This is a genomic window from Lysinibacillus sp. DFXJR4, assembly GCF_057196045.1.
Genome location: NZ_JBXUNW010000002.1, coordinates 1 through 57671, shown reverse-complemented (window position 1 = coordinate 57671; position 57671 = coordinate 1). Strand labels below are relative to the sequence as shown.

Below are 57671 nucleotides of genomic sequence, written 5' to 3'. Positions count from 1 at the left end.
TAAGTAATCATTTCTTTATAAGTTGACTAACATTCAGAATTTCACTACTAGATATAAACAGAACTTGAACATAAATTAAGTTTGGTTCACCAGATAGTTTTGCAACAAGATGTCCCTAATAAGTACTCAACCTTTTTCTCCTAGCGCAATCTCAGATGTACCTGAACTTCCCACTTTTAATATAAGTCTATTACTTAAGTTATCTCTTAACTGCATTGAAAAATAAATGGCAGCTTTTTCTCTTCGGATACTATTTACTTATTGATAAAATGGCTTCACATCGTACCCGTTTTTCTCCAAATGATAGCGAATGGTTTTCTCTGTTACTAAGTGTCCTGAACCAACAACAACAAAGTACGTACCTTCCTTATTTTTAAGCAAATTCATGATTTTTTTTGCCATTTGTTCATCTCGTAAACCTAATAGCATTTTATTAAACTCTGACTGTTCTTCTACTGTCGCTTGGAAACTTTTTGCGAGGGTTTCAACGTCCCCATTCTTCCAACTTGTTAACATTTCTTGATGGATTTTGGATTGATTTTTAGAAGGATCGATGATGCTATCCAAGGCAGAGACTAAGTATTGCTCCTGAGCTTCTGGCGATAACCCTTCAAACATATCAGTTTGTGCCTTTATACCTTCTAATTCAATCACTGGCTTTTGCTGCAGACGTGCATTCAATATAAAGTATAAATCAATACCATGAATTCCCATGTCTTCTGGTGTCATATCAAAAGAATCACTCATTGCCTGCACTGAAAATATATTAGCTAGATACCAAGGCTTTAGCAATGTCAGATGTTCCATCGGGAGACTATAAAGCTTTGCGACGTGCTCAAGCTTTGCAAATGTTTCTGGTGTAACAGTATCTTTCAGTTTTGAATTGTCTGCATATATTGTTTTTTCTGTAAAGTATTTAGACCCTTCCGTATCCAGATTATTTGCCTCTACTACCAGAGCATCCGCTTCATTGAATGCCGTCACTAAGTTTTTATTTAACGGATATAAATCAGGTGTACCAAGATGAATGGATCCCAGTAAATACACAACTGTATCCTCATCCTCTACAACCCAAGCTACCCCCTTTGAACCTTGACCTGCAAACGCATATATATTCTTAATGAATCGAACGGCTAGTATAACAGCCTGTTGCGTCGTTGCCTTTTTCTCTAACTGCAGTCCGTTTGAAGAACCTTGTAATATGTTATGCTCTTGCATAAATTTAATAGCATCTTTGCCAACAGGTAAATCATAGCGCGCTATGATATTATACAAGCGCTTTACAATATCACCGCGTGTATTATCGTTCTTCACACTTACAGGCTTATACTGTTTATTCTCTGTTAAACCCAGTGAGGCAATTTTCTTTTCCGTTAATACCAGCAATTCGTTTACCTTTTCCACCGGGATTTCTTGAAGGAAGCCTTCATAATACCATTGGGTTGGATAAATTCCGTACTTTTCACCTTGGTTTAATGTTTCTTTAGCCCAATCACTAATCGATGGTGCTAGGGGTGGTGATTGCTCCTTCGCATGGATCACTGGCATAACCATTGTCAGCATCAATGAAACGCCAAGCAGCACAGCACTCGCACGTTTCATTAACCTATTCATCATATTCTCTTCTCTCCCTTGCTCATACTTTGAATCAATACCGCTTAAAAATCCCACCGTAATAACCAATATATTCTTAAAAAACAAAATATCTACAATTCTGTATTTAATATGAGACTAACACTTTCATTAAACGAGTTCAAGAAATATTTGAACTCAACAAATTATGATATTTATCAATTTAATAGCCTCTTAAATACGGAAATAAGGTTCGGCTAAAATAGTTGAAAAAAGGTTCATGCCAATCAGTACATGTACAATACCAACTATCGCAGGGAATAGGAATACTAAGAATATTTCTTTATAAATAGATTTTGATAACACTTCATATCGAACACCAATTTTAAACAGCATTTGATATATAAAAATAGCATGCCAGAAATTAATCTAGCATGCCATTAAACCTTATCTAGCTAATTGAGCAAATACTTTATGGAAGGCATCCACCGTTTTAGCGATATGCTCCTCCGTATGTGCAGTGGAAATAAATAATCCTTCAAATTGGGAAGGTGGTAAGAAAATTCCTTCCTCTGCCATAAGACGGAAATACTCCGCAAATAATTGTAAATCAGATGTTTTCGCAGTAGCAAAATCAACCACGTTCTCATTTGTAAAGAAGAATCCTATCATGGAACCAGCACGATTGACAGTATGCGGGATATTGTATTTTGTTGCTGCTTCACGGAAACCAGCCTCTAATTGATCTCCTAGCTTTTTGAAGTATTCATATGAGCCTTTATCAAGGCGAGATAATGTTTCATAGCCTGCAGTCATGGCTAATGGATTCCCTGAGAGTGTACCAGCTTGATAGATTGGACCTGCTGGTGCGATTTGCTCCATAATTTCCTTCTTCCCTGCATAGGCGCCTACAGGTAGTCCACCGCCAATTACTTTGCCTAATGTTGTGATATCTGGTGTCACATTAAAATAGCTTTGTGCACAGCTATAATCGACACGGAAGCCAGTCATAACCTCGTCGAAGATTAACAATGCTCCATATTCCTTCGTTAATGCACGTAAACCTTCTAAAAAGCCCGGCTGCGGAGGCACGACACCCATATTTCCAGCTACTGGCTCTACAATTACGCCTGCAAGCTCAGCTCCAAACTTTTCAAAAATTAACTTTGCTCCCTCTAAATCATTGTACGCAACTGTTAATGTATTACGTGCAACATCTGCTGGAACACCAGGGCTATCAGGTAAGCCTAATGTAGCTACACCAGAGCCCGCTTTAATTAGTAATGAGTCTCCATGACCGTGATAAGAGCCCTCAAATTTTAAAATTTTATCTCGTCCCGTTACGCCACGAGCTACACGCAAAGCAGACATTGTTGCCTCCGTACCAGAAGATACAAAGCGAATCATTTCCATGCCTGGTAAACGCTCTAACACTAATTTAGCTAAACGGTTTTCTGTATAGCTTGGCGCTCCAAATGAAGAGCCCTTCGCTGCAGCATCTGCAATTGCTTGAACTACTTCGGGATGTGTATGACCTAAAATAAGTGGCCCCCATGATAATACATAATCAATATATTCATTGCCATCAATATCTTTAATGATAGCACCATGTCCAGATTCCATGAAAATAGGATCCATATTGACAGATTTAAATGCGCGTACCGGGCTACTAACACCACCTGGCATTAAATGAATGGCTTCCGCATATGCTTGTTTTGATTTTTCATAAGAACGTGTCATTTATTTCTCCTCCAACCAACGTGCAACATCTTTAGCATGATACGTAATGATTAAATCAGAGCCAGCACGCTTCATACCTAATAATGTTTCAAGCACTACATTTTTTTCTTCAATCCAACCATTAATTGCTGCTGCTTTGATCATTGCATATTCTCCAGAAACATTGTACGCAACGATTGGTAAAGTATAATTATTTTTCATATCTCGGATAATGTCCAAATAGCTTAATGCTGGCTTAACAATTAAAAAATCAGCACCTTCTGCAACATCAGACTCTGCTTCACGGAATGCTTCTAAACGATTCGATGGGTCCATTTGGTATGATTTACGATCGCCAAATTGAGGAGCACCGTCAGCTGCATCACGGAATGGTCCGTAGTAGCTTGATGCATATTTAACTGCATATGACATGATTGGAATATGTTCAAAGCCTGCTTCGTCTAAACCTGCACGTATTGCAGCAACAAAGCCATCCATCATATTTGATGGAGCAATGATATCTGCTCCCGCTTTTGCTTGAGACACAGCTGTACGCGCTAAAACATCTAAAGACGGATCATTTAAAATTTGATCACCTTCAATTAAGCCACAATGCCCGTGATCTGTAAATTCACATAAACAAGTATCTGCTATAATTAAAAGCTCTGGGTGGCGTTCTTTAATCAGACGTGTTGCCTCTTGCACGATGCCATGGTCATGGAATGCTCCAGTACCAATCGCATCTTTTTCAGCCGGTAAGCCAAATAAAATAACTGCTGGTATTCCTAATGCTACAACTTCATCAACTTCTGCTTCAAGTTTATCTAATGAAAATTGAAAAACACCTGGCATAGAAGGTACTTCATTTTTAATATTTTCGCCTTCAATAACGAAAATAGGATAGATTAAGTCCTCTTTGTGTAAGTAAGTTTCTTTTACCATTGATCGTATCGCTGCATTTGCACGCAAACGACGATGTCTTTGAAATTGTAATTTTGTCATTTTCTATTCCCTACTTTCATTATTTCCTCGATGACCGCATGCATAGTATATACACTGGGCTTAACATCTACAGTAGCTCCATGGTTTAAAATAGCTGCTTCTGTAATATGACCAATTGCTGCAACATGTGCCGCCTCCCACCCAATGACCGAAGCTACATCCATTGCGTAGACATCAACAGCGGAAGGACTAGCTAAAATCACCGTAACATCATTACTTGCACGTATGCATTCAATAATGATTTGTTTTTGGTCATGACGCTCAATCGTTTCATATACAGTCCATTCCTTAATTTTAAAGGGTAGACCTTTCTTCAATGTATTTTTCGCCTTTTCTCCACGAATAAATAGACAACTAGGATTATTACCTGCTATTTCAGGAAATTCTTTAACAAATACATCTGCACTAAAGATGGAAGGCATAAAACTAACATGGAATCCTAGCTTTTCTATTGCTGAAGTCGTTTTAGTGCCAATGGAAGCAATCTTTCCTTGAAAATGCCTTGCACTTAAATTAAATCGTTGCATCTTACTAGCAAAGGCATCTACAGCATTTTGACTTGTAAAAATAAGCCATTCAAATTGACGTGCTAACTCTATTTGTACATCATCATTTCTATCAATTAGCTCGCAAGTTTCAATCAATGGGGCAATAACGGCACGGCCACCTAAAGCTGTAATGTCATCTACAATTGTTGTCGTTTTAGATGTACCTGTCAAAATAATTGTTTTACCTTCTAAAGGTAAATTACTTTGCATCTTGCTCTGCCTTTACGCGTTGAATTAATTCAAAGGCACCTTGCTTCGTTAAAATCTCGGCAAGCTCTTTCCCAACTGCTTCCGCATCGGTGCCTACTACTGTCTCCTTATAAACAACAGAGGCATCTGGTGCAGCAACAAGACCAGTTATTGTAATTTCTTCCCCATTCGATTTAGCATATCCTGCGATAGGTACTTGACAGCCACCATCCATCGCTGCTAGGAAAGCACGTTCTGCATGTGCTTCTTGCCATGTAAGGCTATCTGTTAATTTACCTAATTCAGCTAATAGTTCAGTATCATCGCCACGGCATTCAATCCCTAGAGAACCTTGCGCTACCGCTGGAAGACAATCCTCAACAGGTAAAAACTCAGTAACCACTTCATCGCTCCAGCCAAGACGTTTTAGACCAGCAGCTGCTAAAATAATAGCATCATATTCATCTGTTTCAAGCTTTGCCAAACGTGTATCTACATTTCCTCGAATCCATTTAATTTCTATATCAGGGCGGACTGTTAGCAACTGAGCACTACGTCGAAGTGAGCTTGTTCCTACTACAGCACCAGCAGGAAGATCGGCGAATTTCACATGTCCTTTTGAAATAAATGCATCACGTGCATCTTCACGTGGAGGAATACAGCCTATTACTAATCCCTCAGGTAGTACTGCGGGCATATCCTTCATCGAATGAACAGCAAAATCAATTTCTTTATCAAACAATGCTTGTTCAATTTCTTTAACAAAAAGCCCTTTCCCACCAACTTTTGAAAGCTGTACGTCTAAAATTTGGTCGCCTTTTGTAACAATTTCCTTTACTTCAAATTCAAATGGTACGCCAGCTGCCTTTAACTCATTTATAAACCAATTTGTTTGCGTTAATGCCAGCTTACTTCTCCTAGAACCAACAATAATTTTTCTCAACAGTCTCCAACCTTTCTTCTAATACCATAAATGGAATCGCGATAAACTACTTCCTAAGAAGAAGTTCACAACAACTAATAGATATGCGTAAATATGCACCCATGCATAAGTTGTTCCTGTTAGCTTGCTTTTGCGATTCACATATAATATCAAGCAATACAAAATTAAGATAATGAAGGAACCAATGATTTTTGCATCAAAAATCGAAAGACTCTCTAACGTTAATAGTGCCCATTCAAACCCTAAAACTAAACTTATAAACAACATAGGAATTCCAATAAAAAATGATATATTCATCCAGCTACTTGTTTGTTGCAAAGATGGCAGCCTAGTCCATAAATAGGACCATTTTTTCTTTTTAAGTAACCGGTATAAAATCAAATACAATATTGCAAAAACAAATGTTAGGGTAAATGCTGCATACGATAAAATCGCAAATGATATATGAATAAAAAGCATTTCCGAAATTAAAGTTTCACTAACTGCTCCAGTTGGTCTTTTCGGCATAAACGTAAAAATACTAGCGAACAAAAATCCTAATATATTAATAATAAATACCGGTAGATCTACTCGCGCAATACAGTGCAGAATAATGGATAATGTAACGAGCAGCCAGGAATAAAAAAGAATTCCTTCAGATAAGGATAAAATCGGAAAACGCTTGGTTTCCACAAAGGTTAATAAAATTATGGCACTTTGTATTACCCATACAAATGAAACAAGCCAAAAAGCAATTCGCCTTGCTCGTACTTGTTTATAAAAGTAATCAGTAAAGTAAAATACTAGACTGATCGCATACAAGACGATCATTACTTCATAAAGCCTTGTCATTGTCAAATCAGCCAATAGACATCCCTTCTTTGTATCAAAATTGCTAAAGACGTATTCAACTTTAGCCAGAAAAGAAAAACGTTTTCGTATCCTTAGTTTACCACACAGATACGAAAACGCCTCATGTAATATCAGTAGAAAGTCTCGTTCGTGAGAGAATCGTGGCTCAATCCTAGATTAGGTTCACTCTTCAATACGAACATATAGACATCTTAGAAAGAGTACTTTGGTTCAGTAGAAGTTTGTGATGATTGCACACGCTCTTTACGATCAAGCTCTTGCTTTGTCATTGCTTCTACCTCAGCTTCTACAGCATCCTCAATACCAAAAATTTGTTGGAATAAACGTAACTGTTCATTTGCTTTTGGTGAATTCGCCATTTCTTTTGCTTGTAAAATGGGCTCTTTTAACAACTGATTAATAATAGATTTAGTATGTTTACTTAAAATTTTACGTTCACGGTCCGTTAAATCTGGCATTTTATTTTCAATGCTAATCATTGTCTCCTCTTGAATATGATTAGCTTTTTTACGTAAGGCTGAAATTACTGGCACAACTCCGAGAGTTGCAACCCAGTCTTTAAATTGAAGAACCTCTTTGCCAATCATTGACGTAATGTCAGCTGCTGCACGTTCACGCTCAGCTAAGTTTGCTTCAACAATCCCCTGTAAATCATCTATATCATATAAGAAAACATTTGGTAAATCTCCAACACGCGGATCAATATCGCGTGGAACTGCTATATCAACCATAAACAATGGTTTACCTTTGCGTAATCGTTCTACAAATTGCATTAGTTCATAGTCAATCACATAATCGGTTGCACCTGTAGACGTAATTAAAATATCCGCTTCCAGTAAAGAACATTGTAGCTCTTTCATCGATTTTGCTTCACCATGGAATTTAGCTGCTAGGCTTTCTGCTTTTTCAAATGTACGGTTAATAACGGTTACTTTTCCAACACCGCTACCGTAAAGATTTTCAATAGCAAGTTCCCCCATTTTTCCAGCACCTAAAATAGCCACATGTTTGCGCTGTAATGAACCGAATATTTTCTTCGCTAATTCAACTGCTGCATAAGAAACTGATACCGCGTTCTCACCGATAGCCGTTTCATTATGTGCACGCTTCGCAAATGTCACTGCTTGTTTAAATAGCTGATTGTACACCGTTCCTGTTGTTCCAATCTCTTGTCCACTTAAGAAGCTTTTCTTTACTTGACCTAAAATTTGCGTTTCACCAAGAACCATAGAATCAATTCCTGCTGTCACCTTGAATAAATGCTCAATTGCCTCGTCCTCTTCTCGAATTGTTAGGTAAGAAGAAAATGTCTCCGCAGGTAAATTGAACCAATTTGCTAAAAATTGTTTCACAAAATGACGCCCAGTATGCAATTGATCCACAACAGCATATATTTCTGTACGGTTACATGTCGAAACAATAACGTTCTCTAATATACTTTTTTGCTTTTGCAGCGCTTCCATTGCTTGTGGTAGTTCACTCTCTATGAATGATAACTTTTCACGAATTTCAACAGGCGCTGTTTTATAATTCAAGCCTACTACGATGGTATGCATGAATAACACCTCACACGTTCTAATTCACAAATCTCATTATAGCACAGTTCGACAGAAGTTCATCTATAATTTGTGAACATGTCATGAAGAACTGTTATTCGTCATCTACATTAGAATTATTATAAACTAAGTGTAGCAAATTATACGTCCTGTTTCAAATAAAAAAACTGCCCCAATCAGGAGCAGTTTTTATCTATTAATTAGTGATTGTTACAGTCTTTAAAGTGATGATTTTATCATCTTTATCATATGCTACAAATTCTATTTCATTGTTCACCTTGAAGTCTTGCATAGTTTGAACTGTTTTTGTCAGCATATAAACATTATCACTACGTTTCTTTAATTCAAATTGTACATCTCCGCTTACAGAGGTGAAGCGCACATTAACCTTCGCAACATTTGAACAATTACCATCGATTCTAGCATTCATTGTAATATTCCCTTTGCGTAATGTAACAGAGGCTTCTTCAAATAGATTATCAGGGTTTACACAGCTTGAAGAAGTTGTTTTACATAATATCGCATCAATTATTTTTTGGAATACTTGATGCAACTGTAAATTATCGATTGCATGATAATAAGTTCCACCAGTTTCTGAAGCCAACTGCATTAAAATGGCATCATTAACTTGTGATTTTTTACCCATACTTACTGTATAAACTTTGACGCCTTGCTTTTTCGCATCATTCAGCACTTTTGTCATTTTTGATTTACTTGTCTTGCCATCAGATATGACAACCATTGCTTTTGACGTTTTTGCATCGTTTGAGAATTTCGTAAGGGCTAATTCAATACCTGAAAAGATATCTGTAGCACCCTTTTCTTTCGATGTTTTATAGAGGTCTTTTTTCAATACATTCTCTGTACTGCCTTCTGCTAGTACAGTAGCTTTTGTATTCGTTTCAACCACTATATTATTTTTTGCCTTAATTTGATTTATAGCTTCCATCGTTTTCTTGCCACGGAAATTGGTTTGGTCAGCAGTTTTCATGGATGCTGAGTAATCCACCACAAATGCGACCTCTGTTGCTAATGAACAAGCATTTTTACTGAAATATGGATTCGTGAAAATTTCCTTAGTAATCGTTTTATCCGTCAAATCTTTTAATATAGTGGTATAGCGTGGATCAATTTTATTGACTAATGTTGCCTCTACTTTAGATTTCCCATAAATAATAGAGTCAAAGTACGCTACTGCTGTTCCAGGTCCACCTGTTTTATCTAAATAATCCGAGGTATTTGTCACAAATGAAGCCGTTTTTTCTACACCATCGAATTTAATTTTTACAGTTCCTTGATAATCGGTAATAGGGTCCCCGCCAGCTCTCACTAATGTAACCATTACTTTTGTATAGCGATCTTTACCAGAAGGTCTAGATGCTGCCTCTGCGCTTTCTTTTAATGCTTCTACACGCTTTTTATAAGCCTCTACTTGACCAAGTAATTTACCGCCCTGATATTTTAATAGAACTGTTCGATCATAGTTACTTAAATTCGTAAGAATAGCATAAATTTTCATGACGCTATCATAATGCTCTAATGTTAATTTCTTTTCCTCTGGCATATGATTCATAAGTTGAATAATGGAACCAACCGGATTTATATTTTCAACCTGTGAAGCAATCGCATCGTCAATTCCTTGCACACGATATATAGGTCGGCCATCATCAGCAATCATATACATAATTTCTGTTTTAGCTGGTGTTGTCACGGAATCTTTCAATCGTCGATTTAATAATTCTTCAAATAAATAAACAGAAATATCATAGTTTTCAAACTGTAAAATAGCATGCTCATAACCTAATGCAGGATATTTTGGATCAGAGCCACCATATCTTAAATACATGTTTTGCACATTTCCAAGTGCATCTGTTACGTTCGTTTGCTGTCCAATACTAAACAGCTTTTTATCTGCGTTTTTGTCTAAAGGAACTGGATTGTAAACATCAATAACATTTTCAGTAAAGAACTCAGGCAATTTTTCATACGGTTTAAATGGAGGTGTAACATTTCCATTATCATCATCAGTATTGGCTGGATCATACACTTGATAATCAATACGCATCTCTGGCTGAGGTGAATAACGTACTTGTGCATTTAATTTTTCACCTACTAGACATTTCATACCTGGATCTGTATTGTTAATTAGCTCGAATGAGATAGTGTCACGGACAGACTTTGTTAATGCAGGTGCTTTTACGATAGCTGTTACCGTAGAGCCATCAGATTGTATGTTTCTAACTGGATCGCCTGCTGTATCCACAATTGTTGCACCATATGATGAAGTTACACGGAACGTATAAGATTTATCGTCTGCAATTGGATCACCATTACAAGCTTTTAACGATACTGTAATTAGTGTTGAATCAACTCCATTTGCAATTAAATCTGGCTTTTCAACATCGATGCTTTGTAAAGCATTATTTACATATTCTGGTCCAGTAAAATCATTGGAATTATCCTTTGGTTCTTCAAATTCTGCACTACCTGAGCCCATAAAGCCTGATGGTAAAGTAACTTTATCATTATCACGGCCAGCAGCAGCACGTTTTAAACCTTGAACACTTAAGGAACCATTTTGTGCAGCACGATATAAAAATACTGCAATATCCCCACGTGTTAATTTTGTAGAGGGATTAAAATCAGCAAATGTTTTTTTGCCTGTATTACCTGTTGAAATATCATTTGTATATAAATATTGTACTGCTTGAGGTTCGTCTAAATCTAATCCTTTAAAGGCTGCATATACCCGTGCAAATTGTCCACGTGTTATTGCCTTGGAACGATTCGCTGTTGCATGCGTACCATTAAAAGGTAAATAGAAGTCACTATAGAAGTTATACGCTACACTTTCGTTATACGTTAATGCATAATTACGATCAAGCTTCGCAAGCATAACTACAAGTTCTTGTTCAGTTATTTGTTCATCTGGTAAAAAGTTATTACCGCCATTCAATGAAAGTAAGTCATTATCAACTGCCCATAATATAGCTTTATATTTACTATTATTTGTTGGTACATCCTGAATAGTCGTGGCTGCCCAAGTAACAGCAGGAGCTGCTGACATAAATACTAATACGAAGCAAAGCAGTGATAACAATGCTTTTTTAGCACGTGCCATTTAGTTCAGTCCTTTCTTTAATTAAAGAACAATATATCATCACGATAGTTTTGTTTTAAGTCATTTTCTAAATAATTCAAGAAACGTTCAAGCACTACTGATGCCTGTGCTCTCGTTAAAGGTTGGTTAGGGTTAAATCTACCTGTTACAGGATCACCTGTCATTAAGCCTAATTCATTGGCGATGTAAATTCCGTCTTTTGTGTAATTTGGAATTTGAGCATCATCTGTAAACTTAGTTACATAGCCTGGGTCTGGTGCTTTATTTTCAAGTCCTAAGGCACGCACAAAAATCGTTGCCGCTTGACCACGTGTAATCGGACTATCTGGTTTAAAATACTCAGGGGTAACTCCTTTAATAATTCCTTTCTTGACAGCTGATTCGATGTAGGCATAATCCTTTACAGTACGCTTTACATCTTTAAAAACACTTGTAGATGCTGTTTTTTTCGATTTATTTACTTTTTCTTGCATAACTCGTAAATCAACCGCTTTACCAATCGCCGTTGTAAAGTCAAAACGCTTCATTGGTGTGTTCGGAGAGAAAAAGTTACTTGTATCTGTGTAAATGCCTAAAGAGTATAATTTATCAATAGCTTCCTTGGCGTAATGATTGTTTAAATCTCTAAACTTAGGAATAATTAATCGTTCGATAGTTGGCATATATTCAGTATCTAAGTCCAATTTCCCTTTTTGTCCAGAGGCTAAGTTATAATTATATTCTGAAATAACATCTTTTTCACTTACAACTGCATACCCGCCATCAAAGCTTCCTAAGCTTCCTAGATTTTGTTCATAGTTTAGTACACGTGATTTACTTGTAGATAATCGATTTTTCACATGGCTTGTTTTGCCATCACTAAAAGAATAAACTGATTCTGTAATTTGTGTTTCTGTTGCTCCCCAGAAATTTTCATAGCCAGCATGTCGGCTATCAGTATCAATGGTTACTGTATTTTGAACAGTATTTTTCCCTGTTCCCGACTGGAAGGAATAAGTTTTTCTAGAAATCACATTACCAGAATAATAATCTGAAGCAGCACGATTATCTGTCACTGTACCTTGGGAAAATTGGTAATCAACTAACGTATAGGTAGTTTTACCGACTACAATTTTTTCAGTATACTTTTTCACAACTCCATTGGACGTTTTTTGACCAATCGTAGCATAATCGACAACATCTGATTCATAGGCAATATTTCTTGTTAAAGTAGCACCATTACTCGCTGTCAGCTTAAGGCTATATGTTTCTGTTAATTTTCCCTTTGATTCTTTTTCAGTAATTTTAATATCTTTACTTGTCCCTTTAAAAATAATTGGCGTCCCTGTAATGAAAACAGCTTCTTCATATGTATATTCATTTTTTACAGCACCTGTAGTTTCCAATGAAGCAGCTAATGCATTTTGCGGGATGGTAGCGCTAATTACAGCTACTGCAAGAACTACTAACATTATTTTAGATAAATGTTTTCGCATTCGTTTTTTGTTCCTCTCTTTCATTTCATGCACGCCTATATAGAGCTGCTAAAAATCATGCATAAAAAATAAGTGAATGAAGCTTAAAATTCGCATGTCTCTTGCAAGTTTCAAGATCAAAGAATAGATATACGCTTTTGCATATAGTCTTATCTTTCATCCATTCTGCTCACAAGAGACTCGCAAATTTTATTTAATTAATCTACTAAAATAAAATGAGCTTTCCCAAAACGATCTGATAATACTACTAAACGATCAGAAGGCTTTAAATCAGCTGGTTGAATGACTTTGCCAGCTTTTATAAGGGTAGTTTGATCAATATTCATATCAACCATTTCTCCTGCCTCATACCAACGACCTTTTTGCCATTGACTGACACTCTTTACATTAATAACAGCTGGATATGTTGATTTAACTGATTGCAGCTTACCTGCCAGCATTAATGGTGCAACTGGCTTAGCATTATCGAGGATATGAACAGCCTGAATATGTCCATCTTTCACATAGAAGTAGCCATAATCGCCTTCAAATAAATGAAGCTCAATATCAGGGATAACACTATATACTTTTTTCCCATCATCCACTATTGCCTTAGTGGAATTACTTACTGATAGAACAGCATGATCAGTTTTCTTAAAGACATTGGATTCAATCTTCATTGCATCATTAATTTCAATTAGATAGCCATCTGCTTGAGATAAGCGACCATAGTATAATTCATGACCTGCTAAGTTCGGAGACATAAAGCTATCACTTGTCACTTGGACAACCTGTGCATAATTATCACGTGCAGCACCGTCCGATATAACAAAGGCTGTACCATAAGCTAGTAAGCCAGTAGGTTCGATTAAACGCCCATTACGAATTAAAATTGTGCCATCATGGAAGTACAATGAACCAGCAGATTTAAGTTTTAATAATTGATATTTTGTATCCACAGAAAGCATAGGCTCATAGTAGGTACGTTCGTTATTTTTTAAGACAACAATTTTCTCGATCACTTCTTTACCAAATTGTTTAACCGTAGCATAGTAGGCTTCACTGCCAATATAGTTTTTTAACTGACCTTTATCAATTTTTGTATTCCCTACATAAATAGGTACCTTTGATGAAAAATCCATCGTAGATAAAGCAGTTGTCGTTTCTGAGCCAAAGTCCCAATTTACAAAGGCATGTTGATTTTTTACCGTTAATTTATTTGCATTCGCATTAACAACTTGAATTTCACCTTTATATAGATTTTCAACTAATGTACCCGTCTCACTAATATCTACTTTAGTGACAATAGACGTATTTAGATTTTTAAGACTAAGCTTAATTCGATCACCTACATAGAGTGCACTAATATCCACAGATGAGGAATTTTTTTGATAGCTTGTATCTTTATTTAGATAGTAAGTTGTTTCCTCCCCAATATCTGGCTTAAACATGATGAATAGTCCATTTGGGTCAATACTTGTGACTACCCCAGTAACTGTCGCTTTTTTCGTATTTTGTCCAGCTGAAGGAGATGTAGATTCAGTTTCCTTTGTGGAATTAGATGAACCGCGAAGTTCAACAACACTTCGAAGAGAAATATCTGCCTCAACCTTCATCCCCATTTTAAAGCCATCAATGGTAGTGACGGTATTATTAATATATAGGCGGGCATTATCATTTATATTGTATGTAACTGTACGACCGCTATCATTTTGTAGAGTGATTTTACTTAGTTTTCTTTCTATTACTCCGTTTGGATTTGCATATTCTGAAAATGTTACATCAACAAAGGACCCTGTCACCATTTGAGTAGCAGCATTGGCTGTTTGACTCGATGACATCCCGAAAACCGTGACTAACAAAATCAGTAGTATGTATGGAATCTTTTTCAACAAATCCCGCCTCCTTTAAAATTTGTTATTAATAAATAGTATATCGTATTATTGGTAGTATTACGTCTTCAAAAAGTTACATTTTAACGCATTCTACTTTCTTTTTTGAGCAACCATTAGACACAAAGATAGAGGTAGCTTTCTAATCTCAAGCTACCTTACCTTTAATCATACTTGAATATCAATTGTATGTCCGGCTGTCGGATGTGGAGCATCTAACATTTCAACTAACTGTTCTGTATTCTGCTGTTGCATCTCCATTGCCTGTTTTGTAACAGCTAAAGATACATTTTGCATTAAAGTCGCTTGATTCATGGCAATTGATAAAGCTGCGATATCCATTCTGTCCACCTCCTATTTAATTTATCGGTCAATTCTTTCATTCATCAAGCGATTTTCCCAATTTTCTACATAACTTTCTCCTCAAAAACCTCCGTCCTTTATTGTTGCTTTTACTTATAAATGAAAAAACATCTACTGTCCTAAAAAATAGACGCAATAGATGTTATTTTATCTTCATTCAGCAAATATTTTCTGTAGTGAAAGCGAAGCGACAGCTACAAATGTTTTTTGATTCGAAAGCATAGCGGCAGATTTTTTGCGCGTAAGCGTAGCGGCAGATTTTTTGCGCGTAAGCGTAGCGGCAGCAGCAGATTTTTTTGCGTGTAAGCGTAGCGGCAGCTACAATTACGCCAAGGCGAAGTTGATTACATTAAATTTTCAATTGTACGCCAAGTCTCTTCAAAGCCAATTCCTTTTTCTGAAGAAAACACAATAAGAGGATCATTCTTCTCCATATTGAGCGTTTCTTTTACAATTTTTTTATGTTTATCCCATTTACCTTTTGGAATTTTATCTGCTTTAGTCGCAATGACAATACAAGGAATATTATAATGCTTTAAAAAATCATACATCAGGCAATCATCTGCTGTGGGAGGATGACGTAAATCTACAATCTGTACGACCGCCTTTAATTCGTTGCGTCCTGTGAAGTAGCGCTCTATCATTTTTCCCCATGCTTCACGCTCTGTCTTTGAAACCTTTGCATAACCATAGCCTGGAACATCTACAAAAAACAATTGCTCTTCGATTTTATAAAAGTTCAACGTTTGGGTTTTTCCTGGCTTAGATGAAATACGTGCTAAAGCTTTACGACCAATCATTCGATTAATGAAGGAGGATTTCCCCACGTTAGAACGACCGGCTAATGCAAATTCTGGCAGTCCATCTTCTGGATATTGGTCTGGTCTTACAGCACTAATGACCATTTCTACGTTATGGACTTTCATTTTTCTAAAAACCTCCGTCCAGTGCATAGGCTAATACTTCATCAGCCGATGACACTAGTTTAAATGTAAGTTGCTCGCGTACACTTTCAGGAATTTCCTCAATATCTCGCTCATTATCCTTTGGACAGATAATTGTTGTTAAACCTGCACGATGGGCACTGAGTGTCTTTTCCTTTAAACCACCTATTGGTAGTACACGGCCACGTAATGTAATTTCACCTGTCATACCAACCTCACGGCGTATCGGACGATGTAAAATAGCAGAAACAATCGCTGTCGCCATTGTAATACCAGCGGATGGGCCGTCTTTTGGTACAGCTCCTTCAGGAACATGGATATGAATATCATGTGTTTCAAAGAATTCTGAATCCACTTTTAGCTCGGCCATCTTTGTACGAACATACGACAAAGCTGTTTGAGCCGATTCTTTCATTACTTCACCAAGCTTCCCAGTAAGTTGTAACTTTCCTTTACCAGGTGTTAATGATACCTCTATTTGCAATGTATCACCACCAACCGTTGTATAGGCTAATCCAGTAGCTACACCAACTTGGTTTTCTTTCTCTGCTTGTCCATAACGGAAGCGATGTTTACCCAAGAGCTCTTCTAATGATTTCGAGCTTACTGTTACACGTTTTTTCTCACCAGAGACAATAATTTTAGCAATTTTACGACAAAGCGTGGCAATTTGACGTTCAAGTCCACGAACTCCGGCTTCACGTGTATAGTAACGAATAATATCAAGTACTGCTTCATCCTTTATAACTACTTGTGTTTTTTTCAAGCCATGTTCTTTAAGCTGCTTCGGGATTAGATGATTTTTCGAAATCTGAGCCTTTTCTATTTCTGTATAGCCAGCTATAGAAATAATCTCCATACGATCCAGTAATGGTCCTGGAATTGTACTTAAATCATTAGCAGTTGCAATAAACAATACATTCGATAGGTCGTACGGCTCTTCGATATAATGATCACTAAAAGAATTGTTTTGTGAAGGATCTAGAACTTCTAGCATTGCTGCTGCTGGATCACCTCTAAAGTCATTAGACATTTTATCAATTTCATCTAATAAGAAAACTGGATTAATTGTACCTGCCTTTTTCATACCTTGGATAATACGCCCTGGCATTGCTCCAACATACGTACGACGATGACCACGAATTTCAGATTCATCACGAACTCCACCCAATGAAATACGTATAAATTTGCGATCCAAGCTTTCTGCTATTGATCGAGCTAGTGATGTTTTCCCAACACCTGGAGGCCCCGCTAAACATAAAATTGGACCACGTAAAGAATTTTTCAATTGACGTACAGCTAAATATTCTAATACGCGTTCTTTTACTTTTTCTAAACCAGCATGGTCACGATTTAAAATACGCTCTGCATGAGCAATATTCATACGATCTTCAGTCGAATTTGTCCATGGTAAAGAAATAAGCCAATCAATGTAGTTACGGATAACACCACTCTCCGCACTAGCCCCAGGTAACTTTTCATACCGATCTAGCTCTTTAAGCGCTGCCTCTTTTGTTGTTTCTGGCATACCTGTTTCTTCAATTCGCTTGCGTAATTCAGCTACCTCGCCCGTTTTACCTTCACGGTCCCCTAGCTCCGTTTGTATAGCTTTCATTTGCTCGCGCAAATAATATTCTTTTTGTGTACGTTCCATTGATTGTTTTACTTTTGTATTAATTTTTTTTTCAAGATCTAGCACTTCTTGCTCATCGTGTAAACGAATAATTAAATGGTCTAAGCGCTTTTTGACACTAAGCATTTCTAATACTTCTTGTTTATCAGCAATTTTAAATGGCAGATGTGATGCGATGATATCAGCCAAACGTCCTGGTTCTTCAATGTCAGTCACTGTATTAATAGTTTCAGTTGTTATTTTATTGGAGGATTTAGCGTATCTTTCGAAATATGTTAACAGCGTACGCATTAAAGCCTGTGTTTCCACATCCTTATCAATCGTTTCCTCCTTGATTTCTACATCAACAACCGTATATTTTTCCAAAGCCTGATAGTTACTCCAAGTAGCTCGTGCAACACCTTCTACCAAAATTCGCAACGTTCCATTTGGTAATTTTAGCATTTGCTTGACGTATGCCATAGTACCAATTGTATATAAATCTTGCTCTTCAGGTTGTTCATCATGCATTTCCTTTTGTGTTACCAGCAAAATCAATTGGTCCTCTAACATTGCTTGTTCTAGCGCTGCTACAGAACGATTTCTACCCACATCAATATGTAACACCATCGACGGGTATACTAAAAGGCCACGTAAAGGCAATAATGGTACATTTGTTGTTTTTTGTATTGTCACCATGCGGGTATTCACCTCCGTCAAAATTTTCTTATTCACATCCCGCTCTACTAGTATGTGTCTAAATAGCTGATTCACACTAGTTAATCAAACGAGCCAAAAATTACATCTAATTATTATTGGCTTTATGTATGAATGAATAAAAAGCTGACTGTCGATCTGTGCGAATATTGCACAATCGAAGTCAGCTAAATACTCTTTATCTCATAACCATTAGACTCAGTCACGTCTGATTGTTATGCTGAAGTTTTTGTGTCGCTACCTTCATCGAGTTCAGTGCCATCTTCAAGAAGCAATTTCGGTTTTTCTTTATCCGTAATTGTTTTTGCCGTAATGATACATTTTTTCACATCTTCACGTGAAGGTAGTTCATACATTACATCAAGCATTGTTGACTCAATAATTGAACGAAGACCACGTGCACCTGTTTTACGCTCAATTGCTTCTTTGGCAATAGCCGTTAGGGCACCTTCATCAAACTCAAGCTCAACACCATCTAGTTCAAGCATTTTTTGGTATTGCTTAGCCAATGCATTTTTGGGCTCCGTTAATATTTGTACAAGCGCAGTCTCATTTAATTGCTCTAGACTTGCAAGCACTGGTAATCGACCGATGAATTCTGGTATAAGCCCAAATTTTAATAAATCTTCTGGAATTAACTTTGCCATAATGGAGCCTTCATCCACGTCTACTTTGTTTGGATCCGATCCAAAGCCGATTACTTTCTCACCCTGACGACGTTTAATAATGGATTCAATTCCATCAAACGCTCCACCTACAATGAATAGGATATTGGTTGTATCGATTTGCAAAAACTCTTGATGTGGATGCTTTCGTCCACCTTGTGGCGGAACACTTGCAACAGTTCCTTCTAAAATTTTCAGAAGCGCCTGTTGTACACCTTCACCAGATACATCGCGTGTAATAGATGGGTTTTCAGATTTACGTGCAACTTTATCAATTTCATCAATATAGATGATTCCTTTTTCTGCACGTTCAATATCATAATCTGCTGATTGAATTAATTTTAGTAAGATATTTTCAACGTCCTCACCAACATACCCTGCTTCTGTAAGAGAAGTAGCATCTGCAATCGCAAAAGGTACGTTTAAGATACGCGCTAATGTCTGAGCTAATAATGTTTTCCCGCTACCAGTTGGGCCGATTAACACAATGTTCGATTTTGCTAATTCAACATCATCAATTTTACTATTTGTATTGATGCGTTTGTAGTGATTGTAAACCGCAACTGCTAAAGCTTTTTTAGCACGTTCTTGTCCAATTACATACTCATCTAAAATCGCTAAGATTTCTTTAGGCTTTGGAATGTCCTGGAATTCAATTTCTTCCTCAACGCCTAGTTCTTCTACAACGATTTCTGAACAAAGCTCAATACATTCATCACAAATATAAACACCAGGTCCTGCAACTAATTTACGTACTTGCTCTTGTGGCTTTCCACAGAATGAGCATTTTAAATTGCCTTTTTCATCATTAAATTTGAACAATATGTTTCACCCCTATTCAAGCAACAATCTTACAAGATTATTGAATCTTTATCAAATAAATTGTCTGCATCATTTTACGCCCTGGCAATTATGCTATAGATTTTTAAAATACTTAAAGACGTAATTTATTTTGTTATACTACTATTTTTTTGGATAGCCATCAAATATTTAGCCAAATGATTTATTGTTAAAGCGTAGATTTTTATGCATATGCTTTACTGTAATTCCCAAAAACCTAGCGATTAGCAATCATACTATTATTGACTCATGATGGATATATAAAGCCTTAAAGTAAAAAGCTACAAACATTTAATTAGTTACTTAGCCTTTAATAATCTATACCATTCACCTAAGGCTTAACTTTATTCAGAAGAAGGTGGATGTTTTCTATGGAGTTTCAAAAATTAGTACGTTATGCCTCATTCGAAAGTTCAGTAACATTTGATTTACTCCAGCTCTACTGAATAAAGTTAAAATTTAGCACCGTATGAAAAGTCAAACAATACTATGTACTTTTGAGTGTAGAATATCTACCTATCTCTGCTAAAAATGTTCATTTTGAGATACTTTTTATGGTGAGATTAGTTTAACATCATCAAATTATTTAGCGTCTATATAAAGGGGGCTTGACTTTAAACTAAAGAAAGAATATGTGATAAAACAAGGCACGGTATAATGCCGTACCTTGTTTTCATTTATCTATCAAGTTACAAAAAAATCCTATTCAGTAATTTTAGCGTTTTCTACTAAAAATTCAACTGTTTTTTGAATTTTAATGTCATTTTCAAGAACTGCTGTACCACCCAGTGCACCTGTAATTTGTTCTTTTGTCATGTTAAATTGAGCAGCCATTTTTTCTAACTCAGCTTCGATATCAGCTTCAGTTGCTTCAATTTTCTCAGCTTCAGCAATTGCTTCTAGCGTTAAAGATACACGAACTCGGCTTTCAGCTTCTTCTTTCATTTGTCCACGTAAATCTTCTTCTGATTGACCTGAGAATTGATAGTAAAGATCTAAGTTCATACCTTGCGTTTGTAAACGTTGACCGAATTCTTGTAACATACGATCAGTTTCAGAGTTAATCATACCTGCTGGAACTTCAAATTCTGCATTTTCTGCAGCTTTTTCTACTAATTCATCACGTAATGCTGCATCTGACTCTGCTTGTTTTTGTTCGGCAGTTTGTTCTTTGATTTTAGCACGTAAAGCTTCAACGTTCTCTACTTCTGGATCTAATTCTTTCACAAATTCGTCATTTAATTCAGGAAGAACTTTTGTTTTAACTTCTTTTACAGTTACTTTGAAAGTAGCTTCTTTTCCTGCTAATTCAGCCGCATGATACTCTTCTGGGAAAGTAACAACAACGTCTTTTGATTCGCCAGCTTTCACACCTACAAGTTGCTCCTCGAAACCAGGAATGAAAGAACCTGATCCGATTTCTAGTGGATAGTCCTCGCCTTTTCCACCTTCAAATGCTTCTTCGCCTACAAATCCTTCAAAGTCGATAACAGCTGTATCACCTTCTACGATTGCTTCGTCTTCTTTAATTTCAAGCTCTGCTTTACGAGCTAATTGATCTTTAATTTGTGCTTCTACTTCTTCATCAGTAACGTCTACTGGAAGTTTTGCAACTTCTAAACCTTTGTACTCGCCAAGCTTTGGCTCTGGTTTAACCGTTACTTGAGCTGAGAATGTGAAATCTTGACCATGTACGAAGTTTTCTGTACCAGAGATCTCAGGATAATCAACTGGCATAATTCCAGCTTCATCAATAGCCTTTGCATAAGAATCAGGAACGATGATTTCTAAAGCGTCTTGGTATAGAGATTCAATACCAAAGCGTTGTTCAAACATTTTACGAGGCATTTTACCTTTACGGAAACCTGGTACGTTAATTTGTTTTACAACTTTCTTGAATGCTTGGTCCATTGCCGCGTCTACTTCTGCAGCAGGTACTTCGATTGTAAGAGTACCGATATTACCTTCTTGTTTTTCCCATTTTGCTGACATGTATAAATACCTCCAAATAAATAATCAAGTTTAAATGTTAGACAATTCATTCGTAACTACGATTTTGACAACCATTTTAGTATAACATAGATGCGTATAGTTTCAACTTATTTCATACTTCATGTAGTTCTGTTAGTTTTTCTAACATTTGTAAAAATTCGATGAGTTCATAGTCCATTTCCTGCACTTTTCCGAGCATAGATTGCACAAAGTCAATATAACTATAGGCAATATCATCGGCTTCGTATGGGTGCCATTCAAATGGATACGTTACAATGGCATGCTTAGCCATTAAATATTGTACCATTTCCAATGTTGTTGGGTCTTGCTGTAATTTATTTTCAATTATTTTTTTCACTTCATTATACTGAGGTAACTGATTTGGTAGTACCAATTCAATCGGGTTTATGACCATTGTTTGGTCAAATTTTGAAACTGTAATATCAATGGATACTTCTTGCTCAACTAATAGTATAAGCGCTAAGCTTTGAACAAACGGATGAATAGTTGTACATTCAATAATAGCTTTTAAAGCTGTTTTTAATTGTCGCACATTTGTATCCATTAAACGATGTAACCGAATAGATTGCTCATCGGGTGTAAGCCTACTAAATTTCAGTAGTTCATATTCTTGCTCTTCTATTAACCGCTGTGCATCTTCCTTTTGTTGAAGATTTCTTGCAACTTCTTGATTTATGCTTTTTAATCGCTGAAATTTTTCAATCTGTTCTAATGGAAGCACATCTTCCTCAAGCAATGTCGTAATTAACGACTCTACTTGATGATACTGCTTTAATTGCATACATACCGTAATATATAATTCCATTATTTCCACGTACAATGTCGTACCCATAGCCAGCAATTGCTCACAAACTTCTTTAGCTTTGTTATATGATTTTAATTCATATAAAGCATAAGCATAGGCACTTAATGCTAATTCATCTCCTGTTTCATATAAAAATGCTTTTTCAAAGCTGGCCACAGCCTCTTCATATTGATAATTTTCCGCATACATATGTCCTTCACGTATTAATGTCTGAACAGCACCTGGAAAAACAATAATATTGTCATGTTTTATAACATGTCGTTTTCGCTTTGTCATTCCCTCACCTCTTTACTACTATTTCACTACACTTTAAAAGGTCGATCCTTCACCAGAATATGAGATTGAAATGACACTTGGCGTCTCTCTATCCATAAGCAAACCGACAAGCCTTTTCTAAGGTGCAGAATTCTCACATTTTCACTGGAGCTAATGCACCACTACGTTCATTTTTGTAACGCTTATTTTTAACAAAAAATTCTCTGCTTTTGCATTCATATTTTGTAATAAATTGTATTATAATTAATAATATCTATTATTTAAAAATCATTGCAGACTGCATTTAAGAAACAAAAGTTCTTTACAAGGAGTGGAATACATGCAATTAATGGATACAGTCAGTGAATTTGAAAATCGTATTTCTCCAACATTTGAGGCACTATCAATAAAAGTTATTTCATATTCAATAGCGGATGGTCCCCAACAAGATTACCCGATAGAATTTGAAATTCTAACTCGCACTAAGGTTGATTCATACGTACAAGAAGCTATTACGCATATTATAAGTATCCAAGGTTACATTCCTGGCTCCATTTCAATTGGACATCAACATGAGTCACTTTTTATTGTTCCCCAAAGTGTACACATTGAATGCAACTATAAACTTCTTAGTATCGATAAAAAGGATATGCAAAGAATTTTACAGCATCCTCAACCGAACCTCCATTACAGCGAATGGCTAATAGATGCCATAAAAAATGCTAATATTCTTGTAGAATTAAAAACAAATCAGGGCACAGTTACAGATTGGCCAATTGGTGTTAAATCAGCTGTAATCTTATAGTTAAGGTCAGACATACTAAATAGGTATGTCTCATAGTGTTGAAAAACTAAATGGTCAAGGGACCCTTTGTGAATATTTAGTCAAAATGAAGGTGATTTCCGTTCCAGGCTACTCGCTTTCCAGTGGGCGAGCGACGAGCCGCTTCCTGCGCTGACGCTCCGTGCAGGGTCTCGTCTGTCTCGCTATCCCACGGGAGTCGAGTAGCCTTGCACTCCAATCTGCAATAGTGTAGAACTTTAAATGTTTTCTTCCTTCAAAAGTAAAGTAAAAGCATATTACTCACCAACATTAAATGGATAGAATAGTAGTACAATTCTATAGCTGTCAACCTACATTTTGTGCATAAAACTACTTTATAAATAAACATAAAGCCACTTATTGCTGACATATTGCTTTCGCATAGAAAAATGTTATCAGCTTCATTTTTGCGAAAAATAGTGATGGCTAAGACTTCAATTTATCACTAAACATTTATGTGAAATGCCAATGAAAATACTATGAGCAGTGGTTGATTGGAGTGTAGACTGAGTGACTCCTTGGGGATTCAGCGTCACAGATGAGACCCTGGAGCGAGCAAATTAGGGGAACAAAGGCTAAAATCGTCACGTCCTGTGACAACGCCTTCGTGACCAACCTCCTGTTGCCCCAAGCGGCTCATCGGACGCCCCCAGGAAGCTCTGCTCTGCGCGAAAGCGAAGCGTCAGCGGCAAAGCACTCAGTCGGAACGGAGATCAACCCCTCGTTTTGAAAAAGGGCTATACTTTTTAATTTGTCACCTTGATTTCATTGACATAATAGTATTTCAACAACACGAGACATACTAAATAGGTATGTCTTTTTTTTTGTCTTTGAATAAGTTTATCCTTTTCATGGCGTTTCTATCATATCAACTTTCTTTAGATTCTGGAATTCCTATTGTAAATATGCTCCTATATCACTAGAAAAATTTACAATTTCATTAACTTGTCTGTAAAAGGCGCTATGACAAACAAAAATGTTGTTATGATGATAAAATGCTTTATGGAACATTATTTAACTTCGGGGGAAATAACTATGAATATTAAAGAAGCATTGAAGTCCTTTTCTACTATGACGCTAACTACACGTCAAGAATTTATGATGAAAAATGGCGAATGGTTGTTACAAGAGATGTTAGACCATATTGGTTCACCTGACGCTGTATTACGGGACCAATTAATATACCGTACTTTTATTGAATTACTAAGTGACAATTTACTGACTACACAGCAGCTACAATTTTTATTTGACACAGCCACTAGTGACAACTACTTATTTATGAACATTGGGGAAGAAATGACAGATAGTGTCTTTACACGATCATTTTCTGCATTACTGGTTGCTGGGTTACTATCAAAGGATGCTGCATTACAAACACTAGACGCCTATCGACTGGAGCCTTATTTTCAAAAGATTGGACGGTATTTATTATTGGAGAAAGATACACGAGGGTTTGTTCAAGATAAGGGATGGGCACACAGTATTGCACATGGTGCTGATTTAGCGACCATGACGATTAAGCACCCTACATTCGATTTACAGTATGCACCAGCCATTTTGCATGCATTAAAACTTGTTTCGTGGAAAAATACCGTCTATGTAAACGATGAGGAGGAACGCTTAGTTTCGATTATCGAAGCCCTTCTAGATCGGAATTACTCTGAAGAAGCATTAATCGAATTCGTTCAGCAAGCTTTTGATAAATTTGAAATGCATTTAGTAACACAAGGCTATAATGAAAGCTTTTTTAGCGGACGTACATGTACATTAAATATCATGAAAACTTTATACTTCGCATTAAAAATGAACAATCGATCACCTAAGCTGCAAAACGCCATTTATGGACAAGTTGCCAAATGGCTAAAGCTCGGTGCCTGATTCCTCGGAATGTCAGATAGCAAACTTAGTGTACGCTAAGATTGCTATCTTTTTTAGAACATTTTTTACTTTTCGAGCAAAACATGAACAACCTAATATTTGGATATCAAAGAGATCCGTTAATTATATTAACATAATTAATATTTCATTCCAAATTCCCCCTTTATAATCATTCCTTACATTGAAAATTTATCCTTTTTTATGTTTAAATTATCTTTTGATGTACTCCTTTTTTCAATAAAACGCAACCAAAATGTTTCATTCGCTCTGACTTCCCGCGTATTTTATTACAAAATGGCGTCCAAAATGTGAAATGGTATTTTCACAAAAAAAATTATTTACTTAGGTAAATATCATAAACTCAGTATTTTCAACGTTTCAACAGTGTTTATTTTACAAAGCCTTAAAATACCAATATTAAAATAACGTTTTTTGTTCAAAAAATGTTCATATTCACCCCCTACTTACTATTAAATTTATAACAAAATAATTTTTTTTCTGTAAAACGGGGCGTATAATCCAATGTGCAAACAACGCCATTTGTGTCGATTGATTATGGCACAGTCACTAATTCGATTTCACAGATTTATGGCTTTGCAAACGCTTGCACTAGACCAATCAAACACTAGATTCAATGTTTCATATATTGAACCATGCCATTGTAAGTACTTTTAGGACTTTGATTGGTACACCAAATAAAAGAGGTGACCTTATTTACTCATCTATTTATAAATGTGAAATTTAACATGAAATTTATGAATAGTCGTTCTATAGAAAGGAGTCAAACATGAAAAAGAAGTTAACCTTAATGTTTGTAGCATTTAGTGCCCTTGCCATTCTTGCTGGATGTGAACCTCTAACAATTTTAGATCCAAAAGGACCAAATGCTAAAACATTATCAGACACAATTATTTTATCCATTATCACAATGGCCTTTATATTATTAGTCGTGTATGTACTTTTAATATTTATGCTAACAAAATATCGTGCTTCAAAAGCACCTGCTAATTATGAGCCACCTCATGAAGAAGGCAGTCATTTACTTGAAATTACATGGACAGTTATTCCAATTATCATTGTTGCGTTTTTAGCAATCGTTACAGTTAGAACTACAAGTACAGTAGAAGCCAAGCCAGATGGTTATGACAATCAAGAGCCGCTTGTAATTTATGCCTCTTCTTCTAACTGGAAATGGCATTTTAGCTATCCAGAGCAAGGAATTGAGACAGTAAACTACGTCAATATTCCAGTTGATCGACCAATTGAATTTAAACTGTACTCTTTCGGACCAATTACAAGTTTTTGGATACCTCAATTAGCAGGTCAAAAATACGCAATGAGCGACATGTTGACTACTATTCACTTAGCAGCTGATGAGGTTGGTTCATATATGGGACGTAACTCCAACTTTAGTGGTCGTGGATTTGCTGAAATGGAATTTGAAGCACAATCTATGACACAGGAAGATTTTGATAAATGGGTTTCAGATGTAAAGGCAAATGAAAAACCATTAACAAAAGAGAAATTTGATGAGCTATTAAAAGCTGAGCATGTTGGCCGTTCAAGCTATTCATCAACACATTTAGAATTTAGTCCTGCTCCTATGGAACATAGTGAACATATGAACATGTCTGACAAAGAAATGGATCACTCTAAGATGAACCATGAGGGCCATTCAACAGATTCACAAGAAAATTCTAATACAACACATTCACATTAATTTTTAAATCTGAAAGGAGCGCATCCAATGAGTATGGAAGAAGTTTTCCATCCAATGCAAGAACCGATGATTTTAGCGGCAGCTATTAGTATCGTCGTTGGAGCAGTTGTTATCTTTGCTGGCCTTACTTATTTCAAAAAATGGGGCTATTTCTATAAAAACTGGCTTTCAACTGTTGACCATAAAAAAATCGGTATTATGTATATCGCTGTAGCCCTTTTAATGCTTTTCCGCGGCGGTATTGATGCATTGTTAATGCGTGCACAAACGGCGGTTCCAGACAATGGGCTTCTAGATGCACAACACTATAATGAAATATTTACAACACACGGTTTATTAATGATTTTATTTATGGCCATGCCATTCGTAATTGGTTTAATGAATATTGTTATCCCACTGCAAATTGGTGCACGTGACGTAGCCTTTCCACGTCTAAATGCAGTCAGCTTCTGGTTATTTGCAGCTGGTGCTGGTTTATTAAACTTATCATTCATCATTGGTGGTTCTCCAGATGCTGGTTGGACAGCCTACTTCCCACTATCAGGGACAGAGTTTAGCCCAACTGTTGGGAACAACTACTATTCTTTAGCTTTACAGTTATCAGGTATTGGTACATTAATGACGGGTGTAAACTTTATCACAACAATCATTAAAATGCGTGCACCTGGTATGACATTAATGAAAATGCCAATGTTCACTTGGTCAATTTTAATTACAAACGTTATTATCGTATTTGCATTCCCAGTGTTAACTGTAGCACTTGCTTTAATGATGCTAGACCGTCAATTCGGTACACAATTCTTTGCAATGCAAAATGGCGGTATGGATATGCTTTGGGCCAACCTATTCTGGGTTTGGGGACATCCTGAGGTTTATATCGTTATCCTACCTGCTTTCGGTATTTTCTCAGAAATCATTGCAACATTTGCACGTAAAAACTTATACGGCTATAAATCAATGGTTATGAGTATGGTCGTTATTTCGTTACTATCATTCCTAGTATGGGCCCACCACTTCTATACAATGGGTCACGGTGTAATGGTAAACAGTGTATTCTCTATTACAACAATGGCAATCGCAGTTCCAACTGGGGTTAAAATCTTTAACTGGTTGCTGACAATGAGGCACGGGAAGATTCAATTTACAACTCCTATGCTTTATGCTCTTGGCTTTATTCCGATCTTCACAATTGGTGGGGTTACAGGGGTTATGCTAGCAATGGCAAGTGCTGACTATCAATATCATAATACGATGTTCTTAGTTGCCCACTTCCACTATGTATTAATTCCAGGGACAGTATTTGGTGTACTTGCTGGTTACCACTACTGGTGGCCAAAAATGTTCGGTTTCCGTTTAAATGAAAAATTAGGGAAAGCTGGATTCTGGTTTATTGCAGTATGTTTCAACGTAACCTTCTTCCCATTATTCATTTTAGGTTTAGATGGTTATGCTCGTCGTATGTATACTTACTCTGAGTCTACTGGCTACGGTCCATTGAACATGCTATCGTTCATCGGTGGACTTGGTCTTGCTGTAGGCTTCGCGTTAATCGTGTACAATATCTACTACAGCTGGAAAAATATGCCTCGTAATGAAAAAGCGGATGTTTGGGATGGTCGTACTTTAGAATGGGCTACTCATTCTCCAGTTCCAGAGTACAACTTTGCAGTAGTACCAACTGTAACTCGTTTAGATGAATACTGGTTCGCGAAAAAAGAAGGTCGCGATATTACAGCCGGTAAAATTGAAAAGATTCACATGCCTAACAACACTGGCACACCATTCTGGATGAGCGGATTCTTCTTCCTTGCAGCATTCTTCGCTGTATTTAATCTATGGATTCCAGCCATCATTAGTATGATTGGTGTATTCGGCTTTATGATTCATCGTTCATTTGAAAAAGATCATGGTCGATACATTTCAGTTGAAGAAGTTATGGCAACTGAGAAAAGCTTGAGAGGTGATAAATAATATGAAAATCGATTCTTCACTTCCATTAGAATATAGTACAGAGGAAAATCGCCTGAAAATTTTCGGTTTCTGGATTTTCCTTGGCGCCGAAATCGTGTTATTCGCTACACTATTTACTGTATATTTCACACTTCATACACGCACAGGTAGCGGTCCAAATGGCGCTGAAATTTTTGAATTAACACCAGTATTATGGGAAACATTCTTATTATTAACAAGTAGTTTCACAATTGGTCTTGGCGTTCATGCAATGCGCATTGGCAATAAAAAAGCGATGATGGCATTTTTCATCATCACACTTTTATTAGGTCTTGGCTTCTTAGGTATTGAGATTGATGAATTTGTCACATATGTTAATGAAGGTGCAACAATTCGAACAAGTGCATTCTTATCGGCATTGATGACTTTACTTGGTACGCACGGTCTCCACGTAACATTTGGTTTCTTCTGGGGCGTTGCCATTTTAATGCAAGTAGCTAGCCGTGGTTTAAACCCACAAACGGCTAACAAAGCGTTCATCTTCTCACTGTACTGGCACTTCTTAGACGTTGTTTGGATTTTCATCTTCAGCTTCGTCTACTTGAAAGGACTGATTAGCTGATGAAGGAATTATTCCCAAAACAACACGTGATGGGCTTCGGCTTCTCACTATTACTAACATTTGTAGCTTTAGCTGTTGTAAAATTTGATATGTCACTTAATATGGCATTTGGTATTTTACTAGTAACTGCTCTAGCACAAGCGACTGTACAATTAGTATTATTCATGCACATCGGTGAATCCGAAGATAAGAAAACGTTATATACAACGATTTTATATTCTGTATTCGTAGGTGTTGTCACAATCATTGGTACATTATTTGCAATGATCTGGGGCTATAACTGATAAAAAAAGTCGAGAAATTATTTTCTCGGCTTTTTCTTTTTTGAAAAAAACTTTTACTTCAATCAAATGAATTGCGTCCACAATAATTACAACGTTTTAAAAATATCATCAAAAAAATCATTCAATATCTAGAGCTAACTAACTCACGCTCTGTAACACTTCCTCCTACATTTATTATTCAGGTACTACTTCTTCTTGTCACTTAATATGCAAGAAGACATAAAAATAGAGGTAAAAATTGGTTAATTACTATTATTTTAATATTGAATTAAAATTTTATTAAAAATAATGAATCTTTTCCTTTTATAGTTATGTATACTAGTAGATATTGTTTTTTTACCAAGAATAGGAGATGAAAGAAATGAACAAATTTTTTAAAGTCTTAAGTGTTGGAGCACTTGCATTAACACTAGCAGCTTGTAACAGTAGTGCTACCCCAACGAAAGACACAACTAAAAAAAGTACACTTACTCTAGAGCAAGTGTATGACAAAGCGGTAGATCGCCAAGCAGATGTTAAAAGCGCTAGTGCCAAAATGGAGATGACGCAAGAAACAAAAGTAGGGTCAGGCGAAGAAGTTATGGAATTTTCCATTGATTCAAATATGGAGATGGATGTAATTACCGATCCACTTGCAATGCATTTATCGGGTTCAATGACAATGCCAGATATGTTTGGTGATGGTGAGCAGAATACTGAAATGCCAATTGAAATGTACATGAAGCAAGACCAAGGCTTTTTCATGAAGGATGAAACAACAGATAGTTGGCTGAAAATGCCAAGTGAAGAATTTGCCTCAATTTTAGAGCAAACTGCTTCTTCTGCAGACGCAAAAGAACAATTAGAACAGCTTAAAAAATTTATCAAAGATTTTAAATTTGAGCAAACAGATGATGCATATATCTTAACTTTAGACGCAAAGGGCGATCAATTTAAAGAACTTATCGATTCTGAGATTAACAAGTCAATGCAAGGGCTTGGTCTTGAGGAAAACCCTCTTGATAACTTAACAATTGATAAAATTAACTATGTACTATACATCGATAAAGAAACATTCGACACAAATAAAATGGATATGAACTTTGATTTAATTATGAAAGTTGAAGATCAGGAATTATCTATGAAAACAAAGTCTATTGTGACATACACTGATTTCAACCACCTTAAATCAATTGATATCCCACAAAGCATTATTGACAGTGCTAGAGATATTGCACAATAATTTATTGAAAGCTGGTTTCCTCCATATCGGAAACTAGCTTTCTGTTATATAAATTTATTTTATGTAGCATAAGAAATGCTGAATAGAAGATTTCAATTAGTCGTTAATTAACTAATTCTGAATGAACAAAAATAATTCTGTGCTACTCACCCACATTTTTTTATGAAGTACCAGAGATTATTTTATGCTCAATGGAGCTAATACAGATAATTATTACCATGTGATTGGGCAAAAGATATTGCTATAATTTACTGAGAGGGAGTGTGTGAATTATGGCTATAGAATTTCAAGCAATTTCTACAACATTGGGTATCTCTTATTTCGATGTTGTTACATATTTAATTCCTAAGCAATGTCCCCATTGCTATGTCTGGATGATTCCATCGACAATCGATGCCAAACAGCTATCTTATGATTTACATTTTGATATGAATTTTCTTTCACATTCGTGTGTAGGTTGTAGAAAAAATTTTGTTACTACACATTTCCGTAAAACTTCAAATAATAGCATTACTTTTCATTCTGTTTATCCAGGGATGACCAATAAAGCTGTTCCAATTATTATTGCTGAATTTTCTCCGCAATTTGCTAATATATATAGACAAGCTGCACTGGCAGAAAATTTGGATCAAATTGAACTAGCAACGACTGGCTATCGAATGGCATTAGAAATTCTAGTAAAGGATTATTTAATTGCTGAGTTTCCAGAGCTAGAAGAACAAATAAAATATTTGAGCTTGCATCAATGTCTGACAGAATATTTTAAAGATATCTCTAATTCTGTCGCAGCCCATGTAGTAAAATCCTTGAGTAATGACTATGTCCATTATATAAAAAAGCATACTCACGCCGGTTTTGAAGAACTTAAGTTTTATTTTGAGATCTTTGTAAATGATATTGAAACTAAATTAAAATTAAAAAAACCAATTATTAAAAAAGCAAATATACTTAGTAGCATGTCATAGCATAAAAAAAGGTGCCTAATTTTTTAAGCACCTTTTTTCGATCCTTTACTTAGTCTGCAACATTCTCCCTATTTAAGAGGGCAAGTGTCTCCAATATTTCAATATTACAATGGGATTCGATATAGCTTATCATCATTTGTTAATGGATTACCACGACCATCCGTATTATTACTAATGAAATATAGAAATTGATTGTCTACGTAAAGATCTCGAATGCGACCAAGATCTGAAACTAGCTCTCTTTTTTCGAGCGTTTCTATAGTAAATTCTAATATTGCCGCTCCTCTCAATGCTGCCACATACAATTTCTCTTCGTTATTATCCATCCCTGAAGGAGCCCAAGTTGAATCATGCCCAGATGTAACAATTGGGGCGACCATTCCTTGCTGTTCTTCACTGCCTTCTATATTCGGCCAACCATAATTTTGTCCTTTTTGTATAATGTTGATCTCATCATTAGCTGAATTTCCATGCTCACTCGCATACATCCTGCCATCTGATGTCCATGTCAAACCTTGAGGATTGCGATGGCCAAAGCTATAAACATAGGAATTAGGAAAAGGGTTATCATCCGGGATAGATCCATCTAAATGTAAGCGCAGAATTTTCCCTTCTAGTGCGGATAAGTCCTGAGCTAGCATAGGCTCCGTAGCATCGCCGACTGTTGCATAAAGCTTACTATCTGGCCCAATTTTTAATCTACCTCCATGATGGTATGTGCCGCTATTAATACGATCAACTAGCAAACGCTCTTCCTTCCATTTGTTACCCTGTAGCATCAAAGTGATAATCCGATTAAACTGTTTAGAACCTTCAACATACGTATAATAGGCATATGCCCTTTTTGATTCAGGAAAATCTGGGGCAAGAACAAATCCTAATAACCCAGCCTCTGAAGCAGTAGATAGCTCCTTATTAAGTTCAACATGTTGTCTTTCTACTTTTCCGTCTTCAATCTTTACAATATTCCCTGGCCTCTCAGATAAATAAAAAACATCGCCACTTTTTTGAATAGACCAAGGTACATGTAGATTATCAGCGATAATTTCAAGATTTGAAAAGTTTGTAGCATTTTCAGGTTTTTTATCTTGCTGGATTTTGGAGCACCCTCCAAGAACACACAGCAATAGTAGTAACAATAATAAATTCGCTTTTTTCATCAGCGATCACCCCTTCTAATTTTATTACTGACAGTAGTGTACAAAAGAAAAAGACGTCATTTAGACGTCTCTTCTACTATATCTACTAAGGAATCAAATTCTAATATCTCACCTTTAGCCTTTGTCTTTTCCAGCACCTCTAAATACTCTTCTTTCCGATTGATGAGTCGTTCTTGCTGCAATTTTTGATATGAATGAAGAAAATCATCACTAGCTGCTTTTCCCATTAACTCACCTCAATTAGTAGTATTAATTAACTCTATTATAATATTGGTAATTTTTTCTGACAATTAAATTTTCTTTTTTGATTATTACGTACTAAATTTAATGAGGGATAAAAGACTTAAAACCGTACTAAGTGATATTATTTTTTATCTAAATGAATCCTCTATTTTAATGAAAGTACGGAAGCACTCTTTTTTCTACAACCTGCTCACCAGCACTTATCCATCTACTTTTATCATGAATATGACCATCCTTGTCAACTGGTGTCTGAAATTGGCTTACCCCTGAAGCATCTAGTAAAGAGCCCTCATCATAATCTAAGCCAACATTTGCCACATGCTTTATGACAAATGGGTTTTGGAAGCGTATTTTGGCATCTTCGTTATCTAGCTCTCCTTCTGTTACAATAAAAGGTACGCGTAAATAAATTGTCTCTCCGCCTTCTTTCCACAAAACTGTATCAAAGCTTCCTTTATAATACTCCCAGTTACCACCAATGGTAAATCCATGACCTTCGATTTTATCGCGTAAATAGCCAAATCCAATTTCTTTTCCAACTATTTTTGAATCAAATTGTAACAATTTTGACCCCTCCTTCCTGTTACTCGTTAAAAGTCTATCCTAAAAGGAGGAATTACAAACTCTTCTAGTAAAAAGTGGTTGATAATAAAAGTAAAGTTGCTTGTTTTTTATTCAAAATGTAAAGGAACAAAACTCTTATCAACTTGCCCGTTTTATTTGGGATACATATGTACTTATGAAGTTAATCCATTTACACTATAATGGTAAAGTGAAAACCAATCTACCTTTTTAAATAATCAATTATGTAAAGGAGTGTTAGCGGAAATGAAAAAATTTGTAGTTAGTATGATTCTTTTACTTTCTCTATCGTTTCTTCTTGCTGGCTGCGGGAGTAAGGATGTACCCTATGACTATGAATATGATCGTTAAAAAACACTAAGTCTCGAAACCTTGAACATTACAAAGTTTCGGGACGACTATTTAGCCTTAAAATTATGATTTTTCAAAAGTTATTAACCTTTCCCCGAACTTTAGGATATTCAATTCTTAATTTATTGCCAAATCTCGAAACATCCGTTTGATATTGTTGTTGTTTAAATACATTGTTCCGATTGCTTGTTTACATTTCTTTACCAGCTACTATGATTATTTGCGAATAGAAAAGTAACAGGAATAGGTTTTATAAAAGAGAATATGGTATATTATCAACATGGAATAAATAGAAGGTGAAGAAATATGCTAGAAGTCAGTGAAAGTAAATTAGCACAGTATATCATCCATTTTATAAGCGACTCACTTGTGCTAGGTGAGGAATCGTTTACACATCCCGAAGTCATGCTAGAGGCGGCTTTTACACAGCTAGCATTTAATAAAATCGATTTAGAGCAGCAGTATGAATTTTTCCATGAAACTAATATTGCCTTAAATGAGGTATATACATATGTTAGTGCCATTTTTAAAGAGGAAAAGAGCTTTCTTGAGCAATCCAAAAGCATCGCCAGACATTTACATAGTGTCTCCCAGCACCCTAATATTAAATGCGGTGAATTATTTATTGGCTTGTTTGACAATTGCTTCTTCATGAATGAAGCTACAAAAATTGTTGCTATTGTTAAAATTGATGAGAAAGAAATGTTTTTAGATGTTAAAAATGATCAAAACAAAATGATTATTCATGGTATTGATGGCATTAATGTAAAAAAAATCAATAATATGGCCATCATCGTGGATATGGGTGAGGAACAGGAACCTGCTGTATTTATAAAAACAAAGAGAAAAGAGGATATTGTCTATTGGCAGGAACGCTTTTTAAAGATGAAGGCAGCGGATGAACATTATCACAAAACGAATTTAGCGTTAACTGAATGTAAAAAGTATATTCTTAAAGAGGACAATTTTTCAAACACTGAAAAGCTAGGATTATTAAATAAAACGCTGGATTATTTTAGAAACGAGGATGAATTTCAAGTAAACGAATATATCGAAACGGTATTCGATAAAACAGATTCTACACAAAGGGATATAATCATAAATTCTGTAAAGCCCTATGAAACAATCATTTCTGAAAGTGCACTTGAAAAGGCCGAAAAAAAATATAAACGTAAAATAAAGCTAGATTCCAATATCGAAATTCAGGTTAATGTACAAAATATCGAACAGGTAGATGAGCTTATCGAAGTAGGCTATGATGAAGCTACAAATCGTAAGTATTATAAAATTTATTTTCAGGAAGAAATCTAATCAAACCACAATATGCTCCTATTAGGTTGACAAACTGTTAGCTAATGGGAGTTTTTTTTATAGAAATTCCTGAAAAATACACATTGACAATTGTTAATATGTTACAATTTAATTACTTTATAAGGGGGTTTTTTTATATGACAATTATTGATGAATTACAATATTACATGGATAGTGCTTCCATTGGAATTGTACTTGAGCTTCTACTAGTAACCACTTGCCTTTCAACTATTATCTATGTGGTCACTAAAAATCAATATATTTCATACTTATCATCGGCACCAATATTTTACTTTATGTCCTTCTTCCTCTATCATAATTCTCACTTTATCCTGCTAATAGTAGCCATGACGATTCAAGCTTCTGTTATCCTCTTTATTCAAAAGAAAAATCTGTTCAAAGTTCTTATCGAAAAAGACCATACTTTAAAATCTAATTAGCCCAGCTCAAGCTGCAAACAATGGCAATATGCAGCTTGATTTATTAGACATATCCAAACTTTAATGCTCGTGCCCAATCAGGTCTATTTAGTTTTTCACTTTGCTTTATCGCATCTGATACATCATAAGCAATATTTATTTGCGCGAAACTCCAATCGCTATCATGTTTTTCCACAATCGTATAATTAGCAAAGGGTGTCCTCGATTCCATTTTATAATAGAAGGGCTCATCTTCCTCATAGGCAGGCAAGCCGACACTTCCAGGATTAACAATAACCTTGCCATTTGGTAAATAAACAATGGCCGGTAGATGAGAATGACCACAAAATATGATATTTTGTGGAATTTTCTTGACTAAATTCATTATGTCTTGTGGCTGCTTTAAAATTGCACCGTTTATCGTTATATCATGTAACAAATACTGCTCATCACTTTCCGGAGAGGCATGACAGAAATAAAAATCTTCTGTCTGAATGGAGAACGGCAGATTGTTTAACCAATCTTTATGCTCATTGTCTAGCATATTTATTACATATTGCGCAGTTGGATTGTCTGATGATGCTTGTAACAACATACGATCACAATTTCCACTAACACTTTTTATGTCCATTCCCTTTAATACATCAAACGTTTCTAACGGGAAAAGCGGTCCATACAGAATATCACCCAAATTATAGATACTATCAATATTTCGTTGCTGTATATCATCTAATACCGCCTTTAATGCTTCTTTATTGCCATGAATATCTGATAATACTGCTATTTTCATAACTTCCCCACCTTAATGTGTTGGATTGGTCGTCTTATGACACACTCTTACTTATACCATAGCAAAATCTTAGCACTAGGAACTACTCTATACAAATTAAACAACAAAAAGGACTAGGTTCAAATGATTGAAATACCTAGTCCCCTCTGCTTGTAGAAATAAGACATTGACAAGATTACATGAATAGCATACTACATCGTTCTAAACAAAAACTGAACAAACTTAAACTGTTCTAGTAATCTTGATTTTAAACATTTATCTTCATTTTTCTACTTATACTTTCCATCCCTAAATGTTTATAGAATTCAATTGCATTGGTATTGAAGTCCCAAACATTTAATTCGATAGATAAGGCTCCTCTTGCCTTAGCCCATTCTTTACAACTTTCAAATAACAATTTTCCAATACCATGCTTTTGAATTTCTTTTTTTACACCAAAATCATGTATATAAGCATATTTTCGCTGAACCAAAGATGGAAATGAGGGAGAAGATTCAATGCTGATTACAGCAAAACCTATAACAGATTCACTATTCTTTGCAATAAAAATATTACTGTCGTTATCTTTAAGTAGTTCTTTAAAATAAGATTTAGGCATAACCGATTCGACACTTTTGAAAACAGTAGATTCTTCAATTACATGTTCTTCATGTCCTTCTTTTACAAGTGTATTCAAAGCAAAATAATCCTCATTTGTTGCTGAATAAATATTAATTTTCAACTTATACCCCCAAAATATCCCTTTTATGAATATTATAGCAGGAATGATCGTGAATAAAAGTGTAATAACCATAACAGTGAAAAAATCCAAATAATATAAAATATAACATGATGCTTATTTAGAGATAAACTATTAGCGACTGCGTTGTTTGCTTTATAGAATTTTAGACTGAAATTAAAAATGAATCGTTTCTAAGATGTACATTGTTAACATTAACATCTAATTATATATATGCAGGGCTGTCCTAAAAATTATCATATAATCTTTTGGGATAGTCCCTACTGAATATTGAAAGTTAATTTATAAGTTTTTGGTTATATTCAACCCACTTTTCCATCTCTCTCTCCACTGCACGGTTTTGCCATTCAAACCAAATGATTGAACATTCACTACAGTGGCTGTCTACGCCTTTTTTTCCATTCATATCTTTACATGTAAAGATAGTCTTTTTACGACAGCTGTAACAGTAAATTTCTACATCTTTATAAAATTCCATAGCTATCAACTCCTACAATTTACACCTATTCCTTTCCGTTTTTCATATAAATTATTCTTAATGACAAATTCGATTTTCGGTTACAACCTCTTATTATTCCAGAAATCAGCATTAGCTCTAGAAAACACATTGAAGTGCAGGCGCGGTCACATTAAAAGAAACCCTGAATATACAGCCCTGTAAACCTATTATTTTTCTTGCTTCAGAAATAGAATCCCTTTTGTCGAAAGGTAGGAATTATCAGATCAAAAAAGCTAGGGAAATGAATAAGCCGAGGTTGTGTGATGTACACAACCTCGGCAATTTACAACCTGCTCAAAAACATTCTCATCTTTTTTGATTTAATTCAAATTAGTGATGAGACTTCCAAACTATTTTCCAACTATTCGCCAAATGAAGTAGGAATGAAGTCGAATGTCGATTTAGTTTTATGCCCAAGACATGGAAAAACATCCTATTCACAAGTCAATCAACCATGAAAAAATAGCCCCCTTATCAAATAAATAAGAGAGCTATATATAATTTGTAATCTATCACTTATCTCCAACTGACTTTAATACATTCACTGGAAGCCAAATATTTAGAGCGTCATTTCCTTCTAAGTCATCGGTTACATATATATAACCATTAATTTCAAGACCTTTTACAAAAACAATGCTTCCCTTTTCCATAATTTTTTCAGTTTTGGATTCTTTTAATGGAACACCTTTACCTTCTGCATTTTTTGTTATCTCGTAACGTGTTCCATATTTTCTTTCTATTCTCTCAGTTATTTTAAAATCTGTACTAAGATACCTATCACAATCTGTACCCTCATCTCCATCACTAAAACAATGGTCAACGTGACCATTATCTAGGAAAGTGAGTTGATATCTAAGAAAATAATATCCATACGAACCCATACCATTATCACGATTAATATTAATGTAAATTGGATCGTTATAGAAAGATGAACGAATTTTTATTGGTACTTCTTTAAAAACTACCAAATCAGTTGCTTGTACCCGATATTGCCCCATTTGATAGAATGTTTTGCCATCATATTTCTCAATTTCATACGTTTTAAAAAAATTATTTCGCTTAACCATTAAAGAATCAAACGTACCATCTGAATTTTTCTTGTATACCTTGATGTCTTTTTTAAAGGTCATTTTTCCTGTTTGCCCTTTTACAACCTCTGCTCCATCATACATCACTTTCGCTTCTGATTTTGTTGGATTTACTGCCGCAAATACACATGCTGCTAGTAACACAATAAATATTTTTTTCATTATTCTCTCCCTACACAGTTTTATTTTAAAAAACATAATCTTTCAGTATTATATACTAGTAATCTAATATTCTACCAACGAATGTTAAAAATCCAACAAAAGTAGAGTGTTTTTCCATAATGTAATTTCACCCATTCTACCTAATCCTCTAAATTACATAGTCTATTACTAATTAATTATGGAATGCAATCACGTTCTTTTAACCAGCTATAAAACAGTACTAGATATTTTTTGATTTTACCTCCACATAAATGATGAATTCAACTTTCTATTGGTACGCCCTACAGCCAATCACTTTAAATCCTATAAACGATACTGGTATCTGGGTAAATAGATATCCAAGAAATGTTAATAAATTATCACTTCAACACATTTTTGTACATTTTTTAGTAAAAGGATATTGTATGGCATTGTCCCGGAAACAGTCTATTTAATTGAATACGTGATGAACTGAGTCTTTTCAGATTCGTTTTTTTATTGTTGAACTATTACCTTTAATTTTTAAAAAGTAAAGTTAACTAGACAAAAAGACAAATGAACTTTACAATTAGAAGAAAGAAGAGGTGATTACATTGCTGGTTAATCGTGTGAAGGAATTTAGAGCAAAATATAATTTAACACAAGGAAAGCTCGCTGAAAAAGTCGGGGTAACCAGACAAACTATTGTATCATTGGAAAAAGATAGTTATATTCCTTCACTCCTTTTGGCAATGAATATTGCGGAAGTTTTCAATGAACCAATAGAAGAGATTTTTACCAAAAAGGAGGAAGAATAATGAATATGTCGTTGACTGTTATTCTAAGGACTTTGTTATATGCTTCGTTAGCTTTTATGGTTTATGATTTTGTTAAAATTCAACAACAATTTGAATTAATGAAGAGAGGTTATTTAGACGGATTTTCTGTGTATATAAGTAAATTACCAGGGCAACTATTTATAGTCATCACAATCATCTTATTACTTTTGAATGTTATCCAACTAGTCGTTGTGAAAAAGAATAAACAGGCGAAAATTAAAGATTATATCCTTCCCGAATATGATGTTTCAGATGAACGTTCTATCGAAGTTACAGGAAAAGCAGTAAGAATTTCTTTCGTTTTTATATTATTTTATTCCTTTTTTATTCTTGGTTCATATATGTTTATTACGAATTATTTTCTAGATTATGTTTGGTATCCTATGTTTTCAACGGCTTCTATACCTATAGTTGGTCTAATCATCTATCTCGTATCTTTTAGATATATATTCTCGTTAAAAATAGTGTAATTCTTAGAACCCGTTTTGATCACTCTTTTTTCAAAAGGGTTCTTTTTCAGAATCGCATAAAATATGAGTGCTTGAATCATGATTACAATAAGGATCTTGGAAATATAATAACGATCATACTTACCAAACAAGTCAATATCAGTAAACATTTTCTATAAGAGAGATTTGTGGGAATAAAATAAATTGAGTACCTAGGCTTTTTGGGTTATGTTGTTTTTCCATGCTCATGTTTCAAATTCTTTATTCTCCTTTTTTTATTTATTGCCTTCTCCTTGTAAATCCCATCTTTCCTCATAATAAAAACAGGAGCATTATACCCCTTTTTTGTATGCTTTTGTTTCTTTATAGAATATCTTACCTGACGTGAGTTAATTAGCCTACTACAATCACAAGCAATAAAAAATAGTTCAGTCACCTATCGTGAAAGGTTGGCTGCATAAAAGAAAAACCAGAATGTAGAAATCCATTCTGGTTAAAGTCTAACTTTTGAGGTTCACCACTTAGATGAATGTCTAAAAAAGTTAAATCTAATTACTTGTTCGAATTTTTCATCATTAAAATAGCCTTACAAAACTTGTTGTAAGGCTTTACTTTTATATTTTTGTTCCATCGGTAAAAATTATGGATTTAATTTTGTATTTAAATGTCATATTCTCAAATGGCAAATTATAAAAACGCATATCTGCATCTTTGAATTGATTTAAATCAACAGCAGTATTGAAGTTTGTAGAACCATTTGCAGGAATAACATCCCACTCATATTTAAAATCTAATGTGTATACTAATTCACCAAACATATCATAAAAATAAGTTTCTGCTAAAAATCCTTTAATGTCTTTATCTGTTTGGTTAATATATTTTAAAATAAAATTTAATTCATAACCATATACATTATTATCAATACTTGGGTCTCTAGGTATAACATCTTCTAAAACCAATGTCAAAGATGAATTTAAATGATTGTCTTCAGTAATCTTTTCATTATTGGAAGTTTTCTCAACACTTTCAACTAAATCATCTTGATTTGATATATCTACTTTTTCTTTTTCCTCTTGATCTAAAGTTTCTACTTTTTCATTCTCACCTGATTTATCAACACTTTCTATTTTTTGATTACATGCTGATAAAATTAAAATATAAAATAAACTTAGTAATATTAATAACCTTATTTTACTCTTTTCCATAATAATGCCTCCAAATATGTATTAATCTATATGGTAACATAATTAGGAAATTCTGCTCAATACAAAATAATCATTTTCAGGGTCATATAGTACAAGTCAAATTTAAAAATGTCATAGAAATAAAGCCAAATAACTATAAGAAAAAGAAAATATCACACCTAGATTTCGTTTTTACCCAGTTTGAAAAAATCTTTTCACATTAATCAAGTATTTCTCTCTTTTACCAACAACAATTTATATTTCCTTTAGTTTTAGGCCTTAAACATAAAAAGGTAGAGAATCTCTTGATACATTTTTGGAAGGTTTCGTATGTAATGATAGACCTCTACCTTTGATGTCACTTCTAATTCGGGGGTTACTTAGTTTGCTCAAAAAAATTCATATGTAGGAACCCCCATATTTACAATACTTCGTTCTCAGATAGTCTTTACATTTTTTTCCTGACTGTATATAACCATGCTTTAATCGTCCACTTATCTTAATGTTGGTCAAAGTGAATGATGTATTTAAGAAAGATTTCTTTAACAATATTTTCTACAAGGTACGGATCTTTTACATGTTCCCAAGCTATTTTATACTGTATGTCGTTATTAGATTTGTAAGTTGATTTTTATTTGTACTTTTTCTAATAATGTGACCATCGTTAATTAATTTAGATAGGAAATGTAAACACGCTTTCATTCGACTTTGATTTCATTTCTACGTTTCATATACCATTGGTAAAGCGAGGCAGCTAGTTCTAATGGTACATCGTCAACTCCAGCATGATGTACCGGTTTAGCTCGATTAATTGTTCCGATAGATGCCAGACCAACCATTTGTTGAACAATGTTCCGAGTTACTTTCACTTCAATGATTTTATCTCGTTTTGATACGAATAATGAAGTGGTCAGACTTCCTGTTTTGAATTGAATAAATTGATCGTTCAAAATGTAGCGAGTATTACAGAAATCTAGCAATCTTGATACTGCAATAAGAATGAACAGGACAGCAGATAAGATCCACCAAGCTTGCTCCACTTTTAGAATACTTGGTTTGAAATAAAATAGGACTGTCGTTGCAATGATCCAGATCCAACTTGGCTTAACTAAGCGCACCCAAAGGGATTTTCTAGGGAGACGAGTCATCTTTGTTGTTACTTCATAAGATGGTAATATTTCTGAAACCATTTTATATGCCCGTTTAACAGGTAGAAATGGATAGAGTGAATTGATTTCAAGCGTATCTTCGCCAGAACTCAAACTGCCTGCACTGGTCAACTTCACTTCGGCAAGTCCAAGCAATCGTTTCATGAGGGACTGCTTAATTTCAATTGCCTGCACTTTTTCTTTGGATATTGAAAAAGTAGTTTCTTCGATTACACCTTTCGTAATGTAAATACGATCATGGTCTGAGGAGATTTGATATTTCCCATATTTTAAAAATGTCCGAATGATACCGAAAGTAGCAGAAATAATAACGAGTACAATGATAATGATCGTCATCATCCATCCAGAGCTCATTATACTCATAAAAATTCCTTCGACTTCTTCTTCCACATGAAATATTTCATTGATTTTAAAATAAAAAGAACCAATTAAAGGAAAAAGAATAAAAAAGCTTAGTGATGTAAAGGAGGCTTTTAAAATGTCACTTTTCGTCGGCTTAAAATGAATAGTTCGATTCGAATTCGCATTTTCTGTATCCATTTTAGAAGATAATTCAATATTGTCATTGTTAGAATTAATGGTGGTTAATTCATGGCGGCTAGCACTTGTTATATGTGCTTCTATTCGATCTGCTTCTATTTGAGAAATCACTTCAAATTTTACAGCAGCTTCCTCACCCCTCATTCCCGTTTCAAAATTAGTCGAAGTCACTTTAAAAATCCGGTGGAGTAAAGATGTATGTCTATTCACGTTTTGAATTTTAGAAAAAGGAATAGTTCGCTCAGATTTACTGAAAAATCCTTTGTAAAGGTGAAAAGATCTATCATCGAGTTCGTATTTATGGGTGAACCACTTCAATATAATTGATACAAGTGTAATTCCAAAAGCTAGGAAAAAAATAATCCTACCGTATATTACGGAGTTAGATTCCGAATCAGCTTTTATCACGAATAAATAAATTACAAAAAAAATGGAGTTTTTGACTAATTTCCATAAATTAAAAAGAATGAGAAGTGGATGGTATCTTTTTGTCTTCGTCATGATTCTACTTCCTTAATTTTTGCATAATGAGCAATCTGATTCCTTAACTTAATTGCTACGTCTTTAGGTAGGGCAGGAATTGTGTGTGATGACCCCATTGTTTCAATTGAAATTGAGCAAAGTCCATATTTTCTAAGTAACGGTCCTTGTTTAGTTGCAACCGATTGAATTTTTGTCATTGGGACAAGTTGATGCTCTTCATATAATACGCCTGATTTTAATTGTAAAAACTCCTCATCTACATCATAACGCCAGTTTTTATAAAGTAAAAACGGGTTGATAAATGACCAAACTGCTCCTAGCACAGCGATCACTGTTATACCAATCAAAATCCAACCGATCCATTCTTTCCATGAAAAACGGTAATCTAAGTAAAGTAAAATCCCAATAATCATGAATCCGATTAGATTCATGATCATTTCACTTATTAACCATACTTTGACCGCATCCTTGGATAATCTTTTTTGAGGTGCATTCGTTTGAGAATACATAAAATCACCGCCTATATTTTTAAACTACTATTAAGATTATTCATCCAGAATATATATTCAAATAATGGATCTTTCTACACGAAGGACATCTAGCTTATCAAACTGATATAATGTCACCAGCTTAGATTTCTGAATATTGGAAATCGTTTTCATCCCTTCAACGATTTTTTCAATCTACCATTATTATAAGCGTTCTTTCTTATCTCTTCTGAAACTCTCCCTTAATTTTTCCTTAATTCCTATATTTTTAGTTAGTGATTATTTAAATATCAAATTGAATAGGAGCATCTTCATGAAAGATGCTCAATTGTCGATGATTAAACTAATAATACCTGGTTTAGTTGAATAGCAACACCCCTTTAAAAAATAACTTGATTTTTTGACTAATATATAAGAAAAAAAGTTAAGTCACTCATTTTTTAAATGAATGACTTTGTAAGCTTTATTTACGTATGTGTCTTTTTAGTTAAAATGTGCAATAAGCCTAACAAATAATAAATTACACTTGTCACAATGACACTATAAAATAACACAGTGATAGAAGTTGGACCCCACACTTTCATAAACGTCCAGTTATATCCCAAAAATTTTGGGAACATATTTGTAAGTGTCAAAATTGTTGCTACAATCAAAGAATGTATGAAAAACAACAAAATCCTTTTTATATTTAATGATGCTTTAATGCTTTGTTTTCTAACTATCTTCCTCAAGGTTTTTAGCAATAAAATGCTAAAAAATATCCCAAAGCCGATGACAGTAACGCACAGAAACGTTACTATTTTATCCATTTTTCCGGGACCCCCAGACTGAATATTGTTAGCATTTTTCCCTTCCCATAAATCCATCACACCTTGACCTATAGCTGTTGTATAGGTCGTATTCATATTGGCTAATACAGCTACTCCTAATTGTTCATTAGGCTGCATGATGAAATATGAAGTGAACGTTGGGTTTTCTCCAGCATGGAATATATATTGATTTCGGTCCTTTTCCATGACTCCCCATCCACTAGCATAGTATGTATCGGTATCGAAAGGCTCTACGGATTGATCAGTAATATGTGATTCTTGAATAATTTTTTTATCAATAGAATCAATTTGATTACTTCCTAACTGCAAGTTTAACCATTTTGCGATATCATTTGTATTGCTTATTACATATCCAGCAGGTACATTTCCACGATAGATAGGTGGTGTGTAACGTTGCTCTCTCATCAATCCTAATTTATAGCCTGATGCCATGTCAGCAGATTTAACTTGATGAAGACCAACAAATGTATCTTTCATATCAGTTGGCTCTAATATATGCTGTTTTATAAACTTTTCAAATGGCTGTTTTGATACTTTTTCAATAACGAGTCCCAAAACATCGTAATTAAGCGTTGCGTACTCATATGAGCTACCAGGTATACGATTCAAAGGCTTTTTAAGTAATTTTTTTACAGTCAACTCAAGAGCATTACTTTCGTTACTTTCAGGGATATCAGCTATAGTGTAAGTTGATATGCCACTAGTATGATAGAGTAACTGATTTATTGTGATAGACTGTGGCTCCTCATTATATTTTAGTTTCAGCCATGGAATGTACTTTCTAACATCATCAGAACGTTTTAACAACCCTTCCTTTTCCAATTGTAAAATAGCTAATCCTGTAAATGCTTTCGAGGTAGACCCTAGTTCAAATAAAGTGTTAGAAGTAACTGGTGTTTTTGATATAACATCAGCATATCCAAAGCCTCTTTGATAGACCGTTTTCCCCTTCTCTACAATTACTAACGATAACCCTGGAATTTTACTGATTGCTCTTTGCTCTTCTATAAAACTTTCTATCTTTTTAATTTTTTCATCTGATTCTGCCTTTACAATTGTCGGCGTAAAACTATAAAACGCTACAATCATAGCAATTATAACCACTAACATTTTTGATGATTTCATTTTCATGTCTCCTTTTGATCTAGATTTTCAAAAAGCATAGGTGGGTAGAAAGAATCAATTCCCTTACAATATCATTTACTATAACAAGTAATTAGTACTCAAACCATCGTTTAACATGACTAAAAACAACACAACATGACAATTTTGTAACATATAGTGCTAAACACAAAAGACCAGTACTCAATATTGAAGTGAGTCCTAGTTTCAATTGTTTATATGGCTTAAAAGTAATTCTTCCACTTGTGGTTTTTAAAGAAGTTAATGAACAAGCTAAGCAGTTCAATTCAGAACATGGAACAGATAACTATTATTGGTTGTCTGCTTTTTCATATGTACTTTTACATTTTGATTTCCTAAAATGGAAATATAGAGGAGGGATTTTAAAAATGAAGAAAAAATTAATTTTTAGTACAGCATTCGTATTAAGTATAGGATTGGCAGGCTGCGGAGGAGAAAAAGCAAAAGAAGAACCTCAAAAAGAGAATGATCCTAAAACTGAAGAACAACAAAAGGTTCTAGCTAAAACAGTAGATGATGTAATTAAATATTTTAAAGAAGATGGTCTAGAACTAGGAGAAGTTTCAGATTTACCAAATGATGAATTTGGAAACATACGAAAAGAAGGTAAACGAATTTTAATTCCTTCTCTTGGCGTTGATTCAGGCGGTCGATTATTCTTATTTGATAGTGAAGAAAACTTACAAAAAGCTAAAAGTTACTATGATGAATTAGGTAATTCAGGACCCATGTTTTATTCACACACACATCAGAGTGGCTTATTCTTAATTCAAATGAATGGCGATATGGAAGATAATGAATTCGCTAAGTACGCAGCTTCACTTGAAACAGCTGTAACAGGTTCTACTACCATTAAAATCAAAGAACAAAGCAAAGCAAATAAAGCAGATAATTTAACTGTAGCTAATGTTGGTGATGTAGTAAAAGACGACTTTGCTGGTACATATACAATCACTGATTTATATGAAGCACCAACTGATAAGTATAAAAGTGCTGATGTTGAGTTTTCTATTGATGGAATTAAAACAGCTAAATTAAAGGCGGAAAATCCTGATTTGATTGAAACCGCGGCTGAAACAAATGTCCTTATTTTATCAATCACAGGTGAGAACTTATCTGATGATACTGTAAGCTTTCATCCTGACACAGCTAAAATGACTACTGATACTAAGCGTCAAATTGAAGCAAATGTCATGATTTCTCCTTATGAATCTGAATTTATTGGAAAGGTCATTCAAAAAGGTGAGGTTATTTTTGATTTAGGAGAAGAAGGTTTAGATGGTGTGAAAGAATTGAAATTTATATTTGAACCAACATCAAAAAATGCTAGAAAAATCGGGGAAGAAATTACTGTTGTTGTACCAGTAAATAAAAAATAGTCACTCAGCGGCTTTTTTTAGGAGGTTATATATGAGGTTTGTAAAAGGGCTCATAGGTCTAATATTAATTATGGTTGGTCCTATGTTGCTAGTCATAACGATTGACGATTCTTTATTAATCAAAAATATACTTTTAAAAGTTTTAGGAACGTTTTCTATTTTTATTGGTGCAGATATATTACATAGACAATTCCATCCAAACAAGTACAAAAAAAAGACCAGCCCGGCTAAATAAGCTTTGCTGGTCCTGTTTTCCCTATTTAATCGATCAGTGGTCATTGTACCATTCAACAAATCCTTCAAGTTCGATTCTTGAATAATGCCATCTTTAACCGCCTGTGCAATAAAGTTTTCCATTAAATCTATCACTTATCTTCAACTAACTTTAATAGATTGGCTTTAAAATACCTACTGGAAGCCAAATACATTGTTCGTCATTTGCTTCCAAGTCATCCTTTACACATAGATAAGCATTAATTGAATCACTCACTGAATAAACAATGCTTCCTTTTTCTATGACTTTTTCAGTTTTAGAATCTATTAATGGATAGGATTTCGCTTTGGTATCTTCTGTTACCTCATAACGTACACCTGTTTTTCTATATTTTGTATCAGCTACTTTCATATCTGAACCAGGATAATACTTTTCACACTTTAACCCTTCCTCATTGCTCTTACAATATTTCAACATTTGATTACCATTCATATCGGTTATTGAGGAATCCTGCCATTCAGTGAACATTTTCCCGTATCCTCCGCTATCCCGATTAATATTAATATAAGTTGGATTTGGATAGAAGGATGAACGGATTTTCATCGGAACTTCTTTAAAAACTACCAGATTAGTTGCTTGTACCCGATATTGCCCCATTTGATAAAATGTTTTGCCATCATATTTTTCAATATCATACGTTCTAAAGTAATTATTTCGCTTCACCACTAGCGAATCAAATGTACCATCTTCATTTTTCTTGTATACCTTGATGTCTTTTGTAAAGGTCATTTTTCCTGTTTGGTCTTTATATACCTCTGCTCCATCATACCTTACGATAGCCTCTGATTTTGTTGGATTTACTACCACAAATACACATGCTGCTAGTAACACAATAAATAATTTTTTCACTATTCTCCTCCTACACAGTTTTTATTTAAAGAACATAATATCTTGTATTATATACTGGTAATCTAATATTCTACCAACGACTGTTAAAAATCCAACAAAAGTATCCCCTTCATCTACCATTCTACCCAATTCGCAAAATTACATTGTTTGTTACTTATTGATTGTGAGAGGCTATGCCTAAGTTGACAATAAAAATAACGCTAAGCCTCTGCTTGCGTTTGTTGTTCATCCATTAATTTACATAACTTTGTATATTGTTCTTGATAACTCTGCTGCACAGTGTGTCATATTTATATCATCTGGGTCTATTGTTTTTTCCTCTATTTTCGCTGATACTTTTACACCATAGCTTGTATATTCTGTTAGCTACAACAATGAATATTCATGGACATCTTTTACAAGAGACTAATCAACAAAAGGTAGACGGTTCCTCGCTACCTTGCTCGTAGGTACCTAGCAAAATGCTATATACCTCAGCAATGCGTAGACATTGAGGTACATACTCTACGCACCTACCGATTTTAACGAACGCAACTTTGCGTTGGTTAACCAAATCAAATTTGATTTGGTTAAAATTAACGAACTCAATTTCGACTTGGTTAAAAATTTAACAGACACATTTTTGTGTTGGTTAACACGCTATATACAATGTATAGGTGCTCCTAGCAACTGGGAGTACCCGTTGAACTTAATTACAATAATCTGTTATTATTAACCTAATTACGTAAAATATACTGAATTACACAATTACATATAAATTATAAGTGAGGTTTAATAATATGCAGAGAAAAACAAAATCGGCAATCGTTATCATTGTAGTATTAGTCATCATCGGTGGAGCTTTTGCTTACACTCAATTCACAAATCAAATAGAAAAACCTGCTCCCGAAAAAGAAAAAGCAATTGTTGAACATGCTGGAGTAACGCTTGAAGATAAAATTGTTACAAAAGAAGAATTGCTTTATCCTGACAACTTAATAGAACACAAAGTGAACGAAGCCATCCATAACATGTCTCACCAAAAAGTTGAAGCTAAAGTAAAATGGGGCCACACGCAAATAACACAGGCTAAAGTTGACCGATTGTTGGAAGTTTCCAAAGAAAGCAATTATAAATTTAAAGAGCTTTACATTGAAATATTGGAAAGATGGTCAAAAGGTGATTTTTCTCATGCTGTAGAAGATCATAACGCAATTTGGGAGATACAAGGAGGTGATGAGTCAACAAATTCAGGAAAAGCAATTCGTTTATTGACTCTTGCTGAAGAGCAAGCTTACATTGAAAACAATTTAACATATGACTTATATGATAAATAATACTCAGCAATGAGTGGATTTTTTTTTGTACGCCATTTACCTGTCTACTAACATAATACTAATTACATAAAACCACACAATTACTATGAAACAAAAAAATTATCGGTGGAGGTTTTATATATGACTGAGGAAAAACCGCTAACAGACAACGAGCTTTATCACTTCAATATCGCTTTGAACGCAAAAGCCTATGGGATGAAAAACGTGCATAAAAAAACGCTCGCTTTTGAATTGATAAAACGAGGATACAATTTGGACCATACGATGAGAAAGGAAACGTAACGTAAAAGTTTCAAGTATTTGTGTTCACTAAAACTCCTGAATTTATCGCAGACTTAATAGAATAAATTGACCACAAATAAATCACAAGATCAATAACATCACCAAACGTCATTTGCTGTTGATTTAACGTGTTTTAAATGATTGTATATTTATATACACAAATGAATATTCAAATGGAACGTACCAACCGTGGTGCGTTCTTTTTTCATATATATATATGAAGATACCGGATTCTTTGTTCTATTTTTAGCATAACTTTGTTATCAGAAGCAGCACTTTTTTGGCTCTGGTAACAGGCTAAAAAATCTTTAAATGAACCACTTTGAAGCATAGTTAGGAACAATAATAGAATATGAGTCACCAGTAAAAACACATTGACGAAATTTACTGCAATTACTAAACTATAAAAACACTCGTAAGTTACTCGCAACTTCCCCATCATCTAAATCCAAATACTGCATCGTTACCTCCAAATTTGACTTGATTACATATGTGCGACTCTATAAAGTATCACCATCATTATAAAACCAACAATTAGTAGACTATATAAGCTTAACACGATTGTTTTCACTCTTCCTTTTTCACTAAATATTGCTAATAAAACAGAGACACCTACACCAGCTATTAAAAAGTTTGTTCCTACCATACCAGAAACTTTTCCTTCCATAAAAAATTTCATAATAAGAAAAGTCAATATAAAAATAATAATAGATACAAGTCCTAAATTTTTTCTCATTTTCATTATCCCCCATCCAAATACTACTCGCTTAGTAACTATATATACCTTGTTCCACGGGACATACATACAATTGGAGAAAGTTTTTTTATCAGAATTTTACACCCCTCTAATGTAAAACGAAATGTAAAGTAATGGGTTTCATTTTACACTTCGAACTATACGCCTTATTAAGAATTCATTTGGTTACGTTTTTTTATTCCAACCAATTTTCTAACGATGGTTTACCATGCACTATTGATTGTGGAAGGCTATTCCTTTCCTCTAACCAGTTATAGAAGGGTACTGGACGTTCCCTGTACCCTTTGTCCTCTACAGATGATGATTTACTAGACTTTTTACTCAAACGTTCTACAGCCTTACTATAAGCCCATACAAATACCCTACCGAACCTGCAATACCTTTTATTTCAGCTGAATTTAAAGAAACATTCCATTGTGCTGTTTGAGTATGAATATAAGAGAGTGAGAATGAATCATCCCCTTTATAGACTTCATCGATATATCCATTTTCTCTTAAATCATAATATTCTTCTGTATCTGGATCGAATAGGATGTTTTCATTTGACGTGTCTTTCATTTTGGATGTATCAACACTTGCAAATGAAGATAGCACATAAAAAAGATAGAAGAACATAATTTCCATTCTTTTATTCCTTTTAATGGTACACTAATAATTACATTAAAATAAAGATTAAAATAATAAAAAACGGAGGGTTTTATAAAAAATGGAAATTAAGTCTATGTTATTTTTCTTGGTAATCTTTATTACTCAGTTAATGGGACTAATAATATGGGGAGAATTTCTTTGGAACTTTGAATTGTTATCACAAGGAGCTACTGGTGGAACCTTGTATGATAAAATAAATCCTATACTATGGTTTTTATTGGTATTCGAGTTGGTAATATTTATTACAATTATTCTTGTCAAATATGGTTTGAAACAAAAAAAATCATAACTTATTGGCATTTAAAGAGATTGTTAAATGATGTAAAATGAGTATTTAGTAAATTAACAGTTACAGGTATATGTAAATAGTGCTGCAGATGGGTGATATTATATTGAGATTAGAGTACGATACACATCAAATTTCGATTTACCATTAAAACTAACTGTAGCATCTCCAAATTATGGTTTATAATAAATTAATTTTATACACCAATAACAAAGCCCAGGCTCGAAATTTGATTGAGTACCTGAGCATTATTATTTACCGCCCTCTTTTAGTTCATTTAAAAGCTCATTAAACTGTGGTCTATCTGTTATAGTTCCTGTAAACTTCTCCTTATAAATTTTTGTAGCTCCATTTTGCTCAAGCTGTTGAATTTGAGCTTCAAGGTCTTGAATCGCCTGCAGTAACAGCCAATCTTTCTTGTTAGTGCTACATTCATCTGCACCAATATTTGTAAATATGTTACACTGTACCAAACAACTGATTGTTAGGTGGAGAATTTATGAAATTTAAACACTTTTTATGTATTATTTTATCTTTTAGTATATTGAATGGATGTAGCAATCATGATGAGTTAGAAAAAGGAAGAAGCACCTTCACTGAAGGAGCAGTAACTCTTTTTGCTGAATTTGTAAAATTAACAAAAGAGTCGCAAAAAGCATTATTAGAGAGGTTAGATGAAAATAATATAGACTATGTAGTTGATAATCAAGGATCAGTATTTGTAAGAAAAAGGGATATTGACAAAGCCAATTCGTGTTGTAAGCAATAATATATAGATTTTTATACACGTTGTAGCATGTAAGAACAAGACTTGTGTTTATGATTATTCCTCATATATGCAAGTCCTTTTGTTATGCTTCCCCAACCTCTCCTGAGCTTCACGCTTGGCTCTATAGCAACGATTAGACAACCTGTAGCAATGATTACCCTGCTCCGCTATCAACCCTCGCAGGCTCGATAAACGCTTCAAAGTGCTTGTTACTCTTGTAAAGGTCACTCTCATTTGTTTCATCTTCCCCATTCCTCTACCAGTCAAACTCTGCTATGTTAAGTTGAGAATTTGGAAAAAAGTATAAAAAAATGGACTACATATAGATTTTAAATTTCCTTAGCCCTAGCAATCTTATTTGTGGATTACAAAGAAACTGATGATGATTCTGATACTAGTATTACAACCTATGTACCTGCATATGATTACATAGTTTCTATCATGCGATATAGTGTAATGGGTGCGTTTGGAGGAGTGGTTGGGAGGGTAGAAGAACCTCTGAGGATAAACAATAAATTAAACCACACATATGTCTATGGGCTTGTGCGTAAAATTACACACAAGTCCTTTTGTTATGCTTTCTCAATCACTCCAGTAGCTTAACACAAGACTTTGTAGCTCCCATCAAGCAATCTGTGTCAATGAATTTAGTTATGAAAGGTTCGAGGAGTGTCAAGGAAGGATTTATTAAACATAAAAAGAAAAGATGACTTTTATAGTCACCTTTTCACTTGTAAGTAGCAATTTAGTTATTGAATTTTTGTTCGTAACGGTGGAAGAATGCCACTGCGTGCGCTCTTGCTAGAGAATCATTTGGTTTAAACTCTTCATTTGTTTTAGTAGTTGTTAAACCATTATCCCGAAGGAATTTAATAGCTTCTGATTGAGATACAGTCTTACCATAATGCATTGAAACTAAGATACGAGCGAAGTTCCCCCGTGTGATATCCTTACCTGCAAAGGCTTGTTTGGATGCTGTGTTTGCACCTAGCACTGGTAGAGAGTATTTTGTAGCCAGTTGGTAGTTTTTGTCTCCATACCATGAAGTTTTAGCGATCGTTGAAGCTAGTTCTGATGGTTTGAAGTAACGAAATAGGATAGATAACATTTGGTTTTCCGTTAAGTTCGTGTACGGTTTAAGTAAGTTTTCGTACTTACCTGTTGATGGGTTTTTCACGTTTGGGTCTCCACTGATGATACCAATGTTGACAGCCCACTTAAAATCCTCAGCCCAGTATTGGTTTGCATTGTAATCAGCAAACTTTGATACATCAACGTTGCCCGTTGTGGGCGGTGTTACTGGAGGTGTTGGCGTTGGTGTTGAAGCTGAGTAGTTTAAATAACTTGATGCTACATACCCCTTTGTCCCGTCACTTCTTTTCACAGGATACCAAACAAAATGGTTTTTCTTCGTTGATACTTCTTCATATTCAAAAGGGCCCGTAATGGTAACAATTTCGCCTTCACGTAAAGTACTAAAAGGACTATCCATAGAAGGTCTTGTCCTAAATTTTACATTAGCAGTTGTTGCACTAACTTTTTGATTTGTTTCAAAAAAATACTTTGATTTTGTTAATGGTAAATCAAAAGGATAGTTCATCGCTGAAAATTTAATATTTTCCCTGCTGTTAGAGTCATATTGAAAATGTTCGCGTGTAAAAGGCAGCTCTGCTAAGTCTATTAATTCCAATTTCTCAATAATTCGGAGAATTCTTTCTTGATAGGCATTTGCATTTCTTTCACCAGTTGCTTGGACAATTGGACTATTTACTGGTTTAGTACCATTATAAGCCATGATAGCGAAGTACCAATGTTCCAATACATCTCTTTCTCCACCGTTGATGCTAGGTAAATCCTTCCGCGTAAACATTTTATCTAGAGTCTCTACACCAGCTTGAATATTATAGACAATATCGCTTTTTAGTCTATCTTGATTGTAGCCTGCTTGATTTGTAATTTGCATAATGCCAATTCCATTATCAGCTGACACAATCGCTTTACCATTCACATCGAAATGACGCCAATTTCCACTTTCACCTTCCGCTATTGCCTTCACAATTTCAGGAGGAACATCATAATTCAGTGCTGTTTCGGTTAACAAACAGTTCATTGTGGAATAATCAGGGTTTTTTTTCGATGCCGAATCATACCCACATGTATTTTCAATATTATTAGCTAATACATTTTTATCTAAATTTATAGATAGAGAGATGGCACCAATGGCAATAACACTAATCAATGGTTTCAATATCTTTTTCATATCTGATTATTACACTTCCTTTCATATTTTCTAAAGTTAAAAGATTCCATATATATGTTATCATAAACCCAATATTTGAGATAGGGGTAACAGTCAATGTTTCTATCATTTAACAGGATTGAGTGATAAATGATAGCTCTAACATATATTGTTTAATTTTAATTAGGTGAAAAGGTTGTAGATAGTGATTGTTGGACTTTTTTGTGAAATAGGTAAGCTTCCTAAATATGTCGCTCGTTTAACTGTCCTAGTGTGCTAATGCGTATCGTCTTGTACATCGTTAAAATAGCAATTACATCTCTTAGACCAATAAATGTACTTTTATCAATTAATGACATTAAGATAGCAATGTCATTAGGCTTTGCTCCTTTTATAACCTTCTTATCTACCTTCACATTGAATGCCAAAAGTTCAAGCTAAGCCAACCATTAGTGAAACACTTTCCTAAGAAAGATTTCAAAACCTTTAGACGTGTAAGCTTTGTTTGATCCACTATCTGCATACTATCAAGCCATGAATAAATCGTGTCTACTGCGATTTCTTCCAAATAGGTAACCCCTGTACTCTTTGAGAAATTCATCAGAACAGTATTGTAATCTTTGATAGTTCGAGGAGGATAACCACTCACCTCCATTTGATTAACTATAGTTCCTAACGCTTCTGAAAAGGGCTTGTAGCGAGCTGTGACAGTCTTTTCTTCTTTGATAGAAGCGGTAAGCTCTTTCGTTGTCAGTGTGAAGTCTACATCAAATAATCCCGACTTTTTTTAGTCATAAAAAAATCCTCCATTCAATTGAATTGGAAGATAATTTCGGTACAATGTTCACGTAATTTCTTAGGGTAACAAAAAAGAGATTTTGCATCAGTGACCGAAGCCCTAGTTTCTCACAAACCCTTTTGTATCAACAGTTTGTGACTGATTATTAGACGTCCCAGGAGGACATACCACAATACTGATACATCAATGGTTTGCAACTAAAATGTTTACCTTTTGTTTACCTTACTTTTAAGACCACCCATCACGGAGTGGTCTTTTATGGTGTATTTAATTAAAGCATTCCGTTAGTTGAAGAAGAAAAAAAGAGCTGCATATGCAACTCAATAATCTTCAAGAAAAGCACCCCGTTAGCTTAAAAAGGCTTCTCTTTATTTTTTAAATATCTTCGCTTCGACTTAATACAAAACACCTCAGTTTACTATTAAAGATTATTTTTATTACTTATAAAGGAAATTTGTTCAGCTGATATAATAAAATCAATTAAATCCATCGTTTTATTTTGTAGCAAGACGTGAAATTCATAATTGTCATTTACTTTATATATTTCCTCATACAGCCACCATGAATCTTCTAACAAATCATCCTGTTTGATAATATTAAAATTTTCAAATATGACCTCATCTATATTTGTATAACTTCCTTTATTATCAAGGAGTAATTTTAAGGATTTATCATTCTTAATTGATTTTATAATTTTGCAATCATGGAAGCTGAAATCTCCATCAATTTCCATATCCAATAAAGTTGAGTTTTCTTTTATATATCTTTTGTAATCTTCAATTACTGTGGTTACAATTCCGTCATTTTCCTCGCAAAATTGAGTTACAGCATTTATTACATTACGAGTTGCCTTATCTAAAGTAAACACCCTTATATCTGCAATCTGTTTTACTATTGTTTCTGGTAATTGCTTTTTTAAATACATAAGATTATGTATGAAATAATCATGAAATTGTTCTATGCCCTTTTCTTTATTAAAGGGTTCATAGTTATTATTATCATCATCTCTGTTTGCTGTTTCGTTAGATTTTAATATTAAATTAGCTTCTTCTTGTACAGTAAGCCAACTATTTAATTCAATGTGGTAAAGCTGTTGAAAATATTCTTCTGAGAATGTTTC

53 protein-coding genes are annotated in these 57671 nt (G+C 34.6%); 18 read left to right on the top strand and 35 right to left on the bottom strand.

What is annotated here, in order from left to right:
• Window positions 1-258 precede the first annotated feature (258 nt).
• The 17 genes from AC2CGN_RS08335 to AC2CGN_RS08255 all read right to left on the bottom strand — a co-directional run bounded on the left by AC2CGN_RS08335 (window position 259) and on the right by AC2CGN_RS08255 (window position 23083).
• On the bottom strand, window positions 259-1617 hold the full coding sequence (locus AC2CGN_RS08335) for a TraB/GumN family protein (RefSeq protein ID WP_484513286.1): 1359 nt from the start codon (window positions 1615-1617) through the stop codon (window positions 259-261).
• Window positions 1618-1806: 189 nt separating this feature from the next.
• Complete coding sequence (locus tag AC2CGN_RS08330; RefSeq protein WP_484513284.1) at window positions 1807-1968, bottom strand: hypothetical protein; 162 nt, start codon at window positions 1966-1968, stop codon at window positions 1807-1809.
• 51 nt (window positions 1969-2019) lie between these two features.
• Window positions 2020-3312: a glutamate-1-semialdehyde 2,1-aminomutase gene (hemL, locus tag AC2CGN_RS08325; RefSeq protein ID WP_484513282.1), complete on the bottom strand. Its 1293-nt coding sequence runs from the start codon at window positions 3310-3312 to the stop codon at window positions 2020-2022.
• Window positions 3313-4293 (bottom strand): porphobilinogen synthase, encoded by a 981-nt coding sequence (gene hemB / locus AC2CGN_RS08320; protein WP_429985787.1) that lies wholly within the window; start codon window positions 4291-4293, stop codon window positions 3313-3315.
• The gene (locus AC2CGN_RS08315; RefSeq protein WP_429982632.1) at window positions 4290-5051 is read right to left on the bottom strand and encodes a uroporphyrinogen-III synthase; all 762 of its coding nucleotides are present in this window, start codon (window positions 5049-5051) and stop codon (window positions 4290-4292) included. Before AC2CGN_RS08315 ends, hemB begins: the two co-directional genes overlap by 4 nt.
• Window positions 5041-5973: a hydroxymethylbilane synthase gene (gene hemC, locus AC2CGN_RS08310; RefSeq protein WP_429982633.1), complete on the bottom strand. Its 933-nt coding sequence runs from the start codon at window positions 5971-5973 to the stop codon at window positions 5041-5043. Before hemC ends, AC2CGN_RS08315 begins: the two co-directional genes overlap by 11 nt.
• An 18-nt stretch (window positions 5974-5991) precedes the next feature.
• Window positions 5992-6819: a cytochrome c biogenesis protein CcsA gene (ccsA, locus tag AC2CGN_RS08305; RefSeq protein WP_313373103.1), complete on the bottom strand. Its 828-nt coding sequence runs from the start codon at window positions 6817-6819 to the stop codon at window positions 5992-5994.
• A 197-nt stretch (window positions 6820-7016) separates the two neighbouring features.
• A complete protein-coding gene (hemA, locus tag AC2CGN_RS08300; RefSeq protein ID WP_313373104.1) occupies window positions 7017-8381 on the bottom strand; it encodes a glutamyl-tRNA reductase in 1365 nt (454 codons plus the stop codon).
• A 196-nt stretch (window positions 8382-8577) separates the two neighbouring features.
• On the bottom strand, window positions 8578-11502 hold the full coding sequence (locus AC2CGN_RS08295; protein WP_484513278.1) for a VWA domain-containing protein: 2925 nt from the start codon (window positions 11500-11502) through the stop codon (window positions 8578-8580).
• A gap of 17 nt (window positions 11503-11519) precedes the next feature.
• Window positions 11520-12977, bottom strand: coding sequence for an S-layer homology domain-containing protein (locus AC2CGN_RS08290; RefSeq protein WP_484513276.1), 1458 nt, complete (start codon window positions 12975-12977; stop codon window positions 11520-11522).
• A 197-nt stretch (window positions 12978-13174) separates the two neighbouring features.
• Window positions 13175-14848, bottom strand: a complete 1674-nt coding sequence (locus AC2CGN_RS08285; protein ID WP_429982636.1) for a hypothetical protein — start codon at window positions 14846-14848, stop codon at window positions 13175-13177.
• A gap of 168 nt (window positions 14849-15016) precedes the next feature.
• A complete protein-coding gene (locus AC2CGN_RS08280; protein WP_283869002.1) occupies window positions 15017-15190 on the bottom strand; it encodes a YjfB family protein in 174 nt (57 codons plus the stop codon).
• A gap of 365 nt (window positions 15191-15555) precedes the next feature.
• On the bottom strand, window positions 15556-16137 hold the full coding sequence (gene yihA / locus AC2CGN_RS08275; RefSeq protein WP_429982637.1) for a ribosome biogenesis GTP-binding protein YihA/YsxC: 582 nt from the start codon (window positions 16135-16137) through the stop codon (window positions 15556-15558).
• Between the two features lie 4 nt (window positions 16138-16141).
• On the bottom strand, window positions 16142-18466 hold the full coding sequence (gene lon / locus AC2CGN_RS08270; RefSeq protein WP_313373110.1) for an endopeptidase La: 2325 nt from the start codon (window positions 18464-18466) through the stop codon (window positions 16142-16144).
• Window positions 18467-18699: 233 nt separating this feature from the next.
• Window positions 18700-19971, bottom strand: a complete 1272-nt coding sequence (gene clpX / locus AC2CGN_RS08265) for an ATP-dependent protease ATP-binding subunit ClpX (protein ID WP_283869005.1) — start codon at window positions 19969-19971, stop codon at window positions 18700-18702.
• 720 nt (window positions 19972-20691) lie between these two features.
• Window positions 20692-21981, bottom strand: coding sequence for a trigger factor (gene tig, locus AC2CGN_RS08260; protein ID WP_484513272.1), 1290 nt, complete (start codon window positions 21979-21981; stop codon window positions 20692-20694).
• Between the two features lie 112 nt (window positions 21982-22093).
• On the bottom strand, window positions 22094-23083 hold the full coding sequence (locus tag AC2CGN_RS08255; protein WP_313373112.1) for a DUF3196 family protein: 990 nt from the start codon (window positions 23081-23083) through the stop codon (window positions 22094-22096).
• A gap of 319 nt (window positions 23084-23402) precedes the next feature.
• Here AC2CGN_RS08255 and AC2CGN_RS08250 point away from each other — a divergent pair, with 319 nt between their 5' ends.
• The 8 genes from AC2CGN_RS08250 to AC2CGN_RS08215 all read left to right on the top strand — a co-directional run bounded on the left by AC2CGN_RS08250 (window position 23403) and on the right by AC2CGN_RS08215 (window position 32526).
• Window positions 23403-23867, top strand: a complete 465-nt coding sequence (locus tag AC2CGN_RS08250; protein ID WP_429982638.1) for a hypothetical protein — start codon at window positions 23403-23405, stop codon at window positions 23865-23867.
• Between the two features lie 1053 nt (window positions 23868-24920).
• Window positions 24921-25763: a DUF2785 domain-containing protein gene (locus tag AC2CGN_RS08245; RefSeq protein WP_484513270.1), complete on the top strand. Its 843-nt coding sequence runs from the start codon at window positions 24921-24923 to the stop codon at window positions 25761-25763.
• Window positions 25764-26550: 787 nt separating this feature from the next.
• The gene (gene qoxA, locus AC2CGN_RS08240; protein ID WP_429989835.1) at window positions 26551-27483 is read left to right on the top strand and encodes a cytochrome aa3 quinol oxidase subunit II; all 933 of its coding nucleotides are present in this window, start codon (window positions 26551-26553) and stop codon (window positions 27481-27483) included.
• 27 nt (window positions 27484-27510) lie between these two features.
• Entirely contained in the window at window positions 27511-29454 is a 1944-nt protein-coding gene (gene qoxB, locus AC2CGN_RS08235; protein WP_484513267.1) for a cytochrome aa3 quinol oxidase subunit I, read from the top strand.
• Between the two features lies 1 nt (window position 29455).
• Window positions 29456-30055: a cytochrome aa3 quinol oxidase subunit III gene (qoxC, locus tag AC2CGN_RS08230; RefSeq protein ID WP_484513265.1), complete on the top strand. Its 600-nt coding sequence runs from the start codon at window positions 29456-29458 to the stop codon at window positions 30053-30055.
• On the top strand, window positions 30055-30339 hold the full coding sequence (qoxD, locus tag AC2CGN_RS08225) for a cytochrome aa3 quinol oxidase subunit IV (RefSeq protein ID WP_429982641.1): 285 nt from the start codon (window positions 30055-30057) through the stop codon (window positions 30337-30339). The genes qoxC and qoxD overlap by 1 nt, the downstream gene beginning before the upstream one ends.
• A gap of 361 nt (window positions 30340-30700) precedes the next feature.
• Complete coding sequence (locus AC2CGN_RS08220; protein ID WP_429985793.1) at window positions 30701-31561, top strand: DUF6612 family protein; 861 nt, start codon at window positions 30701-30703, stop codon at window positions 31559-31561.
• Window positions 31562-31833: 272 nt separating this feature from the next.
• Entirely contained in the window at window positions 31834-32526 is a 693-nt protein-coding gene (locus AC2CGN_RS08215) for a hypothetical protein (protein WP_429985794.1), read from the top strand.
• Between the two features lie 104 nt (window positions 32527-32630).
• Here AC2CGN_RS08215 and AC2CGN_RS08210 read toward each other — a convergent pair whose 3' ends face one another.
• The 3 genes from AC2CGN_RS08210 to AC2CGN_RS08200 form a co-directional block, all read right to left on the bottom strand.
• On the bottom strand, window positions 32631-33686 hold the full coding sequence (locus AC2CGN_RS08210) for a PQQ-dependent sugar dehydrogenase (RefSeq protein WP_484513262.1): 1056 nt from the start codon (window positions 33684-33686) through the stop codon (window positions 32631-32633).
• Between the two features lie 56 nt (window positions 33687-33742).
• On the bottom strand, window positions 33743-33913 hold the full coding sequence (locus tag AC2CGN_RS08205; protein WP_313373121.1) for a hypothetical protein: 171 nt from the start codon (window positions 33911-33913) through the stop codon (window positions 33743-33745).
• A gap of 166 nt (window positions 33914-34079) precedes the next feature.
• Entirely contained in the window at window positions 34080-34493 is a 414-nt protein-coding gene (locus tag AC2CGN_RS08200) for a YugN family protein (protein ID WP_313373122.1), read from the bottom strand.
• Between the two features lie 675 nt (window positions 34494-35168).
• Here AC2CGN_RS08200 and AC2CGN_RS08195 point away from each other — a divergent pair.
• Window positions 35169-36173: a nucleoid-associated protein gene (locus AC2CGN_RS08195; RefSeq protein WP_484513260.1), complete on the top strand. Its 1005-nt coding sequence runs from the start codon at window positions 35169-35171 to the stop codon at window positions 36171-36173.
• A 137-nt stretch (window positions 36174-36310) separates the two neighbouring features.
• A complete protein-coding gene (locus AC2CGN_RS08190) occupies window positions 36311-36613 on the top strand; it encodes a hypothetical protein (protein WP_054771353.1) in 303 nt (100 codons plus the stop codon).
• A gap of 43 nt (window positions 36614-36656) precedes the next feature.
• Here AC2CGN_RS08190 and AC2CGN_RS08185 read toward each other — a convergent pair whose 3' ends face one another.
• The 4 genes from AC2CGN_RS08185 to AC2CGN_RS08170 form a co-directional block, all read right to left on the bottom strand.
• Window positions 36657-37382 (bottom strand): metallophosphoesterase family protein, encoded by a 726-nt coding sequence (locus tag AC2CGN_RS08185; RefSeq protein ID WP_484513258.1) that lies wholly within the window; start codon window positions 37380-37382, stop codon window positions 36657-36659.
• A gap of 247 nt (window positions 37383-37629) precedes the next feature.
• Complete coding sequence (locus tag AC2CGN_RS08180) at window positions 37630-38103, bottom strand: GNAT family N-acetyltransferase (protein ID WP_484513256.1); 474 nt, start codon at window positions 38101-38103, stop codon at window positions 37630-37632.
• 295 nt (window positions 38104-38398) lie between these two features.
• On the bottom strand, window positions 38399-38599 hold the full coding sequence (locus AC2CGN_RS08175) for a hypothetical protein (protein ID WP_313373126.1): 201 nt from the start codon (window positions 38597-38599) through the stop codon (window positions 38399-38401).
• A gap of 533 nt (window positions 38600-39132) precedes the next feature.
• Window positions 39133-39870, bottom strand: coding sequence for a hypothetical protein (locus tag AC2CGN_RS08170; RefSeq protein WP_484513254.1), 738 nt, complete (start codon window positions 39868-39870; stop codon window positions 39133-39135).
• Between the two features lie 563 nt (window positions 39871-40433).
• Here AC2CGN_RS08170 and AC2CGN_RS08165 point away from each other — a divergent pair.
• Window positions 40434-40646, top strand: a complete 213-nt coding sequence (locus AC2CGN_RS08165; protein ID WP_484513252.1) for a helix-turn-helix transcriptional regulator — start codon at window positions 40434-40436, stop codon at window positions 40644-40646.
• The gene (locus AC2CGN_RS08160; RefSeq protein WP_484513250.1) at window positions 40646-41137 is read left to right on the top strand and encodes a hypothetical protein; all 492 of its coding nucleotides are present in this window, start codon (window positions 40646-40648) and stop codon (window positions 41135-41137) included. Before AC2CGN_RS08165 ends, AC2CGN_RS08160 begins: the two co-directional genes overlap by 1 nt.
• A 593-nt stretch (window positions 41138-41730) precedes the next feature.
• Here the strand turns inward: AC2CGN_RS08160 and AC2CGN_RS08155 are convergent.
• From AC2CGN_RS08155 to AC2CGN_RS08140, 4 genes are all read right to left on the bottom strand, one after another.
• Complete coding sequence (locus AC2CGN_RS08155; RefSeq protein WP_429985800.1) at window positions 41731-42321, bottom strand: hypothetical protein; 591 nt, start codon at window positions 42319-42321, stop codon at window positions 41731-41733.
• Window positions 42322-42998: 677 nt separating this feature from the next.
• Entirely contained in the window at window positions 42999-44510 is a 1512-nt protein-coding gene (locus tag AC2CGN_RS08150; RefSeq protein WP_484513247.1) for a PH domain-containing protein, read from the bottom strand.
• Window positions 44507-45001: a PH domain-containing protein gene (locus tag AC2CGN_RS08145; RefSeq protein WP_429985802.1), complete on the bottom strand. Its 495-nt coding sequence runs from the start codon at window positions 44999-45001 to the stop codon at window positions 44507-44509. Before AC2CGN_RS08145 ends, AC2CGN_RS08150 begins: the two co-directional genes overlap by 4 nt.
• 446 nt (window positions 45002-45447) lie before the next feature.
• Entirely contained in the window at window positions 45448-46935 is a 1488-nt protein-coding gene (locus AC2CGN_RS08140) for a serine hydrolase domain-containing protein (RefSeq protein ID WP_484513245.1), read from the bottom strand.
• A gap of 386 nt (window positions 46936-47321) precedes the next feature.
• Between AC2CGN_RS08140 and AC2CGN_RS08135 the strand changes: the two genes are divergently transcribed.
• Both AC2CGN_RS08135 and AC2CGN_RS08130 read left to right on the top strand, forming a co-directional pair.
• The gene (locus AC2CGN_RS08135; protein WP_484513244.1) at window positions 47322-48332 is read left to right on the top strand and encodes a hypothetical protein; all 1011 of its coding nucleotides are present in this window, start codon (window positions 47322-47324) and stop codon (window positions 48330-48332) included.
• A 31-nt stretch (window positions 48333-48363) separates the two neighbouring features.
• On the top strand, window positions 48364-48567 hold the full coding sequence (locus AC2CGN_RS08130) for a hypothetical protein (protein ID WP_429985805.1): 204 nt from the start codon (window positions 48364-48366) through the stop codon (window positions 48565-48567).
• Window positions 48568-48717: 150 nt separating this feature from the next.
• Here AC2CGN_RS08130 and AC2CGN_RS08125 read toward each other — a convergent pair whose 3' ends face one another.
• Window positions 48718-49455: a hypothetical protein gene (locus tag AC2CGN_RS08125; protein WP_484513241.1), complete on the bottom strand. Its 738-nt coding sequence runs from the start codon at window positions 49453-49455 to the stop codon at window positions 48718-48720.
• 779 nt (window positions 49456-50234) lie between these two features.
• Between AC2CGN_RS08125 and AC2CGN_RS08120 the strand changes: the two genes are divergently transcribed.
• Window positions 50235-50771, top strand: a complete 537-nt coding sequence (locus AC2CGN_RS08120; protein WP_484513239.1) for a DUF6241 domain-containing protein — start codon at window positions 50235-50237, stop codon at window positions 50769-50771.
• A 120-nt stretch (window positions 50772-50891) separates the two neighbouring features.
• Complete coding sequence (locus tag AC2CGN_RS08115; protein WP_484513237.1) at window positions 50892-51053, top strand: hypothetical protein; 162 nt, start codon at window positions 50892-50894, stop codon at window positions 51051-51053.
• A 484-nt stretch (window positions 51054-51537) separates the two neighbouring features.
• Here the strand turns inward: AC2CGN_RS08115 and AC2CGN_RS08110 are convergent, their stop codons facing one another.
• Window positions 51538-51789, bottom strand: coding sequence for a hypothetical protein (locus AC2CGN_RS08110; protein ID WP_313373137.1), 252 nt, complete (start codon window positions 51787-51789; stop codon window positions 51538-51540).
• Window positions 51790-52140: 351 nt separating this feature from the next.
• Window positions 52141-52434: a hypothetical protein gene (locus AC2CGN_RS08105; protein ID WP_484513235.1), complete on the bottom strand. Its 294-nt coding sequence runs from the start codon at window positions 52432-52434 to the stop codon at window positions 52141-52143.
• Between the two features lie 82 nt (window positions 52435-52516).
• Here AC2CGN_RS08105 and AC2CGN_RS08100 point away from each other — a divergent pair, with 82 nt between their 5' ends.
• A complete protein-coding gene (locus AC2CGN_RS08100; RefSeq protein ID WP_484513233.1) occupies window positions 52517-52747 on the top strand; it encodes a hypothetical protein in 231 nt (76 codons plus the stop codon).
• Between the two features lie 248 nt (window positions 52748-52995).
• Here the strand turns inward: AC2CGN_RS08100 and AC2CGN_RS08095 are convergent, their stop codons facing one another.
• A complete protein-coding gene (locus AC2CGN_RS08095; RefSeq protein WP_484513231.1) occupies window positions 52996-53217 on the bottom strand; it encodes a recombinase family protein in 222 nt (73 codons plus the stop codon).
• A gap of 26 nt (window positions 53218-53243) precedes the next feature.
• On the opposite strand from AC2CGN_RS08095, the gene AC2CGN_RS08090 reads away from it, so the two are divergent.
• Window positions 53244-53513 carry a hypothetical protein gene (locus tag AC2CGN_RS08090; RefSeq protein WP_484513229.1) on the top strand — a complete coding sequence of 90 codons (270 nt, stop codon included), beginning with the start codon at window positions 53244-53246 and terminating at the stop codon, window positions 53511-53513.
• A 745-nt stretch (window positions 53514-54258) separates the two neighbouring features.
• On the opposite strand, the gene AC2CGN_RS08085 is transcribed toward AC2CGN_RS08090, so the two are convergent.
• From AC2CGN_RS08085 to AC2CGN_RS08075, 3 genes are all read right to left on the bottom strand, one after another.
• Window positions 54259-55773 carry a transglycosylase SLT domain-containing protein gene (locus tag AC2CGN_RS08085; protein WP_484513227.1) on the bottom strand — a complete coding sequence of 505 codons (1515 nt, stop codon included), beginning with the start codon at window positions 55771-55773 and terminating at the stop codon, window positions 54259-54261.
• Window positions 55774-55994: 221 nt separating this feature from the next.
• Complete coding sequence (locus AC2CGN_RS08080; protein ID WP_484513225.1) at window positions 55995-56168, bottom strand: hypothetical protein; 174 nt, start codon at window positions 56166-56168, stop codon at window positions 55995-55997.
• An 804-nt stretch (window positions 56169-56972) separates the two neighbouring features.
• Window positions 56973-57671, bottom strand: a 699-nt coding sequence (locus AC2CGN_RS08075; RefSeq protein WP_484513223.1) for a DUF4085 family protein, incomplete at its 5' end; no start/stop codon positions are given.

Coding starts and splice junctions, on each gene's coding strand:
- AC2CGN_RS08135 (WP_484513244.1), top strand. CDS start 47,322: ATGAAGAAAAAATTAATTTTTAGTACAGCATTCGTATTAAGTATAGGA.
- AC2CGN_RS08160 (WP_484513250.1), top strand. CDS start 40,646: ATGAATATGTCGTTGACTGTTATTCTAAGGACTTTGTTATATGCTTCG.
- hemB (WP_429985787.1), bottom strand. CDS start 4,293: ATGACAAAATTACAATTTCAAAGACATCGTCGTTTGCGTGCAAATGCA.
- AC2CGN_RS08290 (WP_484513276.1), bottom strand. CDS start 12,977: ATGCGAAAACATTTATCTAAAATAATGTTAGTAGTTCTTGCAGTAGCT.
- AC2CGN_RS08110 (WP_313373137.1), bottom strand. CDS start 51,789: ATGAGAAAAAATTTAGGACTTGTATCTATTATTATTTTTATATTGACT.
- qoxB (WP_484513267.1), top strand. CDS start 27,511: ATGAGTATGGAAGAAGTTTTCCATCCAATGCAAGAACCGATGATTTTA.
- AC2CGN_RS08155 (WP_429985800.1), bottom strand. CDS start 42,321: ATGGAAAAGAGTAAAATAAGGTTATTAATATTACTAAGTTTATTTTAT.
- AC2CGN_RS08130 (WP_429985805.1), top strand. CDS start 48,364: ATGAGGTTTGTAAAAGGGCTCATAGGTCTAATATTAATTATGGTTGGT.
- AC2CGN_RS08140 (WP_484513245.1), bottom strand. CDS start 46,935: ATGAAATCATCAAAAATGTTAGTGGTTATAATTGCTATGATTGTAGCG.
- lon (WP_313373110.1), bottom strand. CDS start 18,466: ATGGTGACAATACAAAAAACAACAAATGTACCATTATTGCCTTTACGT.
- AC2CGN_RS08215 (WP_429985794.1), top strand. CDS start 31,834: ATGGCTATAGAATTTCAAGCAATTTCTACAACATTGGGTATCTCTTAT.
- AC2CGN_RS08175 (WP_313373126.1), bottom strand. CDS start 38,599: ATGGAATTTTATAAAGATGTAGAAATTTACTGTTACAGCTGTCGTAAA.
- AC2CGN_RS08170 (WP_484513254.1), bottom strand. CDS start 39,870: ATGAAAAAAATATTTATTGTGTTACTAGCAGCATGTGTATTTGCGGCA.
- AC2CGN_RS08100 (WP_484513233.1), top strand. CDS start 52,517: ATGGAAATTAAGTCTATGTTATTTTTCTTGGTAATCTTTATTACTCAG.
- AC2CGN_RS08150 (WP_484513247.1), bottom strand. CDS start 44,510: ATGACGAAGACAAAAAGATACCATCCACTTCTCATTCTTTTTAATTTA.
- tig (WP_484513272.1), bottom strand. CDS start 21,981: ATGTCAGCAAAATGGGAAAAACAAGAAGGTAATATCGGTACTCTTACA.
- AC2CGN_RS08315 (WP_429982632.1), bottom strand. CDS start 5,051: ATGCAAAGTAATTTACCTTTAGAAGGTAAAACAATTATTTTGACAGGT.
- AC2CGN_RS08255 (WP_313373112.1), bottom strand. CDS start 23,083: ATGACAAAGCGAAAACGACATGTTATAAAACATGACAATATTATTGTT.
- AC2CGN_RS08120 (WP_484513239.1), top strand. CDS start 50,235: ATGCAGAGAAAAACAAAATCGGCAATCGTTATCATTGTAGTATTAGTC.
- AC2CGN_RS08220 (WP_429985793.1), top strand. CDS start 30,701: ATGAACAAATTTTTTAAAGTCTTAAGTGTTGGAGCACTTGCATTAACA.
- yihA (WP_429982637.1), bottom strand. CDS start 16,137: ATGAAAGTCCATAACGTAGAAATGGTCATTAGTGCTGTAAGACCAGAC.
- AC2CGN_RS08335 (WP_484513286.1), bottom strand. CDS start 1,617: ATGATGAATAGGTTAATGAAACGTGCGAGTGCTGTGCTGCTTGGCGTT.
- AC2CGN_RS08145 (WP_429985802.1), bottom strand. CDS start 45,001: ATGTATTCTCAAACGAATGCACCTCAAAAAAGATTATCCAAGGATGCG.
- AC2CGN_RS08280 (WP_283869002.1), bottom strand. CDS start 15,190: ATGGATATCGCAGCTTTATCAATTGCCATGAATCAAGCGACTTTAATG.
- qoxD (WP_429982641.1), top strand. CDS start 30,055: ATGAAGGAATTATTCCCAAAACAACACGTGATGGGCTTCGGCTTCTCA.
- qoxA (WP_429989835.1), top strand. CDS start 26,551: ATGAAAAAGAAGTTAACCTTAATGTTTGTAGCATTTAGTGCCCTTGCC.
- AC2CGN_RS08330 (WP_484513284.1), bottom strand. CDS start 1,968: ATGCTGTTTAAAATTGGTGTTCGATATGAAGTGTTATCAAAATCTATT.
- AC2CGN_RS08105 (WP_484513235.1), bottom strand. CDS start 52,434: ATGGAAATTATGTTCTTCTATCTTTTTTATGTGCTATCTTCATTTGCA.
- AC2CGN_RS08245 (WP_484513270.1), top strand. CDS start 24,921: ATGAATATTAAAGAAGCATTGAAGTCCTTTTCTACTATGACGCTAACT.
- AC2CGN_RS08205 (WP_313373121.1), bottom strand. CDS start 33,913: ATGGGAAAAGCAGCTAGTGATGATTTTCTTCATTCATATCAAAAATTG.
- AC2CGN_RS08085 (WP_484513227.1), bottom strand. CDS start 55,773: ATGAAAAAGATATTGAAACCATTGATTAGTGTTATTGCCATTGGTGCC.
- AC2CGN_RS08115 (WP_484513237.1), top strand. CDS start 50,892: ATGACTGAGGAAAAACCGCTAACAGACAACGAGCTTTATCACTTCAAT.
- AC2CGN_RS08190 (WP_054771353.1), top strand. CDS start 36,311: ATGACAATTATTGATGAATTACAATATTACATGGATAGTGCTTCCATT.
- AC2CGN_RS08185 (WP_484513258.1), bottom strand. CDS start 37,382: ATGAAAATAGCAGTATTATCAGATATTCATGGCAATAAAGAAGCATTA.
- hemL (WP_484513282.1), bottom strand. CDS start 3,312: ATGACACGTTCTTATGAAAAATCAAAACAAGCATATGCGGAAGCCATT.
- AC2CGN_RS08210 (WP_484513262.1), bottom strand. CDS start 33,686: ATGAAAAAAGCGAATTTATTATTGTTACTACTATTGCTGTGTGTTCTT.
- hemA (WP_313373104.1), bottom strand. CDS start 8,381: ATGCATACCATCGTAGTAGGCTTGAATTATAAAACAGCGCCTGTTGAA.
- AC2CGN_RS08090 (WP_484513229.1), top strand. CDS start 53,244: ATGAAATTTAAACACTTTTTATGTATTATTTTATCTTTTAGTATATTG.
- qoxC (WP_484513265.1), top strand. CDS start 29,456: ATGAAAATCGATTCTTCACTTCCATTAGAATATAGTACAGAGGAAAAT.
- AC2CGN_RS08250 (WP_429982638.1), top strand. CDS start 23,403: ATGCAATTAATGGATACAGTCAGTGAATTTGAAAATCGTATTTCTCCA.
- AC2CGN_RS08295 (WP_484513278.1), bottom strand. CDS start 11,502: ATGGCACGTGCTAAAAAAGCATTGTTATCACTGCTTTGCTTCGTATTA.
- AC2CGN_RS08195 (WP_484513260.1), top strand. CDS start 35,169: ATGCTAGAAGTCAGTGAAAGTAAATTAGCACAGTATATCATCCATTTT.